The organism is Zarconia sp. (assembly GCF_057467645.1).
Genome location: NZ_JBRJXU010000065.1, coordinates 57,672 through 115,342, shown reverse-complemented (window position 1 = coordinate 115,342; position 57,671 = coordinate 57,672). Strand labels below are relative to the sequence as shown.

The 57,671-nt window shown below is 50.7% G+C and carries 45 protein-coding genes (2 of these 45 cut by a window edge); 22 read left to right on the top strand and 23 right to left on the bottom strand.

The window, feature by feature from the left end:
• The 3 genes from AC2215_RS09690 to AC2215_RS09680 all read left to right on the top strand — a co-directional run.
• Positions 1-69, top strand: the final stretch of a protein-coding gene (locus tag AC2215_RS09690; protein ID WP_486809780.1) for an ATP-binding protein. Its footprint begins 1,284 nt before the window's first position; only the last 69 of its 1,353 coding nucleotides appear in the window; its start codon lies beyond the left edge, outside the window; it ends in the stop codon at positions 67-69.
• Positions 66-5,033: an nSTAND1 domain-containing NTPase gene (locus AC2215_RS09685; RefSeq protein WP_486809779.1), complete on the top strand. Its 4,968-nt coding sequence runs from the start codon at positions 66-68 to the stop codon at positions 5,031-5,033. The genes AC2215_RS09690 and AC2215_RS09685 overlap by 4 nt, the downstream gene beginning before the upstream one ends.
• 79 nt (positions 5,034-5,112) lie before the next feature.
• On the top strand, positions 5,113-7,500 hold the full coding sequence (locus tag AC2215_RS09680; protein WP_486809778.1) for an ATP-dependent Clp protease ATP-binding subunit: 2,388 nt from the start codon (positions 5,113-5,115) through the stop codon (positions 7,498-7,500).
• 38 nt (positions 7,501-7,538) lie between these two features.
• Here the strand turns inward: AC2215_RS09680 and AC2215_RS09675 are convergent, their stop codons facing one another.
• The 9 genes from AC2215_RS09675 to AC2215_RS09635 all read right to left on the bottom strand — a co-directional run bounded on the left by AC2215_RS09675 (position 7,539) and on the right by AC2215_RS09635 (position 18,938).
• Positions 7,539-7,670: an HNH endonuclease gene (locus AC2215_RS09675; protein WP_486809813.1), complete on the bottom strand. Its 132-nt coding sequence runs from the start codon at positions 7,668-7,670 to the stop codon at positions 7,539-7,541.
• A gap of 451 nt (positions 7,671-8,121) precedes the next feature.
• Positions 8,122-10,848: a hybrid sensor histidine kinase/response regulator gene (locus AC2215_RS09670; RefSeq protein ID WP_486809777.1), complete on the bottom strand. Its 2,727-nt coding sequence runs from the start codon at positions 10,846-10,848 to the stop codon at positions 8,122-8,124.
• Positions 10,849-10,947: 99 nt separating this feature from the next.
• Positions 10,948-13,812: a methyl-accepting chemotaxis protein gene (locus AC2215_RS09665; protein WP_486809776.1), complete on the bottom strand. Its 2,865-nt coding sequence runs from the start codon at positions 13,810-13,812 to the stop codon at positions 10,948-10,950.
• A gap of 60 nt (positions 13,813-13,872) precedes the next feature.
• Complete coding sequence (locus AC2215_RS09660) at positions 13,873-14,238, bottom strand: response regulator transcription factor (protein WP_486809775.1); 366 nt, start codon at positions 14,236-14,238, stop codon at positions 13,873-13,875.
• 71 nt (positions 14,239-14,309) lie between these two features.
• Entirely contained in the window at positions 14,310-16,190 is a 1,881-nt protein-coding gene (locus AC2215_RS09655; protein WP_486809774.1) for a methyl-accepting chemotaxis protein, read from the bottom strand.
• Between the two features lie 97 nt (positions 16,191-16,287).
• On the bottom strand, positions 16,288-16,773 hold the full coding sequence (locus AC2215_RS09650; protein ID WP_486809773.1) for a chemotaxis protein CheW: 486 nt from the start codon (positions 16,771-16,773) through the stop codon (positions 16,288-16,290).
• A 20-nt stretch (positions 16,774-16,793) separates the two neighbouring features.
• The gene (locus AC2215_RS09645; protein ID WP_486809772.1) at positions 16,794-16,919 is read right to left on the bottom strand and encodes a hypothetical protein; all 126 of its coding nucleotides are present in this window, start codon (positions 16,917-16,919) and stop codon (positions 16,794-16,796) included.
• 37 nt (positions 16,920-16,956) lie between these two features.
• On the bottom strand, positions 16,957-18,069 hold the full coding sequence (locus tag AC2215_RS09640; RefSeq protein ID WP_486809771.1) for a response regulator: 1,113 nt from the start codon (positions 18,067-18,069) through the stop codon (positions 16,957-16,959).
• 689 nt (positions 18,070-18,758) lie between these two features.
• Entirely contained in the window at positions 18,759-18,938 is a 180-nt protein-coding gene (locus AC2215_RS09635; RefSeq protein WP_486809770.1) for a hypothetical protein, read from the bottom strand.
• A gap of 225 nt (positions 18,939-19,163) precedes the next feature.
• Here AC2215_RS09635 and AC2215_RS09630 point away from each other — a divergent pair, with 225 nt between their 5' ends.
• Positions 19,164-21,284 carry a polysaccharide biosynthesis tyrosine autokinase gene (locus AC2215_RS09630; protein ID WP_486809769.1) on the top strand — a complete coding sequence of 707 codons (2,121 nt, stop codon included), beginning with the start codon at positions 19,164-19,166 and terminating at the stop codon, positions 21,282-21,284.
• A gap of 225 nt (positions 21,285-21,509) precedes the next feature.
• Here AC2215_RS09630 and AC2215_RS09625 read toward each other — a convergent pair whose 3' ends face one another.
• Positions 21,510-22,721, bottom strand: coding sequence for a glycosyltransferase (locus AC2215_RS09625; RefSeq protein ID WP_486809768.1), 1,212 nt, complete (start codon positions 22,719-22,721; stop codon positions 21,510-21,512).
• 148 nt (positions 22,722-22,869) lie between these two features.
• Here AC2215_RS09625 and bchM point away from each other — a divergent pair, with 148 nt between their 5' ends.
• The 5 genes from bchM to AC2215_RS09600 all read left to right on the top strand — a co-directional run bounded on the left by bchM (position 22,870) and on the right by AC2215_RS09600 (position 27,203).
• Positions 22,870-23,553 (top strand): magnesium protoporphyrin IX methyltransferase, encoded by a 684-nt coding sequence (gene bchM / locus AC2215_RS09620; RefSeq protein ID WP_486809767.1) that lies wholly within the window; start codon positions 22,870-22,872, stop codon positions 23,551-23,553.
• A 235-nt stretch (positions 23,554-23,788) separates the two neighbouring features.
• Positions 23,789-24,226 carry a hypothetical protein gene (locus tag AC2215_RS09615; RefSeq protein ID WP_486809766.1) on the top strand — a complete coding sequence of 146 codons (438 nt, stop codon included), beginning with the start codon at positions 23,789-23,791 and terminating at the stop codon, positions 24,224-24,226.
• Positions 24,227-24,422: 196 nt separating this feature from the next.
• Positions 24,423-24,887, top strand: a complete 465-nt coding sequence (locus tag AC2215_RS09610) for a hypothetical protein (protein ID WP_486809765.1) — start codon at positions 24,423-24,425, stop codon at positions 24,885-24,887.
• Positions 24,888-24,994: 107 nt separating this feature from the next.
• A complete protein-coding gene (locus AC2215_RS09605; protein ID WP_486809764.1) occupies positions 24,995-25,372 on the top strand; it encodes a DUF423 domain-containing protein in 378 nt (125 codons plus the stop codon).
• Positions 25,373-26,159: 787 nt separating this feature from the next.
• The gene (locus tag AC2215_RS09600; protein ID WP_486809763.1) at positions 26,160-27,203 is read left to right on the top strand and encodes a ferritin-like domain-containing protein; all 1,044 of its coding nucleotides are present in this window, start codon (positions 26,160-26,162) and stop codon (positions 27,201-27,203) included.
• A gap of 85 nt (positions 27,204-27,288) precedes the next feature.
• Here the strand turns inward: AC2215_RS09600 and AC2215_RS09595 are convergent, their stop codons facing one another.
• Entirely contained in the window at positions 27,289-27,543 is a 255-nt protein-coding gene (locus tag AC2215_RS09595; protein WP_486809762.1) for a hypothetical protein, read from the bottom strand.
• 517 nt (positions 27,544-28,060) lie between these two features.
• Here AC2215_RS09595 and AC2215_RS09590 point away from each other — a divergent pair.
• The 3 genes from AC2215_RS09590 to AC2215_RS09580 all read left to right on the top strand — a co-directional run bounded on the left by AC2215_RS09590 (position 28,061) and on the right by AC2215_RS09580 (position 31,388).
• Positions 28,061-29,359 (top strand): hypothetical protein, encoded by a 1,299-nt coding sequence (locus AC2215_RS09590; RefSeq protein ID WP_486809761.1) that lies wholly within the window; start codon positions 28,061-28,063, stop codon positions 29,357-29,359.
• 219 nt (positions 29,360-29,578) lie between these two features.
• The gene (gene upp / locus AC2215_RS09585; protein ID WP_486809760.1) at positions 29,579-30,232 is read left to right on the top strand and encodes a uracil phosphoribosyltransferase; all 654 of its coding nucleotides are present in this window, start codon (positions 29,579-29,581) and stop codon (positions 30,230-30,232) included.
• Between the two features lie 46 nt (positions 30,233-30,278).
• Positions 30,279-31,388 carry a Gfo/Idh/MocA family protein gene (locus AC2215_RS09580; RefSeq protein WP_486809759.1) on the top strand — a complete coding sequence of 370 codons (1,110 nt, stop codon included), beginning with the start codon at positions 30,279-30,281 and terminating at the stop codon, positions 31,386-31,388.
• 154 nt (positions 31,389-31,542) lie between these two features.
• On the opposite strand, the gene AC2215_RS09575 is transcribed toward AC2215_RS09580, so the two are convergent.
• Both AC2215_RS09575 and AC2215_RS09570 read right to left on the bottom strand, forming a co-directional pair.
• Entirely contained in the window at positions 31,543-32,325 is a 783-nt protein-coding gene (locus tag AC2215_RS09575; RefSeq protein ID WP_486809758.1) for a hypothetical protein, read from the bottom strand.
• An 847-nt stretch (positions 32,326-33,172) separates the two neighbouring features.
• Positions 33,173-35,707, bottom strand: coding sequence for a DAHL domain-containing protein (locus AC2215_RS09570; protein ID WP_486809757.1), 2,535 nt, complete (start codon positions 35,705-35,707; stop codon positions 33,173-33,175).
• A gap of 269 nt (positions 35,708-35,976) precedes the next feature.
• On the opposite strand from AC2215_RS09570, the gene AC2215_RS09565 reads away from it, so the two are divergent.
• Positions 35,977-36,402, top strand: a complete 426-nt coding sequence (locus AC2215_RS09565) for a DUF1499 domain-containing protein (protein ID WP_486809756.1) — start codon at positions 35,977-35,979, stop codon at positions 36,400-36,402.
• Positions 36,403-36,693: 291 nt separating this feature from the next.
• A complete protein-coding gene (locus tag AC2215_RS09560; protein WP_486809755.1) occupies positions 36,694-37,032 on the top strand; it encodes a P-II family nitrogen regulator in 339 nt (112 codons plus the stop codon).
• Positions 37,033-37,196: 164 nt separating this feature from the next.
• On the opposite strand, the gene AC2215_RS09555 is transcribed toward AC2215_RS09560, so the two are convergent.
• From AC2215_RS09555 to AC2215_RS09545, 3 genes are all read right to left on the bottom strand, one after another.
• The gene (locus AC2215_RS09555; RefSeq protein ID WP_486809754.1) at positions 37,197-38,108 is read right to left on the bottom strand and encodes a GDSL-type esterase/lipase family protein; all 912 of its coding nucleotides are present in this window, start codon (positions 38,106-38,108) and stop codon (positions 37,197-37,199) included.
• A 373-nt stretch (positions 38,109-38,481) separates the two neighbouring features.
• Positions 38,482-38,685: a hypothetical protein gene (locus AC2215_RS09550; protein WP_486809753.1), complete on the bottom strand. Its 204-nt coding sequence runs from the start codon at positions 38,683-38,685 to the stop codon at positions 38,482-38,484.
• Positions 38,686-39,025: 340 nt separating this feature from the next.
• On the bottom strand, positions 39,026-39,844 hold the full coding sequence (locus AC2215_RS09545) for a TlyA family RNA methyltransferase (protein WP_486809752.1): 819 nt from the start codon (positions 39,842-39,844) through the stop codon (positions 39,026-39,028).
• 464 nt (positions 39,845-40,308) lie between these two features.
• Between AC2215_RS09545 and AC2215_RS09540 the strand changes: the two genes are divergently transcribed.
• The gene (locus AC2215_RS09540; RefSeq protein WP_486809751.1) at positions 40,309-43,806 is read left to right on the top strand and encodes a GAF domain-containing protein; all 3,498 of its coding nucleotides are present in this window, start codon (positions 40,309-40,311) and stop codon (positions 43,804-43,806) included.
• Between the two features lie 127 nt (positions 43,807-43,933).
• Here the strand turns inward: AC2215_RS09540 and AC2215_RS09535 are convergent, their stop codons facing one another.
• Both AC2215_RS09535 and AC2215_RS09530 read right to left on the bottom strand, forming a co-directional pair.
• A complete protein-coding gene (locus AC2215_RS09535; RefSeq protein ID WP_486809750.1) occupies positions 43,934-44,614 on the bottom strand; it encodes an actin-binding WH2 domain-containing protein in 681 nt (226 codons plus the stop codon).
• A gap of 550 nt (positions 44,615-45,164) precedes the next feature.
• Positions 45,165-46,187, bottom strand: a complete 1,023-nt coding sequence (locus tag AC2215_RS09530; protein ID WP_486809749.1) for a HEAT repeat domain-containing protein — start codon at positions 46,185-46,187, stop codon at positions 45,165-45,167.
• A gap of 266 nt (positions 46,188-46,453) precedes the next feature.
• On the opposite strand from AC2215_RS09530, the gene AC2215_RS09525 reads away from it, so the two are divergent.
• A complete protein-coding gene (locus AC2215_RS09525) occupies positions 46,454-46,870 on the top strand; it encodes a hypothetical protein (RefSeq protein WP_486809748.1) in 417 nt (138 codons plus the stop codon).
• Between the two features lie 69 nt (positions 46,871-46,939).
• Here the strand turns inward: AC2215_RS09525 and AC2215_RS09520 are convergent, their stop codons facing one another.
• On the bottom strand, positions 46,940-48,025 hold the full coding sequence (locus AC2215_RS09520; protein ID WP_486809747.1) for a RuBisCO accumulation factor 1: 1,086 nt from the start codon (positions 48,023-48,025) through the stop codon (positions 46,940-46,942).
• A gap of 278 nt (positions 48,026-48,303) precedes the next feature.
• Between AC2215_RS09520 and AC2215_RS09515 the strand changes: the two genes are divergently transcribed.
• Positions 48,304-48,687 (top strand): c-type cytochrome, encoded by a 384-nt coding sequence (locus AC2215_RS09515; RefSeq protein ID WP_486809746.1) that lies wholly within the window; start codon positions 48,304-48,306, stop codon positions 48,685-48,687.
• Between the two features lie 139 nt (positions 48,688-48,826).
• Positions 48,827-49,006 (top strand): photosystem II assembly protein Psb34, encoded by a 180-nt coding sequence (gene psb34 / locus AC2215_RS09510; RefSeq protein ID WP_486809745.1) that lies wholly within the window; start codon positions 48,827-48,829, stop codon positions 49,004-49,006.
• A gap of 51 nt (positions 49,007-49,057) precedes the next feature.
• On the opposite strand, the gene AC2215_RS09505 is transcribed toward psb34, so the two are convergent.
• Positions 49,058-49,951, bottom strand: a complete 894-nt coding sequence (locus AC2215_RS09505; protein ID WP_486809744.1) for a carbohydrate ABC transporter permease — start codon at positions 49,949-49,951, stop codon at positions 49,058-49,060.
• A gap of 180 nt (positions 49,952-50,131) precedes the next feature.
• Between AC2215_RS09505 and AC2215_RS09500 the strand changes: the two genes are divergently transcribed.
• The 3 genes from AC2215_RS09500 (at position 50,132) to accA (ending at position 53,046) form a co-directional block, all read left to right on the top strand.
• The gene (locus AC2215_RS09500; RefSeq protein WP_486809743.1) at positions 50,132-50,827 is read left to right on the top strand and encodes an aldehyde oxygenase (deformylating); all 696 of its coding nucleotides are present in this window, start codon (positions 50,132-50,134) and stop codon (positions 50,825-50,827) included.
• An 89-nt stretch (positions 50,828-50,916) separates the two neighbouring features.
• Positions 50,917-51,948, top strand: coding sequence for a long-chain acyl-[acyl-carrier-protein] reductase (locus AC2215_RS09495; RefSeq protein WP_486809742.1), 1,032 nt, complete (start codon positions 50,917-50,919; stop codon positions 51,946-51,948).
• 108 nt (positions 51,949-52,056) lie between these two features.
• Positions 52,057-53,046 carry an acetyl-CoA carboxylase carboxyl transferase subunit alpha gene (accA, locus tag AC2215_RS09490; RefSeq protein WP_486809741.1) on the top strand — a complete coding sequence of 330 codons (990 nt, stop codon included), beginning with the start codon at positions 52,057-52,059 and terminating at the stop codon, positions 53,044-53,046.
• A gap of 416 nt (positions 53,047-53,462) precedes the next feature.
• On the opposite strand, the gene AC2215_RS09485 is transcribed toward accA, so the two are convergent.
• From AC2215_RS09485 to AC2215_RS09475, 3 genes are all read right to left on the bottom strand, one after another.
• Entirely contained in the window at positions 53,463-53,798 is a 336-nt protein-coding gene (locus AC2215_RS09485) for a tetratricopeptide repeat protein (RefSeq protein WP_486809740.1), read from the bottom strand.
• Between the two features lie 120 nt (positions 53,799-53,918).
• Entirely contained in the window at positions 53,919-55,496 is a 1,578-nt protein-coding gene (locus AC2215_RS09480) for a glycosyltransferase family 39 protein (RefSeq protein ID WP_486809739.1), read from the bottom strand.
• A gap of 155 nt (positions 55,497-55,651) precedes the next feature.
• Positions 55,652-57,196, bottom strand: coding sequence for a glycosyltransferase family 39 protein (locus AC2215_RS09475; RefSeq protein WP_486809738.1), 1,545 nt, complete (start codon positions 57,194-57,196; stop codon positions 55,652-55,654).
• A gap of 130 nt (positions 57,197-57,326) precedes the next feature.
• On the opposite strand from AC2215_RS09475, the gene AC2215_RS09470 reads away from it, so the two are divergent.
• Positions 57,327-57,671, top strand: partial view of an ArnT family glycosyltransferase gene (locus AC2215_RS09470; protein WP_486809737.1) — the 5' end (the start) only. The gene runs 1,830 nt beyond the window's last position; the window shows 345 of its 2,175 coding nt (coding positions 1-345); its start codon is at positions 57,327-57,329; the stop codon falls past the right edge of the window.

The window sequence follows — 57,671 nt, the reverse complement described above, 5'->3', positions numbered from 1 at the left end:
CGAGACGAGAATGGGTCTTGGTTCGATATCAATCCGATTTTAGCCGAAGCACAGGGTTTTAAATCATGAGGGAGCCAGATCCGGGAGAAGATGTGGCGGCGAAAAATGAAGGCGCCATCGAAGAATTAGCCTTTGGGTTGGAATATTCTCAGGGGCAATTCAAGCTGATTTTAGCTCGATGCAACTACGCTCAGTTGAGGGCGCGAGCGATGGCGCAACTCGAGAAAATTTCTCGGGTGTCGGTTTCTCAGTTGCAGTTATCGAGTACCACCCAAACCCTGTTCCATTCGATTCGATCGCAGGTCAATGCCGGTACTGAAGCTTTAAGCGTTTGGGGGTTCGAGGAAGTTCGCCAAATCGATCGACTCCTGAGTGCGGCCAACCAAGTCCGGGAAGAATTTCGCAAGCACTTTCCCTTCCCGATTATTCTCTGGATCGACGACGAAATTTTACAAAAGCTGATTCGCTTGGCCCCCGACTTTGAAAGTTGGGCGACGATCGTCGAATTTGCGATCTCTGCTTCCGAACCCATTGCCCTGCTCGAAAAACACACCGCGCGGGTCTTCGAGAAAATTTTAGGGGTCGATTCCCATCGATGGTTGATGGGTCGGGCGTTGATGAAAGAAGCCGACCGCCGCGAATTTCATGCCTGCTTGCAAGATGTGCGCGATCGAAACATTTCTCTAACCCCCGAGTTGATGGCCGATGTGGACTTCGTTCTCGGGCGCAATGCCTACGAACGGGACGAACTCGACACGGCGATCGAATGCTACGATCGCAGCCTGAGTGTTTGGCAGCAGACGTCATCGCAGGCTGCTGGAGACTCCACGGCCGACCTGCACCAGGGGATACTGTGGCTGCACTTGGGTTTGTGTCACTTCCGCACCGCTGACTTGCGATCGTCCGACAGTCCCCAACATTGGCAGCAAGCCCGAGATAGCCTGCAAAACTGCATCGAAATCTTCGAAACCACCGAGCGAGAAGACTTGGTGGCGCGATTCATTAGCTACCTCGCCGAAGCCCTGCGATACCTCGAAGATTGGGCAGGACTCAAAGCGATCCTCCAGAAATCCGTTCCCCTGCACCGACGCTACGGTAGCACGATTCAACTGGCTGCCGATTACGGATTGCTTGCCGAATGTGCCCTCGGAGACGGACGTTGGCTGCGCGCGGAGCGTTCTGCCTCGGCGGCCGTGCAAACCCTCCAAGAATGTCCCACCCCCAGCCTTCCCTACCATTCCCTGCTCGAACTCCTCTATCGCTTGTTTTTAGTCAAAGCTCAGTTTGCCCTAGACCGACCTCACCCAGCACGGGAAAACCTGGCTCGGGCGGTACAAGAGCTACCTCAAGCTCTAGCATCGAGCATCCAGTGCGATCCCCATCGCAGCCTGCGCATTTTAGAATTGTTGTGCCAGTTATATTTCGAGCGGGGCTGCTATTTAGAAGCCTTTGAGATTAAGTTAAAGCGTCGAGCGGTAGAAGTAGCCTTCGGCTTGCGAGCTTTCATTGGGGCGGCCCGGTTGGAACCCCATCGAGAAGCGATCGCCCCAGCACGCGATCGAAATCTTCCCGATACCATCGCCCCAGAAATTCGCGCCTCCGGTCGCGGGCAGGATGTCAAACGCCTCCTAGAGCGGGTCGGTCGTCCCGATCGCAAACTCACCATCCTCTACGGTCCCTCGGGGGTGGGCAAAAGCTCGATCGTTCACGCGGGATTGATTCCCGCCCTGGCGGGGCGCTCCATTGACGTACGGGATGCGATTCCGGTGGTGGTGCGGGTGTATGGGGATTGGCCCGTTCAATTGGGCAAAGCCTTGACGCGCGCCATGGGGATCGAACCCTCCCAATCGGACGATCCGCTGTTGGCCGGATGCTTCATTCCCGGCGGCGATTGTTTGCCTGGCCACATCATCGAACAACTCCAGCGCAACATCGAGCGCAATGTGCTCACCGTCATTATTTTCGAGCAATTTGAAGAATTCTTCTTTTCCAATCCCAACTTCGATCGCAAGCGGGAATTTTACGAATTTTTAGATGAAATCCTCAATATTCCCTACGTTAAAGTCATTATCTCCATTCGGGAAGATTACCTGCACCATCTTTTAGAAATCGATCGAACTTTAACAATACCCGCCATCGATGGCGATATCCTCAGTCGCAAATCTCGCTACTTTTTGGGTAACCTCTCCAAGGAAGATGCCCATAACGTCATCGAAAGTTTAACGGAAATCTCCCATTTTCACCTCGAACCCCAGCTGGTCGATCGCCTCGTGGAAGACCTCGCCGGAGACCTCGATCGGGTGCGCCCCATCGAACTGCAAATTGTCGGCGCTCAACTGCAAACCGACAAAATCGATACCCTAGAGAAATACTTGCAATCGGGGACCCTCCCCAATCTGATCGAACGATTTATCGAAGAAGCCATTCACGATTGCGGTCCCCAAAACGAACAACTCGCGCGCCTCGTTCTCTACCACTTAACCGATGAAAACGGGATGCGTCCCCTGCAAACGCGGGCGGAACTCGAACGGGACTTAAACGATTTAAATATCGACATCCAACAACTCCCCCTCGTCCTGGAAATTCTCAAAAAAGCGGGTTTGGTCTTCTTTCTTCCGGAGGTTCCCCACCACCGCTACCAACTCGTTCACGATTACCTCGTTCCCATTATCCGCCAGCGAGAAGAACTCGCCCGCGAAGCCGAAACGATCGCCCTGCGAGAACAAAATAAACTCCTGGTTCAACTCGCGCAAGTCCAGCAAGAAAAAGAACGAGCCGGCGTACGCCTCAAAGGGGCACTGGTAGCCATTCTCGCCGGGACCCTGGTGGGTGCCCTCATTGTCAGCCTCCTGTGGCAGCGAGCGGCCCGGTTGCAAAAAGATGCAGCGATCTCCTCAATCGTTGCTCTCAATGCCGCCTCCAAATCCCTGCGCCTCTCTGACGAACGTTTTGATGCCCTGGTGGCTAGCGTGCGGGCCGGCAAGCAATTTCAGCAACTTCCCCGCTCTCAAGCCTCACCGCATCTCAAAAGTCAGACCCTCAACCAACTGCAACTCGCCCTCTACGGCATTACCGAACGCAACCGCTTAGAAAAACATACCAATAGCGTTCTCGAAGTCAGTTTCTCCGGCGACGGTCAGTGGATTGCCACCGCTAGTGCCGATCGCACGGCGAAAATTTGGCGACCGGACGGCAGCTTGGTACGCACGATCGAGCATCCCAACGAAGTCAACAGCATTACCTTCAGTCCCGATAGTCGAACGGTCGCCACCGTCAGCGGCGATGAGGTCCGGTTGTGGCCGATCGAGGAAACGGGTCGCGCGACAGTCATCCCCACGGGCGATGTTCCCCAAGCCGTGCCAACTCTCACCGCCACCCCAACCCCCTCCACCTATACCGCCACCCGGGTTCGCTTCTCTCCCAACGGTCAACTCATTGCCACCGCCCACACCGAGGATAATACCGTCAAACTTTGGCAAACCGATGGCACCCTAGTGCGCGTCCTTGAAGGTCATCGGGACTGGGTGCTGGACGTGAGCTTCTCCCCCGACGGGCAAACCCTCGCCTCCGCCAGTTTGGACGAAACGGTGAAAGTCTGGGACATCGACGGGGGAAATCTGGCGACCCTCCCCGGTCACGATTGCGGTCCGAATACGCCCTGTGGCGTGACTAGCGTCGAATTCAGCCCCGACGGCACCCGAATTGCCACCGCCAGCCAGGATAAAACCGTAAAACTCTGGCAGCGAGATGGCACCTTCATCCGCAAGCTGAAAAACGATGCTTGGGTGTGGGATGTGAGTTTCTCCCCCGACGGGCAAATTCTCGCCATCGCCAGCCGAGATAACACCGTTCGATTGCGAACCCTCGAAGGGGAAGAACTCCAGACCCTACGCGGTCACCAAAAACAAGTCCGCAGCGTCAGTTTTTCCGCCGACGGTCAGACCATTGCCTCGGCCAGCGACGATAACACCATCGTGTTGTGGGATCGGGAGGGGGAAGAGATGCCGGTGCTCGAAGAGAGCGATCGACTCGCAGCAGATCCATCCCTTGATGATGGCAACCCGATCGCGGTTTTTGCTGTTGCATTTTCCGAAGATGGCAAAATTGTCGCCTCCGGCAACGCCGATAAGACCGTTAAGTTATGGGATCGCCGGGGAAACCTCCTCCAAACCCTCGAAGGTCACCAAGGGGCGGTAAACTGGGTGGGATGGAGTCCGGATGGGGAAATCCTTGCCAGTGCCAGCGCGGACGGTAATCTAAAACTGTGGCGCAGCAGGGGTACCCTCGATGGCACCCTCAACCACGGTCGCGGTAACCCTTTGGGAGAGGATGGGTGTCTTCTGGAGGCGACCCCGAGTTGTCCGGGGATTGAAAGTGCGAGTTTTAGTGCCGATAATCGCCTGATTGCCACCGCTGGAGGGAGAATCTTGAAACTTTGGAACCGAAATGGTTCCCGGCGGCAAACTTTCGTCATGGCCGGTGAGGAGATGGTCATCAACAGCGTGGCATTTGCTCCGGATGGTGAATTCTTGGTCACCGGACACGACGATCGCACTGTCAGAATTTGGAACCTGGCGGGAGAACTGTTGACTACCCTGCGAGGACATGGAGGTGCCGTGCGGTGGGTAACCCTCAGTCCCGATGGCAAAATTATCGCCAGTGCCAGTTCCGATAAAACCGTCAAACTCTGGCGTCCCGACGGCACGGAATTGGCAACCTTAGCCGGTCACATCGCCCCGGTGAATTGGGTGAGTTTTTCTGGAGATGGGACAACCCTCGCCAGTGCCAGTGATGCTGTCAAACTCTGGCAACTGGATGAAGAACTGGAAAATCCCCTACTCACGACCCTGGAAGACGATCGAGCTTCCGTGTGGAGCGTGAGTTTTTCTGGGGATGGTCGAACCCTTGCCAGCAGTCGCGCCGATGGCACCGTAGTGTTGTGGAATCTTGATTTTGACGATTTGCTCGATCGCGGTTGCAACTGGATTGAAGATTATTTAAAGGTTCGCAACGATGGCAATATTTGCGATTAGATCGATCCTCGACTGTGGCAAAGTAGAGCATAGGGCATAATCATAGACATAGGCAAGAACGAGAGACAATAGTTGGCTGATGGCAGTATACTCGCCTAGCACGATTTTGGTTTGGAATATTGCCGCAATCGAGGCAAAAAGCGGAAAATCCTCTGAAATCGACCCCGCACATCTACTTCTGGGAGTTTGCAAACTCTGCGACCTCGATCCGGAACGCTTCTGTCCCCGACCCATCCGGCGCGATCGGGCGCAAAAGCAAGAATTTGTCACGGATATCGAAACTCTACGCCAGTGGTTCGATGCCTGGGGACTCGATCAGACCCTGTTTCGCCGTCGACTGCGTTCGGAAATCGCCCGCGCCCAGGCAAACCGCCTCGATCGGGGGATCGTTCACCGCTCTCCCGTCTCCCGGCGCGTGTTCGAGCGGGCAGAGGAAATTGCCATGCTCGGTACTGACGATAACCCCATCCTGCGACCCTGTCACCTCCTGCAAGCGATTCTGGAACTGCCGGCTTCTCCCTGGGAAAACCTGCTCGAAGAAATGGGGGTCTACAATCTTGAAACCCCCCCCTTCGAAGACCCCGACAGCGATCGGCAGCCCGATCGCAGTACTTCAATTTGGATGGAAGCCGAACCCCTTTTCCCCCGCCAATCCCAGCAAGACACCCCCTTTCTCGATTGCTTCGGTCGGGATTTAACCCAAATGGCCCGGGACGGTCAGCTCGATCCCACCATCGGACGGCAAACGGAAATTAACGCCCTTGCGAGCATCCTGATGCAGCGGCGCAAGTGCAATGCCATTTTAGTGGGGGAGGCGGGGGTGGGTAAAACCTGTATCGTGGAAGGACTCGCCCATTGGTTGGAGAGCGAAACGACTCCGGCTGCCTTGAAAAACAAACGCATTGTAGAAATTTCCATGGCTGGACTCCTGGCAGGGTCGAAGTACCGAGGGGAGTTTGAAGAGCGGATGCAAGCGCTGATCTCCGAAGCGGCCACGGTCAACGACGTGATTTTATTTATCGATGAAATCCATACGGTCCTCGGTGCTGGGGGGGGCGGTGCCAGCGATGCGGCTAATATCCTCAAACCGGCCCTGGCGCGGGGAGAAATTCAGTGCGTGGGGGCAACCACCGTCCGGGAATACCGCTCCACTATCGAAACGGATACGGCCTTGGAGCGTCGCTTTCAGACGGTTTGGGTGAACGAACCCTCTGCGGAGGAGACCATTGCCATTCTCAAAGGGTTGCGACCCCAATTTGAGGCGCACCACAACGCGATCGTTACCGACGGGGCGATCGATGCGGCTGTTGAATTGGCCCAGCGATATTTGACAGATTTGCATTTGCCGGACAAAGCCATCGATTTAATCGATCGCGCCTGTGCCGACGTGCGGCTGGCAGTAGCCGCGGAGCAAATTGGCTATACCGGTCACTGTCGCATCGACGAAAACGAGATTTTAGCGGTGGTGTCCCAACGCTGTCAGGTGCCTATCGAACGGCTGACTCAAAACGAGCGCTCGCGGTTGCTGTCGTTGGAAAAGATTCTCCAGGGACGGGTGATGGGTCAAGAAGCGGCGATCGAAACCGTCGCCAACGCCATTCGCACTGCTCGCGCGGGATTGAAGGACCCGAATAAACCCATCGGGGTGTTTCTCTTTGTGGGGTTGACGGGAACCGGGAAAACAGAGTTGGCAAAAGCCCTGGCTCAATGCCTGTTCGACGACGAGCGCCAACTGATTCGGGTGGATATGTCAGAATACATGGAACCCCATGCCGTTTCCCGCCTCACTGGCGCGCCGCCGGGGTACGTGGGGTACGATCGCGAGGGGCAACTAACCAAAGCGGTGCGATCGAAACCCTATAGCGTCGTTCTCTTCGATGAGGTGGAAAAGGCGCACCCGAAGGTGTTGGATCTGTTTTTGCAAATCTTCGACGAAGGGCACCTCACTGATAGTCACGGTCGTCACATCTCGTTTAAAGAAACGGCGATCGTCCTCACCTCCAATTTAGGCACGCAATCCCTACACGCTTCCCGTTCTCTGGGGTTTGGTTTGGCAGACGATCGCTCCGAAGTCGATCGATCGGCGTACCAGCGGCAAATTCAAGATGCCCTCCAACAGTCTCTGCGGCCGGAGTTGCTCAACCGCATCAGTCAGGTGGTGTGGTTCTACCCCCTGGGTGCCGAGGTGGTCCGGCAGATTATCGACAAAATCCTCGCCAACTTGCACCCCCGCCTGGAAGCCCAAAAGCTCTTTTTGCAACTGACCGACAGTGCTTACGAGTTTCTGATGACCAAGGGCTACAACGCTCAATTTGGGGCGCGGGAAATGGAGAGAACGATCGATCGGTTTTTGGTGCAACCCTTGGGACAAGCGCTGCTCGCCGAACGCTTCCGTGCGGGGACGACCATTTGGGTTGAGGCGCAAGATGAGAAATTGGTGTTGCTCGATTCCGCGCCGATGGGTTAATTCCTATTTATTTTTTGTGAGTTAGGTTTTGACGATCGTTAATTTTTATAGCCCGTATTGCAGTATGGATGAGTCAATTGTCCATTATCTATATTTGCTAATCCACCATCTTGTTTGCGTTGTTTGCGATCTACCGAAATTGAGTTTTTATGAATAAACCCGTTACAAATTTTACAGCGAGGTGCATTAGGCAGTGTATCCCTTATATGAATTTCACTTTTACTACTTGTATTAAAGTCTTTTTTTGTTGAACTAAAATTTTGATTAATTGTTTTGATTTTTAAATAATTAAAACGGTCAGTAGAGATATTTTTTTTATGGTTTCATCTATTGTTTTATCCATTTTTAAATAGTTGATTATAGTCATTTCGAATAAGAATGGGGCACCAGGATTCACGGAAACCTCGATTATTCGGGTCGATCCGACTCTGAAACTGTACCACTTTTATTCAGAATGACTATATATTTTTTTTCGATCTGAATTTTTGACGAGGAGATAGAGATATAGCGCTTCGCACTGGTTTATTTACACTATCGAAGAAATAGGTTTTTCTCTTCCCCATTTCCCATTCCCCATTCCCCACCCTCACCGGAGATTTCTTATCCAACACTGACGTTCCTTTACGAACTCGGCAATAAACTCTCGATTCCCGACAACAACTCCGTCGGCGTAACCGGTTTTCCCAGATAGGCATTGGCCCCCAAACTCATGGCTTTTTGGCGGTGACGATCGCCCGTGCGAGAGGTGAGCATCACTACGGGGATGGTATACCAGGCAGAATGGGCGCGAATTCGCCCGAGGAGGTCGAAGCCGTTGAGTACGGGCATCTCCACATCAGAAATGACCAAATCCACTAAACCCTGGCGTTGTTCGAGTTTTTTCAGGGCTTCTTGTCCGTTGCGGCAGGGAATCACGGCAAATCCGGCATGGGTGAGGATGCGCTCTAAGGAACGTCGCGCCCCGGTGGAATCTTCGGCAACCAAAATCATCCGCGAACCGTGGACGGTCGTCATCGGAATCGGCGTCGTGACTAACGGTCGACCCTCGCTGGGCTTGAGGAATCGCGGCAGCACCACCGGCACGACCTCCCCCGTTCCCAAAATCGTACAGCCGGCGATATAGGGGGGAACGGGAATCGTATCGTCGAAGGATTTGAGAATCAGTTGGCGTTCGTCGACGATCGCATCTACCGTGGCGGCAATGGGAGTTGAGGCGCCTTTGAGCACCAGTACCACTTTGGAGGCACTCGAAACCGTCGGCAGGCGATCGTAGGGTAACATCGCCATCAGGGGCAACAACGGCAGCACTTGTCCCCGCCAAGAAATCGAAGAATCATCCACCTCATTAAATGCGGAACCTCGATCGAGCGGCCATTGGTGGGGACCGATATTACTCACGTCATCGTAGGGAATCACATCGAGTACCGTATCGGCCGGAATTGCCAGCAGGCGACCGGAAGCCTGACACAGCAACAACGAGAGCAAACTCATGCTCAGGGGCAACCGAATCGTAAACGTGGTTCCCTGTCCTGGCAGAGTTTCCACGTCGATGGTTCCGCGCAGTTGCCGAACTTGGGTGCGAACGATATCCATCCCCACCCCCCGACCGGAAATATCGCTCACGGCGGTGGCAGTGGAAAAACCCGGTTGAAAAATAAAGTTGAGAATTCGCTCTCGAGGCAACTGAGTCATGGGAATATTGGCCGGACATAATCCTTGAGCGGTGGCAATTTGATAAATTTGTGTCAGATCGATTCCCCGTCCGTCATCGGCAAAGGTAATGGCCACTTCGCTGCCTTCCGTTTTCGCCCCGAGGAAAATTTGGGCCGTTTCCGATTTATCTAAAATCCGGCGTTCGGCAGGCTTTTCGATACCGTGATCGAGAGCATTGTTGAGAATGTGAGTCAGGGGCGTTTGCAGTTGTTCGAGGAGCACCTTATCCACCAAAACGTTTTCCCCCGAGACTTGCAATTCGGCTTTTTTCCCGCAGCGTTGGGCGTTGCGATGCAGTTGGGGTAAAAACCGACGAGCAAAGGTTTTAAAGGGCACCAGGCGAGAAATGGTCACATCGGTGTAGAGTTGGGACAAATCCAGTCTCACCTGCCCTAAATCCTGACCCAATTCCCGACTCACCAGATCGATATCCACGCGGGTTTCCTGAACTTGGGTAATGAGTTCCTCAAAGGTCTGCAAGCTGCTGTGCAAAGCCGTGTAGCGATCCATTTCCAGGGCATCGAATTCGACCGTTTCGCCATCAGCTTTCGGTTCTGAGGCGCTGCTGGCAGTGGACATGCGATCGTAAAAAGACTGCACCCGATCTCTGACGGGTTTGACCTGTTCCACCAAACGCCGTAGGTTGCTCGAGGCTTGTTTGAGTTGTTGTTGCTGGAGGCTGAGGCGTTCGTGGGAGGTAATCAACTCGCCGATGGCACTGCCCATGGCATCGAGGCGTTCGAGGGGCATGCGCACTTGAATCTGCGTAGGGCGCTCGTCACTCACCAGCGTCGAGTCGGAGTTGTCGGTTTCCTCCAGGGGCAATGGGGGATCGGCTGGGGGGTCGGCTGGGGGGTCGGCAACGGCTGCGGGCAGTTCTTTGAGAAATCGATCGCGCTCTTGTCGCAGTTCGACGAGGGACTGCTCGGCCAAATCTTTCATCGCCAGGTTCGCCGGCGGTCGTTCGAGCAGATCGGCGATTTTTTCCACCGTCGACACCAGCCAGGGCAAGCTGTAGGCTTCCCCAAGCAGGATGCCTTCATCCACCAATCCGAGCAACCCCTCTCGCATCGCCTCCCCAGATACCTTTTCTTGAAGGAGTTTTTCGACGCGATCGAGGCAGTTTTTAAAATCCGATTCCAGAGCGGTTTTGATGAGTTTAATGCGCCCCCCCGACATAGCACTCGCCGGTGAGGGGGCGATTTGGGGATTTTGCGCCGCCTCTAGAGACGAGTTAAATTCATCGAGGGCTTTGAGCAAATTGGCATCGGCTTCGAGAATATGCTGCGAATCCCGAGCGACTCCGAGTAGATAAGCCAGTTCTTCGAGTCCTTGTTGGAGTAACTCCAGTGCTAACTCCGTTTGGGCGATCCGATCGTGGTTCCAAGCTTCGAGCAAATCTTCGAGTTTGTGGGCCAGTTGGCTCAACGCCGGCATCTGAGCCACGCCTGCCCCCCCTTTAATAGAGTGAGCGGCCCGCATGAGCGCGATGTAATCGGGACCTCGGTCTTCGGCCAGCTGAGCGAGTCCTTGCTGTAAGACTTTGAGATAGCCAGGGGCATCTTCTTCTAAGAAGCACTGGCGAGCTTCCTGAGTAATGGATTCGAGAACGGCCGGATCGAGTGCAAAGCTCATGGGTGTCTTCAGAATTCGCGCGTTAAACATGGTCTTCACGTCAGTTTTGGTGAGGGTTGCGGAAGCATCCGTTTCTGCTCGTCCAAAACGGGTGTTCGATTATCGATCGAGACGGAATTGAGAAACCGATTCCTGCAGGGTCGTGGCCACGCTTGCGAGGTCTTGCAGGGATTCGGCCACCGCTTCGGCTTCGGTCGAGGTACTTTGGGTGGTGGTCGAAACCTGTTCTACCATCTGGTTGACTTGTTGGGAGGCTTGGGCTTGGGTGGTCGTATTTTGGGAAATCGATTGCAAGTATCGATCGATGGTTTGGGTAATCTCCGCCAGACGCTTGAGGGTTTGTTTGGTTTGGTTGACCAACTCCGTTCCTTCGGCAACCTCGGCTTTACCGGTTTCCATCGCCTGCTGCACCTCGATGGTTTCTTGTTGAATCGAATCGACGATCTGCTCGATACTGCGGGTCGCTTCTGTTGCCCGACCGGCCAGGCGGCGCACTTCTTCAGCCACCACCCGGAAACCCTGACCGTTTTCCCCAGCGCGGGAGGCTTCGATACTGGCATTGTAGGCCAGGAGATTGGTTCGTTCGGCAATACTCGAAATCAAGGTGAGGATTTGCAGGATTTGACCGAAGGATTCCGTCAGTCGGTTCACCTTACTCGCCGTCTCGTCTACGGCGTTGCTGATTTTGTCGATGCTGGTCACGGTCATATCCATAACCGACTCCCCTTCTTGAGCCGCTTGCGCCCCCTGCTGGGCGATTTGCGCGGCCTGTTGGGTCGATTCGTCCACCAAGCGAATCGAGTTGCCAATTTGGGCCACCGTTCTCAAGGTTTGTTGGGTTTCCGAGGCTTGCATCTTGGCGGTTTGGGAAACCTGCTGCATGGATGGGGCGCTGCGGGCAGCCAGTTCGTTTACCTGGTTGGCGGCCGTTTGCACCTGCAACACCAAATCCCGCAGGCGGCGAATGGTTGTGTTGAACGCATCGGCGATCGACCCTACGGACCCTTCCGTCACGGGAGCGTTCACCGTTAAATCACCCCGCTGGGCACCTTCAATCTCCAGGAGTAGGTTAACCACCCCCCGCTGTAATTTCTCTTTTTCCCGCCGCTGTTGTTGAGCCTCCTGTCGCCGCAGTTGTTCCTGCTGTTTGACGGCGGCGATGTTGGCTTCGATGCCGATTGCCATTTGGTTGAGTTCGCGCGCCAAAATCCCGATTTCGTCGGCGCGATCGCTCGCTGCCACCCGCACTCCGCTTTGACCCCGACCCACTTTTTGGGCGAATCGGGCCAAATCCGTCAAGGAACCGGCAAAGGCGCGGGCAATGGGAATGGCCGCTAAAATTACCCCCACGAGGACGCCGCCCCCCACGAGTAATCCCAACCGTTGCTGTTCGACCACAAGGGTCTCCAAATCGTCCAGGGAGCGACCCACAGAGACCATACCGATGGGTTTGGCGTCTTGGGGATTGAGGACTTTTTGATGGTTGTAGATCGGGCGATAGTAGGTGAGGTACTTTTCGTTGCCGATGGTTTCTTCTTGGAACAGACCTTTGCCACCGTCGCTTGGGGGTTGGGCGTCTCCCCCAAAGAGGCGATCGAACCATCCGGGGTTGTCATCCCCTTGCCCGTTGGTTTCCCGGGATTGATAGGGTCGATCGAGCACTGCACCCGACACGGACTGCGGGGCGAGGGTTCCCAGGGCGCGAGTGCCGTCGCTGGCGGGGACGTTGGTATTCACCCGCCAATCGTAGGCGAAGACGGAGATGGAATTAGCACCGACGAGCTGTTGGAAGGTATCGAGAAGGGCAAAGTGGCGGTTGTGCAGGACGCCGACGATCGCCGTTCCCACCAGTTGGTTGTTGAGTTTGATGGGATAGGCGACCACCGTGGCCAATCCGGCACTGCCATCATCGACGTTGTAGGTGCCGATGGGGGCTGGGGCAAGTTCCGGGCTGCTCGATGATAGGAGGACTGGAATTTGGGCTTGGTTTTCTAACCCCAACCGGCTGAGAATTTCACCGGAAACCAGCTCGATACCGCGCAGGGGTTGTCCGGTGGCTAAGACTTGCTCGACGATGGGTAAGTCTCTCAGATTCGTCTGACCGGAGGGGTCGATGGCGATAAATTCTGTGGGTTCGATCGGGCGATCGGGGTCGGGTTGGCGGTAGGCTTCCGGATTGAGGGCCGAATCGTGGATTTTAATCCCTTTGGCGAGGGTCACTCCGTTCCGATCGGTGAGAATGCGAAAGCTTTTGGTCACGTCGGCGCGGCGATCGCCAGCGGTAATCCCTTGGGTCACCAAGGCCGATAAGTAACCTTGCCGTTGGGTAACCTGGGCGGGATTACTCAAATTAATATTATTGGCCCGTACCAGTCGGGCCAAATTTTCCGCTTCGGTGAGGCTATCATCTTCGGTCCACCCTACGTAGTCGTCTTCCCAGGAGGAGGTGGTACTTTGCAACTCCGATCGAAACTGCTGTTCCACTCGATCTTGGGTACGCCAAATTAACCCCTGAGTGACGATCGCCACCGGTAGGATCGCACCGCCGACGAGCAACACCGTGAGTTTGTTCGTAAAACTGAGGTTGTTCCACTGTTGCTTCAGCCAGAGGGGAAATTGGGAGGGAAATCCCGTACGAATCGTGGTTTCACCCCCATCCTCCTCCCGCAGGTCTCCGGAGTCCCACACCCGAGAACTGGTTGCAGCAGCGCTCGGACCGTCGCCATCGATCATCGTCGCCAGGGCCTTGCGGGCGCTCACGCCGTAGAGTCCAGTTTCGTCAGCGGTGGCAATTTCTTCGTAGACCTCGCGGGCTTCCTCAAGAGCACCTGCTTGCTCGAGGCTGTTGGCTTGCAGGAGTTTTTTCAGGAGTTCGTCTGAGACCGTATCGGGATTTTCGGGGGTCGCATTCGATGGGGCGTTTTCCTCTGAAGTGGCCCAGAGACCGTTTCGGGAGTCGTACATGGCTGGAGTTGGGGGGTAGATAGGTTCATCTTCAGACCGGAAACGGTCAACTGAAGAGGATTATTGAATGTGAGTAAATACCGTGTCGAGCAGTTCTTTGGGGGCATAGGGTTTGACTACGTAAGCTTTCGCCCCCTGTCTTAAAGCCCAAAATCGATCGAATTCTTCACTTTTCGAACTACAAAATACGATCGGAACATCTTTCATTTTGTCGTGTTCTTGAATCATTCGACATAACTCTAAACCACTTTTTCCGGGCATAACAATATCCAATACAATTAGATTGGGTAGCGCATTGTTTTGCAACCAATCCCAGGCTTCATCGACATTACTCGCCACGGAAACAACAAACCCGGCTTGACCTAAAAGCGCTTTTATCATGGCTTGTTCGGTATGACCGTCTTCAACAACAAATACGCTCTTCATACGTTAGACCTTGCTTTTTAGGAGTTTAGTTATTTAATTGAGAATTATAAGCTATCGATCGCGGGGGTTTTTCATTCGGAACCCTCGCTCCGAACTTGGAATTGCGCCACGGACGATTGTAGGGTGCTCGCATCGACAGCTAATTCTTGCAACTCCCCGACCACCCCTTCGGCTTCGCTGGCGGTGGCACTAGCAATTTGGGCGGCGGTTTCTACGGTTTGATTCACTCGCTCGGAGGCTTCCGTTTGTTCGACGGTATTGCGAGCGACCTCTTGGAGAAAACCATCAATTTGTTGGCTCAACCGGGTCAAGTCTTGTAGCGTACTTTTGGTGCGATTCACCAGTCCGGTGCCGTTCACCACCTCCGTAGTCCCCAGTTCTAAAACATCGATCACCTCGGCGGTTTCTTCCTGAATGCTATTGATGAGCTGTTCGATATCCGTGGTGGACTCCCTCACTTGGGCGGCTAAGGCTCTCACCTCGTCGGCAACCTGACGAAAACCCACCCCTTGTTCCCCAGCCCGAGCCGCTTCGATACTGGCATTAAACGCCAGTAGGTTTGCTTTTTCGGAAATGCCAGCGATCGAGGCCAAAATTTGGGACACTTCTTGTGAGGATTCTGCAAGGCGCTTGGCTTTTTTGGCGGTGTTGGCAACGGTGCTGCGGATTTTATCCATGCTCGCCACCGTTCGATCCATGTCCGTATCCCCAATGTGAGCGGCTTCGGTGGCTTGACGGGCGATGGCAGCCGCTTCCTGAGTCGTCTGGGCCACCCGTCGGATCGACTCGGAAATGCTCACCACCGTCCGCAGGGTATTTTGCAGGTTCTCGGATTGGGCGAAGGTGGTGGTGGAAAACTCCCGCACGGAGGTTTCGCTGGTTTGAGCGTGCTGGGTGACTCCCGTGGCAATGGTTTTGACCTGAGTCACCAACTGTTTGAGGGAGCCGAGGGTGGCATTAAAGGCATCGGCGATCGCCCCCACTTCACCGGCCACCGTGGGCACGCGGATGGTTAAATCCCCCGCCCGCGCCCCTTCGATATGGACGAGCAAGTCCATCACCTGTTGTTGGAGTCGTTCCTTTTCTTGGGTTTGTTTTTGAGTATCTTGGGTGCGCTCTCGTTCCACCACCTGCATTTGTCGTTCGGTTTGCGCCATCCGATCGGCCGCGAGCTGCAGTTTTTCGGCCAGTAAGGCGATTTCGTCGGCGGTGGCCGTCACGCTCAATTGGGCTTGGGTATTGCCCTGGCTGAGGGCACGGGAGAAGCGCACCATCGAGCGCAAGTTCAACTCTAAGGATCTGACGATGGCATAGGTTGCGAGTAGCAAGACGAACGCCACCCCCGCGCCGACGAGGGAGGCGAGCCACCGCGAGCGCTCGACTTGTTCTTGGCGAACGTTATCGAAGACGGCCGTGGTGCCTTCAGGGGCGAACAAAACCAAAGCGCGATCGAAAGTCACCAGGGGGACGATCGCCGTGACGGCTAACATCGTTTTCAACTTCGAGCCCACGCTGAGGTTCTCCCACCACTCTTGGAGCCAGGAGAAGCTTAGAAGTCCCCGAGAGTGGGCTTGCGGTTTCCCCGTCGGTGGAAAGGATGCAACCGAGTTGAGGTAGGAATTATCGCTGCCCGTCGCCGTGAGCGATGAAATATCGCCGGGGGATTCGGAACCGTCGATATCGCTGGTAGGGGGTAGGTTTTCTAGGGCTTTCTTCGCGCTCGCCCCCCAGACGCTCGAGACATCGATGGCGATGATTTCTTCATACAGGATGCGTGCCCCTTCGAGGTCTCCGGCTTGTTCCAAGCTATTGGCCTGGAGGAGCTTTTCAAGCAGCGGATCGTCGGCGGGATCGACTGCATTTGCCGTCAGTTCTGGCGTATCGACCCGATGGGTGGTGGATTCGATCGGGTCTTGAGGGGCTGAACTATTTAAATTGGGCTGGCGATCCATGGTCGTTTTCTCGCTTGAATCGATCGGTCGGCAGACAGGTCATCGTCACCCCCAAACGAACCGCAGCGGATGGCGCTGGGTGGGTCAGACCGATAGTTTAGAGCGGATCTGCCTCGGTGTAGAGGGTTTGAAGCAGGGCTGTGGGGTTCAGTATAGCAATTCCTGAGTTTTGGTAATAGGCAAGATTGACAAATAAAGGTCGCAACCTGGACTTGAGACGCTTGCGAATCGGTTTGATTTTGGGCGGGGTAAAAATGCCTTCTAGCTCTTCGACGATACAGGCCACGGATTTACGACTCCCGGGCTTGTCCGAACCCCCATCTCCATCATCTTGAATTAAGGAAATCGCCGTCAGGTTTCGATTGGGCGGACCCGAGAGCGGTCCCAATTCCAAAAAATGACTTAAATCCAACACCCACGTTAGAATCCCTCGTCGGTTTACGACCCCGAGCAATCCTGGGGGAACTCCAGGAATGGGACAAATTAACTGTCGGTTGATTTGCACAACCGTTTCAATATTGTTTAAGGGCAGGGCTACGCGCACCGAACCCGAAACTCGCACTCTAAAATAATCCTGGGTCATGGTTTTCGCCCGATCGCGGCTCAGTTGCCGATCGCGGCTCTCGGTGGAGGGGGAGCGGGAACTTTCCCTCGATCGGGTCGGTCACCGTCGGCGATCGAGATTTCCCGAACGGACTCTACATTACCGACCCGAGAGGAGAGCGGCAACAGCCTTAACTCCAGTCACTCGATTGAAACCCCGAAGTCAAGGTCCTGAGTCCCCACCTTGGAGAACTTTATGAATGTATCCTACCAAGTTATCGGGGTTAAAGGGTTTCGTTAAATAATAATTCACGCCCAAGGTTTTGGCTCGGATGCGATCGAGAATGCCATCGCGACCGGTGAGCATGATAATGGGAATATCCCGCAGTTGCCTCGACTGGCGTAACATACTGCACAGTTCGTAACCGTCGATATCGGGCATATTCACATCCATCAAAATGGCGGCGGGTTTTTGACGCACCAGAGATGTGAGAGCTTGAGCGGGTTCGGTAATGCCGAGCACGTCAAACCCATGAATTTCTAAAATCCCTTTAACTTGTTTTTGAATGGTTTTGCTATCGTCGATACAGGCAATCCTCTGTCGGGGTTCGACATCGAGGGGTGTGGGGGAAATTTCGCTGGCATGAGGAGCGGTACGCGGTGGCAATCTCACCGGTTCGCGATCGAGAACCACCACCAACCCCGCACTCACCAGCGGTTGCACCCAAGCGACCAAATTTTGAGCCGAAACTTTCAACAAATAGGAGATCTGGTAGACTGAAAGCTGTCTCCCCAGTAAATTCATCAACCGCATGGCAAAGCGATCCCCTTCTTTTTTACCTTTAAACTGGTAAGGATACTGCTGCCACAACTCTCGAAACGCCGGTTGCTTTTCCGGTTCCAAGTACAGGCGAGAAAAAGGGGAGGGCAAGACCTTGCGCCACTGCTGCCACTGAAGCGCCATCTGCCACAGAGGCGAGGGAATTTGGGTCAGGGGTGTTTCGATGAGAATCGGTTCGACTTTGCGAGTTTTGTCGAACTCGACACAGGCTTTGGGTAAAGCTAAAGTTTGGACGATCGCTTCTAAACTCAACCGCATGAGCAATTGGCGCAGGCGAGCCATGGGTAATCCCGAACTATGCCACCACTGACAGACGATCGTATATTCGCTTTCAAGTTCGGGAAACTCCAGTTCGCACAGTTCGGGCTGGATGCTGCGAACCAGACATCGCAAACGCTCGGATTTTCGACCGGCACTGGTGGCATAGGTCAATTGACCCCGACGCACGTATAGATTCCAGCTGATGGTGGGGTCGGCAGGATCGTGAAATGTCATACACCCGGAAACGCCCTTAGCAACGATGTGTTTGATCGCTTTACGCGGGTAGGTCACAACTCCTGGTCTGGTTTCAGTTGTTGAGGTGGGGGAGAGATTGCCCGTCATAGTTGCTAATCCGAGTTATGGTAGTAGAAGCTACCTGCAACGTTAGCTCGTTAATTTTACGCGCTTGCAGTTGTCAGGGCACTCGAGCTGAGTGCAAGAGGACTGCTCGCACAGAGGCGCAAAGCAGAGACGATCGAAAATCTCTTCCGATCTACGTTAGCCCGATAAGCGCTCCGCAGGTCACAGAGGGCTGCTAGAACTGGAATCCTTCGGGTGGAAGGCGCGAAACAAGACGACAAGTTTAAGAGCGAATCGATACGAAGATTGCAAAAAGTTGTAACTACTAGCTTGAGTCAGTTTATCGCAGTTAGGAAGATACAAGCAATGTACAATAGAGAAACAACTTGGGGCTAAAGTCGCGATCTCACATATTGTCAATCGTCGAAAATGCTGAAGCTCTTTGGGTCCAAAAATACACAGTTGGAACGCCAAAAAGAAAATCGTATTTTCGCGTCCGTTGCTTTGGTAGGGCGATCGACCTGTTATTGAAAGAACGATCGGTTTGCGAGTGCCGATCTTGCTGTGGCGCTCGCTGTCGGTTCAACCGGGTCGGACATTTCGCTCGTTTCCATCAGCGTTTTTTATCGAGTTGTTGCCAGTACGCGATCGCCGCCATTTGAAAAATTTGGGGGTACCTTCCGTCGGGATGCCAGTCGATGGAGGTCCAGAACTAACCAGTGATATCGATTCGGATCGATATTCTCAAAAGCAGTTTCGAGCGCGGAGATCGGTGCGAGCGATCGGCTCGCTATGGCAGCCATACTACCAGCTCTATTGGCTCGAGCGAGATTACGTTCGAGCGTTCAAACATGGGGATTCCAAAAAAGGGATCGGGGGAAGCAAGGGCATCCTGCTAGGATCGAACGGTTGTTAGATCGAATTTAGAAAACGCACGTATATTATATATTGTCATGAATCAATTCCCGTCTTCTGGCGTCTTGCCGTCTTCTCAGGGTGCAACGTCCGATAGGGGAGAGTTTCCAACGGTGGGCAGATCGCACCCGCGCTCGCGATGGTGGAGTCGGATAGCTTGGATCGTGGGAGTCACCGCATCGATGGTGGCACTCGTTGGATGGCGGTGGCATGCCGAGTCCGTCACCGTTTACGAAGGCTCGTTTGAGTTGCTCCTCAAAAGCTCGACCGTTCCCAACAGTGTTTTGCCCGTCGGGCCCCAGGGGGCGGATCGGGATGGAGCAACGGCGATCGCACTGCTAGAGCGTCCCGCGCTGTTGCAAACGGCCCTATCCGAACTCGAACGCCCGGAACTAACCCCTCAAAACTGGCCCGAGGGGTTGAGTCTCGATCGCCTTGAGGATACGCAAATCGTTGAAGTGCGTTACCGCCACCGAAATCCCGAAGCGGTGCTGGGGGTCCTCGATGCCCTCGCCCGAACCTACCTCCAACACGATCTCACTGTGCGTCAAACTCAGTGGGACCAGTTATTTGCCTACGTTGAGACTCAACTGACGCAATTACAAGCTCAAAAAGAGCAGCAACAGGCACAACTTCAAGAATTTCAAACCCGTTACGCCATCGATCCCGAAATTCAAATCCCTCAAGTCCTCGAACGGCTGGGGGCGCTAACGGAAGAACGAAGTCAAACCCAACAGCAACTTGGCCAACAGCAAACCCTATACACCCGCTTGCTCGAACAACTGGGAGTCAACCCTCAACTCGCCATTCCCATGACGGCATTGAGTCAGTCACCGCGCTACCAAGCGATTAAAACTCAATTGCAAGAGGTGGAAAGCGAAATTTCGCGGGAGTTGACTCGGTTTCAGGAAGGCACTCCCCCTATTCAAGTCCTGCGAGACGCGCAAAAGAATCTCGCGGCGCAATTGCACGCCGAAGCGCGCAATATTTTGGGGGCAGAATTAGCCGCCGCCCAACTCCCGTCTGATGGGGCAGAACCCAATCCCGTTCGCGTGGCGCTAACGGGGCAGTTTATCGAAGCCGCCAACCAAATTCAAGTCCTGAAGGTGCATCTTGAGTCTCTCTCGAGGGAGATTGGGGAAATCCAGAAACAAGCGCAACAGTTTCCGGGAATGATGCAAGATTACGCCAACTTGCAGCAAGCCCTCGAACAAACCACCCAGCAGTTAGAAGAACTGACGAGTCAGCAGGTGGCGTTGCAGTTTCAAGCGGGGACGCAACCGCCCTCGGATTGGGAAATCATCGCCCCACCGGAGATACCCCGCGATGAATTCGATCGACCCGTTCCCTTACCCGATCGCCGTCTGCCCATACCGGTCGCGATCGCGGGATTGTTGGGATTGGGATTGGGCTTGGGAATTGCCATCGCCTTAGAACGCCTCGACACTCGATTGCGCGACCCCCAGGAGGTTGCCGAACTCACCGGTTTGCCCGTACTCGCTCTGGTCCCAAAAACGAATTTTCGCCGTTCCCAGAGGGGTTCCTATGCCTTCCAGGCTTCCTTGCGCGCCCTTTGGAGTCGGTTATCAGCCAGGAGCGATCGCCCGTTTAAATCCCTGGTCGTCCTGTCTCCGGAGTCGGGTGGGGGAACCTCCACTATCGCCCGTCATTTTGCTCTGGCGGTTGCGGCTGCGGGGATGCGGGTTTTGCTGGTGGATGGGAACTTACGTCGCGCCACCGGAAACCGTCGCCATCGTGCCTCCACTCGTCCGGGTTTGAGCGATGCGATCGTCACCGACCTCAATTTCAATAGCTCGATTGCGCGATCGCCGTGGAACGATAATGTCTTTGTGCTGAGTGCTGGTAGTCCCCACACCGATCCCGACTTGCTGCTGGCATCGACAAAGATGAAGCAAGTTGCCGCCCAACTGCGCCAAAGCTTCGATCTCGTCATTTACGATGCACCGGCATTGCGACAGTATCCCGACGGGCAACTGCTAGCGGCACTAACGGATGGAGTGGCGATCGTTTTGAAATTAGATCGGAGCAGGCGATCGCCTGCGATGCACGCCTTGGCTCAGTTACAGGCGGGGGGAATTCCGGTTTGGGGAACCATCGTCAACGGTGCCGACGAAATGGATGCGATCGCCTACAGTTGCGTCCGCCAACCCGATCGCCATTTAGAGGATTGGGTACTCGAAGAAGCTAACTCGCTCGAATCCCAACAACGGTAAGATCGCGTCAGTTTTGGATCGGGCCGTGTCGGGTGATGGTGGGGTGTGGGGTGTGGAGTGAGAGGGTGTGCAGCTTCAAGTCACCATCAATGATGGCCGATTTTTCCCCAGTTTAGGGAGCACTCGCACCCCTAAACCCGCTGAACCAAAACTGACGTTAAGATCGAGTTCGGCATCGAAAAAACAGCCCCCTTCACCATCGAAGGAAATTCGCTCGAACGAAGGTTAGGGCAGCGCCGTCGCCGATCGAAAGAGAGTCGCCAACCACCTCGCTTCTCGATCGATATCGTGTTGGAGCGCCACTCGTTCGGCCCCCGTGCGACCCCAAGCTTCCAGGTCGGCAACCGGCATTTGCAAGATCGTTCGCATTGCCACCGCCAGGGCATCGGCATCACCGGCCGGCACCAGCAAACCGCATTTCCCTGGGTCGACCAGTTCCGGAATCCCGGCGACGTAGGTACTCACCACCGGACGATTGAGAGCCAGCGCTTCCATAATCACCACTGGCAAGCCTTCCGCAAAGCTTGGCAGTACCAATGCCCGCGATTCGAGCAGATATTTGCGCACGGTGTCGCTGCTGGCCCAGCCGGTAATTTCGATCGAATCTTGCAGGTTGTGTTTGGCAATGGAAGCTTCAATTTCCGATCGCAACTCGCCATCGCCCACAAACGCGAGTTTAAAGGGTACGCCTGCTTTCCCTAACTGCTGTGCGGCTTCGAGGAGCAGCAGGTGCCCCTTTTGCTCGCTCAAGCGACCGACACAGACCAATTGGGGGGTTTCGGCAATCGGGACGAACTCTCCCGAGAGGAAACTGCGATCGACACCGCACCGGACGATATAGATTTTCGACCAATGCTGGCGATCGCACCACCGGTAAAGCTGACTCCGACCAAATGAGCTAATCGCCACCACAAATGCGGCCCGGTTAATTTTTTCTCCTAGAGAAATAGCTGCGGCTTTATCGAATTCTTCGGGACCGTGAACGGTAAAACTATAGGGCGGGCCGCCGAGAACGCCACATAACATGGCAACGGTGGTAGAATTCGTCCCAAAATGAGCGTGCAGGTGAGTAATTTGGCATTCCCGCAGCCAGCCCAATAAAATACACGCCTCTGCCAGGTAGGCCAAATGAAGCACGACACCGCGCTCGGACCCCCAACCCACCGTCAGAGCTAGTTTCAAGGCTCTGACAAATGGCAAGGGTGCCGACAGGGCTACCGATAACAAGCCAAGGAGCAACCCGACAATTCCTTCTTGCAAAATCACCCGCGTTTTTTCGAGTTCTTGCTTGTCGGCTTCGTCGACCAGTTCGCCATCGCAGGCACGCACGGCAAATCGTTCGATTTTAAGACCGTTCTCTTCGAGGGCGAGAATTTCGCGACGGATAAAGCTATGGCTGACTTTGGGATATTGATTGACTAAGTATGCGATCTTCATAGGGTATTGGGAGTAGGATCGGGGGTCATCGTCTGTGGAGTAAGGTTTGAAACAATTTAACGAAAAGACCGCGTAACGACAAGCCGAGTTCGTGGTAACTTAAGGCTGCCACAACACGATCGCAATACTTAATTTATATTCCAGTTTCATGAACGCAGCCGACGATAAAACGATTGTAAAAGACTATTTCAACGCCACGGGGTTCGATCGCTGGCGGCGCATCTACGGTGATGGCGATGTGAATAAAGTCCAACTCGATATTCGTAAAGGACACCAACAGACCGTCGATACGGTCATCGATTGGTTTAAAGCCGATGGCAATCTTGCCGGATTGTCGATTTGCGATGCGGGTTGCGGCGTGGGTAGTTTGAGCATTCCCCTCGCCCAGGCAGGAGCGACGGTTTACGGCAGCGATATCTCCGAGAAAATGGTGGGAGAGGCTTATAGTCGTGCCAGAGCGGCGTTGGGACCCAATTGTAATGTTTCTTTTAGCGCTCAAGATTTGGAGTCCCTCAGCGGTCGCTATCATACCGTGACGTGCCTCGACGTGCTGATTCATTACCCTGAAGACAAAATGCCGGAAATGATTTCCCATTTGGCATCTTTAGCAGAGTCGCGCTTGGTCCTGAGTTTCGCCCCGAAAACCCTGGCACTGACCGTTCTCAAAAAAATTGGCGATTTCTTCCCCGGACCGAGTAAGGCCACTCGCGCCTACCAACATCGGGAAGCCGATGTAATTGCCATCTTAGAGAAGAATGGGTTTTCGATCGCCCGCGATGCCATGACGAGTACGAGTTTTTACTATTCGCGCCTCCTCGAAGCGGTTCGGTAAGGGTTGGTTTGAAAGATCGGAGTTTGGGATCGATCGAACTTGAAAAGCAATGCATATTTGGGTTCGATTCAAAATAAAGAAATATAACAGAGCCGGCTTTTCTGGGATCGTGGAAAAGCCACCTCTCGATTTCGATGACTAAAATGGAGTCAGTTTCCCCACTTGAGCGCGCTCGTGTTGCCGTAAAAGTGGGGTGAAGCTGAAGTCACAGATATTCCTAATCATGAATAATTTCATGTCCCGGACGTTTCGGTTCTTCAAAAAAGCAGCAGCAACATTATTACTGCTTTTCGGGATTCCGTTGTCTGGTGTTGCGATCGCAGAAATGGCGAGTTCCAATGCCACCGTAGAAGAGAAGGAAGAGGCACTTGCAATACTCCTGATGCTAACATTACCCTCAACGGTGTTAGGCAGTTGGCTGGTGTGGGGACTCCACAAAGACTACCAATGGAAATTGGAAAATCGAGCGCAAATTGAAGACGATCGCCTTCGCTCGATTTTCTTTCGAATATTAGAAGAGAATCGAGGTCAAACAACGACTCTGCGTTTGGCAAAAGAAGCGAATCTTTCGGGAGAGGAGGCACGATCGTATCTCGAGCGCAAAGCGAAAGAATTTGAGGCCACAATTAATGTGGGAGAACAAGGGGAGATTACCTACCAATTTTACCTGTAAACTGAGGGGGCAAATCTTTTACGATCGACATAGCGCTATCGCGTTTTCAGAAAAGCGATCGACTCTAGTGAGTGATGGGTTCGAGCGGGGAACATGAGGTTTCAGAGGCGATCCAAATGCTCGCACTCGATCGATTCTGGTCACAAAACCCGATACAACCAATTTGCGCTCGTTCCGATCGAGATTGCCAAAGATAATGACTTCGACTTCCCCCTTCAAAACAGCTCGAAAAGCGGCAGCAGGACTTCTCCTGGCGATTGGATTTCCGATCGTGTTACTTTCTGGCGCTCACCTAGGAGATCCCAGTGCTGGGGTGCGAGAACTCTCACTGGTAATTTTAACCTTTGTCGGATTACCCCCCACTGCGACGGCTGGGTGGTTGCTGTGGGGACTGTGGGAACAAAATCGGGTCGAACGGGTTCAGCAAGCGCAAGCGAGGGTCGATCGGCTTACCGCAACGTTTTTTCAACTCCTGAAAGAGAATAATGGCATTGTCACCCCCCTACAATTTGCGATGAAAGCGCAACTGCCAGGTTCTGAAGCAAAGGAGTATTTGGAGATTCGCGCGAAGGAATTCGATGCGGAATTAGATGTGAACGATCGAGGTAATATTGTGTATCGATTCGATCTTCCCAAACAGCTCTCAGATTGGGAAACTTAAAGTTCATCATCTGGGTTCGATCTCACAGAGTTCGATCTGAACGAAAACGCGCTCGATCGAATCGAGATGCTTGCCTGGGAAAAGTATCAAAAAGAAGTCTCAAAACAATGACGAAAATTTTTATGGCGATCGCGGCGATTCTCGGCGCACTTTCGGTTGCTGGAGGTGCATTTGCCTCCCACGCGCTCAAAGAACAAATTAGCGAGCGATCGCTAGAAATCTTTGAAACCGGTGCTAAATACCAAATGTATCACGCGCTGGCACTATTATTGGTGGCGATACTGTTAACTCGACTAGAGGTAATTCCCACGACACTTGTGACTTCTGGAATTGCATTTATCGTCGGAGTTTTCTTATTTTCCGGAAGTTTATATGCTTTAAGCTTAACCGGAATTAAATGGCTCGGAGCGATTACTCCCCTCGGTGGTGTGGCGTTTTTAATTGGTTGGGGATGTTTGGCGGTTTCTGCTTGGAATTTTAATTAACAAAATTCTAGGACTCCGCCACAGAAATTATGACAGGTTATTACTCTCTCAAATGCTAGCTAGTGGTACTTTGATAACTTTCAATCCCTTTCGGGGCTGAACCCCTTGCTGGGAGTAGGATTTAAGTTCAACCTCGAGAAATTGCTCAAACCCTTGTAAGTAGGTAAGCACTGAAAAGCTATGTTATGTTGCAATTTGTAAAATAACTCCTATTTCTCTTGGAGAGAGGAGTTGGGGCTATTTACATTTAGTTACATAGATAAAGATTTTAACGCCCACCTACTTAGTTGTCAGGTTTGTATCATTTCGACCTATAATCCTTGCAACAGAAGGGTTTGAGGTAAAAATCACAACAATTTTTGTCAAAGTACCACTCGTAAAGGCTTTCAAAGTTAGAGTGGCTGTCAAAATTAATGTGGTCAAGTACTAGTGCCACGCGACAGAAATAATTACCTAGTGCAGCGCGGCAGGAATAAGTACCCAGTTCTCAACCGCTGAAAGCGATGCATAGTCGGAATTTTTAATTTTTAATTTTGCATTTTTAATTTTGCGTAGCAGCACTAGCTCTCAACCGGGAAAAGCTATACACATGTTGGGATGCCGTTCAACTTTTCAAGACGAATTTTTAATTCTGCGTAGCAGCACTAGGGTTTAAAATTCATAAATAAAAAAAAACATAAAAAATATCATTTTATGAGTTTCTCAAAAGTAAACTTTTCTTGGTGTGGGGAGAGAAAATATCTCTGCAAGATTGCAAGATCGCTTTTGAAACTTTGAGAGTAGAATCATGAAAAAATCGATCGTCCATTTAATGAGCCTATCGTCCGAACAGCACGATCTGCCTTGGCTCAAGGAAAGTTTACAAGCAGCCATTGAACTCGAGCTATCGACGCTTCCCCCTTATCTGTGCGCCCTTTGGTCTATTAAAGATACTGAGGAGGCATACTCGCTTGTTCGGAGCGTTGTCCTTGAGGAAATGTTGCACTTAGGGCTGGTCTGTAACATGCTCGCAGCCCTTGAAGAGGAGCCAATCCTTGCAAGTAATCTACCCACCTATCCGGGTCACTTACCGGGACATGTTCGACCGCAGCTGACCGTTTATTTGGCAGGTTTTAGCAAGGATTACCTAGAAAAAGTATGCATGCAAATTGAATATCCTGAAAGTGGACCGGTTGCGGCGGCACCTGCACTGGCTGCCAGGAGTGAAACCTATGTAACCATTGGCGCTTTCTACGATGCTATTCTTGCAGCCTTCCAAAACTTGAATCCACCCCTGAACTCGAAAAATCAGTTGGATGGAGCTACGCTCAACGGCTATCCACTATATCCTGTGACCACCCTTGCTGATGTCGAAAAAGCGATTAAAGAAATTCAAGAGCAGGGTGAGGGGACTTCAACGTCTCCCGATGCTGTTGATTTCCCAGGAAAAGAAGACGAACAAGAGTTAGCCCACTACTATAAATTTGCTCAAATCTTCTATGGAAAGTCTTTAGAGCAGCAAAGTGATAACTCCTGGAAATATACAGGCGATCCGATTGCGTTTCCCGAAGCCTATCCGATGGCTCCTGTTCCCCCTGGAGGATATGTCAACCCTTCACAGGACGTCAAAGATCGTTTAGATGCCTTCAACAGCAAATTTACCGATATGCTCGAGAAATTAGAGAGTGCTTGGGCTAAAGGTTCTGAGGATGATTTGAGTGCCGGCATTGGTATCATGTTCGAGCTTAAGAAGATAGCGATCGCGCTGATGAATATTCCGCTCCCGGACAATAGCGGTGTTTACGGACCTGACTTTCTACTTGCGTCAAGCTCAGGTACGATCGAAAACTAAGCCGAATCATATTTCGATCGATATTACGACTGTGTCGACCCTTGCTCTAGTCACAAATTAACACCCTAATCTACGTCCGTTTTGGTTAAGCTCGCGCCCGGCATTCTACCGTTGCGTTAAAAGGAGTCAAAACCCGATGCTCTGGTTGAATTGTTCTCGATTTTGCTCTTAAGCTAAACTGACGTAAATCTGCATCAGTGTTCGATAACGCATGAATGGACTGTTTGTTGTCATCGCCATGCAAATTGTAGGGTTTTAAATTGTAGGTTTCGAGCAATAAAGATTGCAAATCGAGCAAGACTTTACCATAGACGGAGCGATCGCTCCGTCTACAATACACGCAGCATGTCGAATACAACCATCTCGACTCTCGGAAAAAAATGGCTCAACGAGAGAATATAGGTTTGAGACCTACAAATGCTAAAAATTAGTAACGGCAGCATCAGGGTTTCAGCTTTTCCCGAACTCACGTTTACTGAAATTTAAGCTAGATTTAAGCGGATAGCTAATTGCTGAATACTTAACAAGAAACCTCCTGCATGAATCGTCAAACTGCATGCCAGATCACCGCGATCGGTAACTTGATTCGGTCAAATAACAGTAGATGGCTAGGTTACAGAACTCCAAACTGGTACAGGCACTCAGGAAGTGCAGGAAGTCTACTCTAGAATTTAGCCATCGGCTCTTCATCGTACAACGATCTAACGACTTCTAGCATACGTCCTCACCAATTTAGCGACGGCTAGAGCGGTTAATAGCTCGGACTTAACGGCAATGTGTTGAAAGATGTATAAAATCTTCACACAAATTTGCGATTTCCTTTGCATTTCCGTGAACAATTCCAATTGACAAAACCCATGTTCGAAAATGTTCGCAACCCCCTATTGACGCTCGGAATTTTGACAGCACTTATCGGGCTTTTAAGTGCTGGCTGCTCGTCATCCGATCCTGAAGCTGGGGTTGTTAGGTCCGTTGCGATCGCCGAGACTATCACTGACGCTCGGACAACCGAAAAAGCAGAGGATACATCCGGGACTGTGACAGTTGCCGAAATTCCCGTTCAATTCCAGGGTCTGTGGGATTCTAGTGTAGAAGGATGCTCCGATGGTCACGGTGAAGGTCGGCTTTCGATCGAGCCGGACTCGATTGCGTTCTATGAGTCAAATGGCCCAGTTACAGAAGTTGCGATCCACGGCGAATCTAAAATTACGGTACATGCCGAACTATTCAGTGAAGGTACCACCTTTGTGAGTGTGAAGACCTTTGAGCTATCCGACGATCGCTCATCCCTCACCGATACCGATACGGGTTTTGTCCGATACCGCTGTCCTGATGGTACTGCTGCCGCTAAATCTGAGCCTGTCAGAGGAGATGTAGCTGTTGTCCGAGCCGCCAAAGCCGGAGAAGATACTTTCGCCGTTGAGGAGAATTCACCGGTGATGAGTGCGACCCAAGCAGGCGAAGATACCTTTGCAGTAAAAAATCGATCTGGGACAACGGTTGCTCGGACGGTGACGCCGTTCGATATCGATATTGAGATTGGAATGCCTTACGCCGAGGCTAGAGAACTGATTCTTCAACAGGGCTGGGTTCCCCAGGAAGGTCCCGAACCCGGTCCGTATGGTGGAGAACGAGTGCTATACGAGGCTGGCTTTACGGAAGTTGAGTCCTGCTCTGGAACTGGGCTAGGTTCGTGCCTCTTTTACTTCTCACACCCAGAACCCATTGGGTCCAACGAAGAGAAGATCCTCCGGGTTCGCACCAACGGCGGCGCATCCAGACCTGAGATTGCAGAGTGGAGTACGGCTTATTACTCTCGCACTCGACCGACAACTGCGGTCAACACTGCGGTAGTCGCCGAAATTCCCGTTCAATTCCAGGGTACGTGGGATTTTAGGGAAGGAGGATGCTCTATGCGCTACGGTGAAGGTCGGCTTTCGCTCGAACCGGATTATGTTCGTTACTACGAGTCATCGGGTCCAGTGACGGAGGTAGTCACCCAGGGAGACTCTAGAATTACGATATATTCTGAACTTTTCGGCGAAGGTGACTACTATACCGGCATAACGACTTTTGAGCTATCTGAGGATGGCTTATCCCTAACCAATGTAACGACCGATAACCCTCTTGTCTGGTCCCGCTGCTCTGATAATTAGAGTGGTAATCGCATTAGACATAGGTGCGCAAAAGAGTTAAAGGGAGAAGAAATTCATGACTTTGATGCCGAAGTCAATGGTTTCGATTACTTAGACACCCGGTGCGAGCATCTTCATCTCCTTCCCCATTCCAGCTTTGCGTGTCAACTTTTGAGGGCGATCGCTCGGTGTACAATACACAAGCATCTCGAATACGGGCATCTTGACTCTCGGCAAAATATGGCTCAACAACTGCGAATTTACGTTCCTCCCCATCCCCTGCTGAAAAACTGGCTGGCACTGGCCCGCGATGCTGCCACCCCTTCAGTACTCTTTCGCACGGCGATGAAGGAACTGGGACGCTGGCTGACCTACGAGGCGATTCGGGAGTGGCTGCCGACGGAAGAGGTGATGGTGCAGACTCCCATCGGTCCGAGTCCGGCAACGATGATAAACCATCAGATTTCGATCGCCGTCGTTCCTATTTTGCGGGCGGGTTTGGCAACCCTCGACGGGATGCTCGAAGTACTGCCCTCGGCGAGTATCTACCATTTGGGGATGGTGCGCGACGAAGAAACCCTCGAAGCCACCTGCTATCTCAACAAACTCCCCGAAAAATTCGAGCCGCAAACCCACATCTTGATTAGCGAACCGATGCTGGCGACGGGGGGAACGATTATGGCAGTGATGAAAGAATTAGTCGATCGCGGTGCCGATCCGAGTTTGGTGCGAATTATCTCCGTTATCGCCGCCCCCCCGGCATTGCAAAAACTGGGTTCGACTTATGAAGGGTTGGCGATTTACGCAGCCGGAATTGACGAACATCTCGACGATCGCGGCTTTATCGTACCGGGATTGGGAGATGCGGGCGATCGCACCTTCGGTACGGAATAGGAAGAGTCAAGAGAGTCACGACTAAAATTGTCATCGTCAAATTCAAATGGAAGCAGAAATTAAAGTTGGCGTTATCGGTACGGGTTTCGGTCAGAAAGTCCATATTCCCGGGTTACAGGCCCACCATCGTACCCAAGCGATCGCCGTCTATCATCGAGATTTAACCAAAGCTCAGGGGATTGCCGAGTCTTCTCAAATTCCCCATAGCTGCGAAACCATCGAGAAACTGGTGAATTTGCCCGAACTCGATGCCGTCACGATCGCCACGCCTCCGTTTTTGCACTATGAAATGGCGAAAACTGTGTTACAAGCTCGCAAACACGTATTGCTCGAAAAACCCACCACCTTAACTGCCACCCAAGCCAAAGAACTGTATCATCTGGCACAGCAAAATGGGGTTATTGCCACCATGGATTTCGAGTACCGCTTCGTTCCCCCTTGGCAGCGATTTGCCGAACTGATGCAAGAAGGATATGTCGGCAAGCCGCGCCTGATTACCATTGATTGGCTGATGTCGAGTCGGGCCAATCCCGATCGCCCCTGGAATTGGTACGCCCAGAAGAAGAAAGGGGGTGGGGCCCTGGGTGCTCTGGGTTCCCATACCTTCGACTACGTTGCTTGGTTGTTTGGTGGGGTGCGTCGGCTATCGGCGAAACTGACCACTTCCATCCTCGAACGTCCCGACCCCACGGAAGGGGGTAAACTCAAACCGGTGGATGCCGACGATACCTGTTTTGCCACTCTAGAATTGACCGATGGTACGCCAGTTCAGGTGAGTATCACTTCCGTAGCGGCCAACGGACGGGGGCATTGGGTGGAAGTCTACGGAGATCGAGGAACCCTCGTTTTAGGCAGCGACAATCAGAAAGATTACGTTCACGGATTTAAGCTGTGGGGTTCCCAGGGAGGAGAACCGATGCAGGAGTTGAGTATTCCCGAGCATCTGGAGTTTCCCCGCACCTACCCCGACGGACGGCTCGCTCCTTTTCTGCGAGTGGTCGATGGATGGGTGCAAGGAATCGATCGCGGTGAAGCAATTTCACCTTCCCTCCGAGATGGTGTCTATTCCCAACTGTTGATGGATTTAACTCACGAATCGAACGAGAAGGGATGTTGGGTTGACGTACCCAAGCTCGATGAATTTCTGGGAATGTAAGAGGGGCGAATGTACGGCAGTCGAGGTGAGTTCCCTGACCCGAGTAATTGTGTCATCTTACCGGGGTTTTCTTCTCTTGCCTCTCCTGACCCCTTCTGCCCCCCTTGCCCTCAATTATGTGGTTATCCAACCGGATTCGATATGAGAGGTGCGGTTACGATCGCTCGGAATTGAGCCGGTTGCGCGTCTTGAACCCGACCCCCAAAGCCAGGATTAAAGACACACCAAATGTCGGTTCGGGTACGGAGCGAACGTCATCTAGCTCTAAGACGGCGACGGATTGAGGTGCGGGGTCTGGAAGTAGGGGAGGATTCGCATTAATTCCATCAATAATCTCATCGAGACTAACATCGCGCGTTACTCCCAATGAAGTTGAACTCGAAGTTCCGTTGGAAAGTTCGACGCTGAAAATCGTTCCCACTCGACCAAAATCAGCTCCCGTATCGATATTAACTTCTGCTGTTTGAGAGCCGATGGTAACGGGAACTGGGATTTCGTTGAGACCGACATTATCGGTATCCACGCCAAAGGTTAACGATTGACCCGCACTAAACCCATCGCTCAGTAAAGTTCCTCGAAGCTGTTTTCCATCATTCGAAATCTCGAAATTAATATCCGCTGGAGAAATACTGCTGTTTCCACCTAATGTTGGCGTTCCGCCACCTAAAGATTCACCGAAGAGGGTGACACCGTTCGGGTCGAAAAAGCCATCCACATCGGGGGAGAGATCGAAGGTAAATGAGGTGATTTGAAGATCCGGCAGACCCTCATTGAAGGTGACCTGAAAAAACGAGTTAAAACTCAGAGCCGCATCTCCACCCGTATCGAAACCCGTGGTACTTGCTGTAATTGTTGCCGCTCGACTCGCCTGTCCCAATGCTAAAATCGCCAGCATTGAGCTAGCGATCGCCACACGCACTTTTTGGAGTGCAATCATGAAAAGAATCTCCACGTTCAGTAATATTATCTAGATATGTTTTGCACCCAGAATTGCATCAATTCCGGATGCATGATGATGTCATCAGTCTAAATGTCCGGAGTTGAAAAGCCTTTCGCTCGCTCGTTCTGCTACTGGAAATCATGCAGTTGGATGAATGAGTAAAAGCAATCGGCTCAGTAAACTGACTGGACTTGAGTCACACCACTTATGCTGTAATTCCTGTGAATTCGAGTCTCTAGCTCTTGCTCATCCCAACTTTCCGCCTTTCTTTCTTCTATTTTTAAGTTTTTTTAACGTCCCGATGAAATGGAAGATAGCATATTTCTGCCTATTCGCGTCTAGGGATCTGAGCCAACTTTACTAATACTTCATATCGGCAAATTTTCAGAAAATAAAAAAATAATAAACAATGCCGTAATTTATTAACATTTGAAGTATTTAACAGTAATTTACTATACAAAATACATGTAAAGTTTTCAAGTTTTCGTCTGAGCTAACATCGATTGCTCTGATTGATGAATCTCAGAACGGTCGGTAATATTCTTGATTTTGTAAGTTTATTTTTTAAAGTATAAGAATAAATACGGATAAGAGTGGCAATCTTAGATGAGAATATTGTGAATTGCCTGAAAAAAATTCCGAAAATTCCGAAGGTTGATTTCTTCAAGAGAGACGCTTATCCGTAAAATCATGTACGAGTCCCAATTTTAGATTTCAGATTGAGGTTTTCTATGCAACCCTCAAACCCTGACTCCTCCTGTAATTTCGTCTAATGCTGCTCCATACCCTATACCCCGCTTCCTATACCCCACACCCCAGGGTTTTATCCCAAACTGACGTGAACCTATGGCTGATGAGTGATTTTTGAGTGCCATTGAGCGATCGACTCCTTGAGTCGATCGAGGATTTGATAAATTTGCGTGAGTTGTTGTTGCGGGTCTTCGAGTTGGTCTTCTCGTGCCTGATGCTCGAGTTTCAGGGCAATGGCTTGCATCGAAGTAATACCCAAATTTGCGCTCGCACCTTTAATCGTGTGAGCGTAGCGGGCAATTCCCGAACGATCGCCATCTTGGAAAGCTTGTTGGAGTCCTTGCAATTTTTCAGTTACATCTTCGATAAATATTTCCAACAGTTCTTGTTGAAATTCCACATCCCCATCAGACACTTCATTGAGTCGATCGAAGTCAATGAGATTTGGAGGATGAGCGGGTTCTCGAGGTTTTGGAACCGAAGAGGTTGACTGTAACTGTCCCGCCCAATCTTCAATTTTGGCTCTGAGGGTTTCCAAATTGACGGGTTTTGTTAAATAGTCATCCATACCCGCCGCCAAGCACTTTTCTCGATCGCCTTTCATGGCATGAGCTGTCAGCGCAATCACCACCGTATGGCGGGTTGGCCCTTCGTAACGGCGCAGTTCTCGAGTCGCGTCGTAGCCATCGAGAACGGGCATTTGACAATCCATCAGAACCAAATCGCGATCGTCGAGTTTCAATTGCTCGATCGCTTCTCGTCCGTTGGTGGCACACTCGGGATAGTAGCCCAACAATTGCAGTTGTCGCAACAGCACTTTTCGATTGACGGGGTTGTCTTCTACCACCAAAATATTGAGGGGGGTTTTCGCCTCTGGATGTATTCGAGTCAACCCCTCCCCAGAGAACTTGACTTGGGGAATTTGAGTGAGTGATATTTGAGTGCTCGATAAGAGTGTGGTATCCCTGGATGAGGATAATTCGGGCTTTGATAGATTTCCCGCGATCGCTTCCCTCGCCGCTTCCTTCGCCTCAGGCTGAAGAAATGTGGCGGTGAACCAGAAAGTCGAACCCCGATTCTCTTCACTTTCGACCCCAATTTCTCCCCCCATCAGGGTGACGAGTTTTTGGCAAATCGCCAAACCTAAACCCGTTCCCCCATACTCGCGAGATGTGGAGGCATCAACTTGAGAAAAAACTTGAAATAATTTGGGTAAATCGGACTTGCGGATGCCAATCCCCGTATCTCGGACTTGAAATTTTAGGTTGATTTTCTTCAGGCTAGTGCGATCCATCGCAGTCATACTAGATTCGCAATCCCGATGATACGAAACCCAAATTTCCACTTTTCCCTTGAGTGTAAACTTAATTGCATTTCCAATCAGATTCATTAAAATCTGACGTAACCGACTGACATCTCCCACTAATCTTCTCGGGACGAGTTTGTCGATGTGGAATTCTAAGTTGATATTTTTTTGAGCGGCGCGATGATCGAGCAAGCTAACGACGCGCTCTAAGCAAGTGTCTAACTCAAACTCTAGCCGTTCTAAGTGCATTTCGCCCGCTTCGATTTTCGATAGATCGAGAATATCGTTGATAATCGTTAGCAAGCTATCTGCACTCAATTGCAGGGTTTTGACAGATTCTCGTTGTTCCTTGGATAAGTTCGTGTTTAAGAGAAGTTCTGAAATTCCTAAAATTCCATTCATCGGAGTCCGAATTTCATGGCTCATATTTGCGAGAAATTGTGATTTGAGTCTTGAGCTTTCTAAGGCCGATTCTCGTGCTTGTGCTAACTGACTCATCATAAAATAGGATATTCCACATAAAACGAGAATACTTAAAATATAAGTGTAGAAACGATATCGATTGCTGATATTAATAGCACGAGCGTAATGAAAATCGTAGAGTAAGGAGAGTTCGTCGCTCAGTTCCAAGGTGGGCATTCTCAGAATTTCTTGCACGATCGTATCTACATTTTCTTGCGTTTCTAAAATTACCTCGGCGTGCTTAATAATATCGTCAAGCTTATTGTCCAGCTCTGAGCTTAATTCAAATGCTTTATAATCATGTATAAATTGAATTGTTTTTAAAATATCATCTTTTTGTTGTGCTTTATTGCTAAATTGATATAAGGCGATATTATCCATCAGTAAGCTAATTTGATTTGCTAAGTCTCGATCCACTGTTTGCCGGTCGATGAAATCGAGAGTTTCAGCAGTCAGAAGAGGAAAATAGGTTAAAGAATTTTGCAAAATTGCATTCGAGGATTTAAATCTATTGGTTAATTCATCGAGATCTTCAATTTTTTCACCTTGTAATTCTAAATTCTCTCGTAGCTTTCTCTCACCTTCTCGATCGATAAAAGATGGAACATTGAGAAGTTGTTTCTGTAATCGGTAGAGATCGGATATTTCCAGAACGATCGAGTCGTAAGATTGAATGATTTTATATTTGGATTGAAGAATATCTTGATTGAGTATGGCATATCGCTGTTTTATTTTTAACAACGATCGAGTAAACTGGTTATGTTGTTCTAAGTCGAATCTTTTTGCTCGACTGACAAAAAATAAAAATAAGAATAAAATCCCAAATGCAGTAACAAACTGAATCCAATACTTTTTCTTCATGATTCACACGTTTTCACACCCATTATCAATTAAAAACCAATAGATTTTACGATTCAAAATAGAATGAATTGCATAATTTAAATGGCTTGAATTAGAGTTTCTAATCTAGAATGCGTTCTACCGGGCAATTGACCCGATAAAATAATCGCAGATGCAAAATCCCAAGTAAATTTATGTCGCGACGATTCCAATACTCACGCTTTGCCCTTAGTCTCTTCACCGCTGTTGTGTTTTTCGTCCTACCTGGTTTTCCAGTCTTTGCCGGAACGATGTTCCCGACGTCATCACCGACGATTGCGAGTCTCTTCCATTTTGCCGGTTCGCCACCGAAGAATCTGGGTGTCAATGGGGGAAAACTTTCTCCCTGTCCCAGTTCGCCCAACTGCGTATCGAGTCAAAGTACTGACCCCGAGCACTATATCAATCCCTTTACCTCTGATTCACATCTTAAGGAAACCTTTGCCGAACTTAAAGAGACGATCGACTCTTTGAAAGAGGCTCAAATCGTCAAGGCAGACGAGGGTTATATTTATGCTGAGTTTACCAGCAAGCTCATGGGTTTTGTGGATGATGTGGAATTTTATTTAGATGAGACAATGGGAACCATCGAGGTCCGATCGGCTTCTCGTTTGGGAGAATCGGATCTGGGCGTGAATCGAAAGCGAATTGAAGCCATTCGAGAGCAATTAAAGTAAGTATTTAGTACGAGCGCAATACGGCTTTACGGAGTCGCTTCGCGATCGGGTGTCGACTTGCGAACAGTCAATCCATATTGTTCGCAAGCCAACTCGATCCGAAAAGGTTCTTTGTGCTGTTTTGTGAAGCGGCTCATTGCCGAGCACAAGTCTCTCAATACCAAACTTCCTAAAAATATTTTCAAAACGTAAAAATAACTACAAAAAGATTTTAATTATTATGCGTTTCATGCCATACTGAGGATGATAAATGCGAGCGCACTCAGCAATAAGCATATAGGAGCCAAAAACGTGAAAAAGGTAGAGGCGATTATCCGACCATCCAAGCTCGAGGACGTGAAAAGCGCTCTCGTCAATGCTGGGATTGTTGGCATGACCGTTTCTCAAGTCCGAGGCTTCGGACGACAGAAAGGAAAAACGGAACGCTATCGCGGTGTGGAATATACCGTGGACTTTCTGGCGAAAGTCAAAATTGTAGTCGTTATTGAAGACGAGCACCTCGATCTGGCGATCGACACCATCATGAAATCCGCTCAAACCGGGCAAATCGGTGATGGGAAAATTTTTGTCAGTTCCATCGAACAGATCGTGCGAGTGCGGACGGGAGAGAAAGATTTAGAGGCGGTTTGAGCATCAGGGAGACAAGGAGACAAGGGGAGAAAATAAGCCGATCGCTTCATTATCCCCTTACTTGCTGGGCTTCTTTTGTTTTCTATCGCTTTTGAACCCCCTTTGCCCTTTAACCGATGACCCTAAACCCCCGAGGAAGATCGATTCCCGACGAACCTCGATCGTTAAACCCCCATGGCAATTCCCAACTCGATTTGTTGGATCACCCACTGCCATACTGCGTAACCGCTGGTGTTGAGATGCAATCCATCGGTGCTTAAATGGGTGCGCAAATCGCCCTGAGCATCCGTAAAGTAAACGTGTAAATTCACAAAGGTTGCATCCTCCTGATGAGCGATAATCGCCAATTGTCGGTTGATTTCGCGGATGCGGGCATTGGGCAGCGTCTCTCGACGAGTGGGTAGTATCGACTGGACGATCGTCTCGGCTTGGGGGTGAGTTTGACGTAAGTGACGGACGATGTCACGGTAGTTGTCGATAATTTCCTCATCGCTGACGCCAATTTTGATATCGTTAATCCCTGCCATCAGATAAATTCGATTGGGGTTGGTGGCATCCAAAGCCGAGAGACGATCGAGAATTCCACCGGTGGTATCTCCAGAAATCCCTTGATTGAGCCACAACCCATCGCCGGGAAGCTCCGATGCCGGCATCCACAGGCTGAGGGAGTCGCCGATCGCGATCGATAAGGGATTATCTCCCTGACCCGCAGCCAGGGCTGCTGCTTCTGTCGCCAGCAACTCCTGCCACTGCTCGTGGGTGGGGGGTTCAGTCGCATCGCTCCAGACAGCCCGGAAACTATGACTCGGCAGGCGCGTGTAGAGAAAACCCGCATTGACTGCCGCCATTCGTTGGTAGTAGAGTTGTGCTCCCGACTGCGGGCCCGAACGTCTCAATTCCGATTCGAGGTGTTCGGAGACAGCAGCGGTTCGCTCGTGTGGCGATACGATCTCAGTGGTGGTCTGGATGTTCGATGTCGAGGGCGAAATTCGATCGGGTGCGACTACATCGGCGGGAATTGAAGATGTTGCTAGGGTAGCGGCGAGACTGGATGCCAATAGAGAAAGTGAGTGCATGAAAATCTGTTGCAGGTGGCGCGACAAAGCCCTGCTTATTTTCTGCACCCTCGATCGGAATGCGTCAGGAAACTTTTTTTCTCAACTTTTTGCTGAATAATGCCACGTGTAACTTTGTGCGAAGTCACCACGTGACTTGGAATATAAATTACCCCTTACCCCTTTACCTTTTCCCCCACTTTGTAAGGTTTTGGATAATTTATAGCGATTTTCATCAAAGTAGACACCCCGAGAGGGGTGAGTAGGCAGTTTTTGGTGTGGAGGTTGTACTTTTAGCGATCGAACTGCCCACCCTACCTATTGATTCTGGGAGTCTAGAACGCGCGAAAACCGCTGTAAGTTGCACGTGACATTAATGGGGTAGGATGTCTCCTCAATTAGAAATGATTTTCACCCGTCCGCGAGAGATCGCCCGCAACAGCCGATTGATGGCTCTGCGTTCGTCTTCATCCAGGGTTTCATCCATGGCAGCTGCCATGAGTCCGTAACGATCGCACAAGGTTAAACACCCCGTTTCGGCCGCCGAGGCGAAAATTTCCGAAATCGCGCCGGGGAGAAGTTGAATCTGACAAGACATGACTTTGAGAAAATTACGATCTTAACTCTTCTAATATCTCTTCAATCCTTGACCGCTAGGGCGATCGAACTCTAGTCAAATCGTGAATGCGATCGAAATGTACAGCGATCGTTTGCAGCTTCTGATGCGATCGTCATCAATACAATGAAGCGATCGCGATCGCAATCGACCTCAAAATACCCATGGGTGAACGGTTTCGCTTGTGTGCCGCTTGTCAAGGGGAATCTGGAGGTGTTCTATTCAAAACTCAAACTCTGATTCGCCAGAATGGATAATGGCGCTTCTGTGTTCCCCACACTCTACCCTAACCAGAGACTTCCGCTCCAAAACTGATGTTAAGTTAACTGCGTTTCAACGCTTCCCAAGCCTCCCGGGTCAGTTGCTGCATGGTTGCCAAATTGCATTCGGGAACGGAACTCTCCATCCCCAACCACAGCAAATACTCGATATTACCGGCCGGACCGGTGATGGGAGACCAAGTGGTTCCTCGATGCTGCCATCCCAGACTGCGGGCACTTTCGAGGACTTGAAAGATCGCCCCGGCTTGGTCATCTCGATCGCGCACTACGCCCTTTTTCCCCACCCGATCGCGCCCCACCTCAAATTGCGGCTTCACCAGTAACAGCACCTCCCGAGGCGGTACGAGCAGTTGCCACATCGCCGGTAACACTTTCCTCAGAGAGATAAACGAAACATCCACCACCCCCAAATCCGGTCGCGGATCGTCGGTTTGATACAACTCATCTGGGGTCAGATGGCGCAGATTCGTCCGTTCGCGCAACCGGACGCGAGGATCGTTTCTGAGAGTCCACGCCACTTGTCCGTAGCCCACATCAATGCCGTAAACGAGTTTTGCGCCCTCCTGCAATAAGCAGTCGGTAAATCCCCCGGTGGAAATTCCCCCATCGAGACAAATCCGATCTTGGGGGGAAGTCTCAAAGGTCTTGAGGGCTTTGATGAGTTTCTCTCCCCCTCGGGACACGTAGGGAGAACGGGCTTTGACGACTATCTCGGCCGCGCGATCGATTTGGGTTCCCGGTTTATCGATCACCTCCTGGTTCACTCGCACTTCACCCGCCCGAATCCAACGCTGGGCGAGGGGTCGAGAAGAACATAGCCCCAGTTCTACTAATAATCGATCGAGTCGCTGTTTTGCCATGAGAGCGATTTTTCTTGTTACCCTGAAGAATATAGCGCTAGACGCGCTCGGGAAAAGGGGTTAAAAATATTCAAAGACTGATTTCGTAAGGGTTTGGATAAACGATCGCTCCCGTCGGGTCGTTTGTAGCTCTGTCGTTTGTCAATATCGGGTCAAAACATCCAAGAGCGAGTTTTCTCGAGGACCCCCATAATTTTCCTGTCGCGATGGGGGTGGACGCAACCAGATAGACGAGCGCATCTCGTGTCTGGCCTTCCCAGTTTCTTCCTTACTCCTGTTACCATCGTAGTTTTTCATCCTTCGACCGCAATCGACACTGAGCATCCCATACTCCGCATCAATTTATTTCCTCACACCGAGAACTGAATAGGAGTACCCGCAACGCATTGCCAGAGCATAAGAGCATATTGTCAGAGCGCATTTTCCCAGAACATTTTCAGAACGCATTTTCAGGAGCAATTGCCTTGTCCGAAATCTCCCCCATATCCAGACTTACGTTTAGCTACAAAGTCGGCGGACACCTTCCCCTCGATGCGCCGAGTTACGTAGTGCGGCAGGCGGACAGTCAGCTCTACGATGCCCTCAAAACCGGAGAATTTTGCTACGTTCTCAACTCCCGACAGATGGGCAAAACAAGTCTGCGGGTGCGTACCATGCACCGATTGCAAGCTGAGGGGTTTGCCTGTGCGGCGATCGACTTAACGAAAATCGGCAGTTGGGATATTACCCCCGATCGCTGGTATGCCGGCATCATGCGCCGGCTGGTGACGAGTTTTTGTCTTCCCATCGAGCTGAAAGATTGGCTGGGCGATCGAGAATATCTTTCCCCGGTGCAGCGGTTGAGCGAATTAATCGAACAGGTTTTACTCGAAACAGTTCGGGAAAAAATTGTCATTTTTATCGATGAAATTGATAGCGTTCTCAGTCTGAATTTCCGCACCGATGACTTTTTTGCATTTCTTCGATCGTGCTATGGCGATCGCCGATTGACATTTGTTTTGCTGGGTGTCACGACCCCCTCGGATTTAATTCAAGATAAAAATTGTACCCCCTTCAATCTCGGTTTAGCCATTGAATTGCATGGGTTTCAATACGAGGAAGCGCAGTCGCTCGTTTTGGGGTTAGCCGGTCGAGTTCCCGATCCCGAAGAAGCCATTACTACGGTTTTAGATTGGACGGGAGGTCAGCCTTTTTTAACTCAAAAAATTTGCCATCTCATCGTTCGAGAAGCCGAATCGAGTCCGACGTTTCAATACCGAGATTCTAGTTTTCAGGTTCGAGATTGGGTCGAAAACTTAATTCATACGCAGATCGTTCGCAATTGGGAAGCGCGGGACGAACCGCCCCATTTAAGAACCGTGCGCGATCGCCTTCTTCACAGCGGCGAGAATCCCCATGCGATGCTCAAACTGTATCGAAAGATTCTCCAACAGGGTGAAATTTTAGCTGACGATCGCCCCGAACAAATTAATCTACGGTTGTCGGGATTGGTCATTAAAATTGCGGGTAAATTAAAAGTTTTTAATCGCCTCTACGCTTCGATTTTCGATCGACGCTGGTTAACGAAAGCCTTAGCAGATATCGAACCGGATTTTATTCAAACGGTTGCCAGTCAAGAACAAAAGTTACTATCGATGCTCAGCATCATGGACGGCAAAAGTTTTGATGAAGTTCTCTACGAGATTCTCGGTGCTGTGATTTTAAAAATGGCCGAGGAATTAAGGGTCGATCGGGCAACCGTGTTTTTGATTGATGAAGAGAAGAACGAAATTTGGTCGATTATTGCCAGAAATCAGAGTGAAAGTCACGAAAACGTAAAAATTTCTGGAGATAAGGCAATTGTCGGGCTAGTGGCAACCTTAAAAGAAATGGTGAATATTCCCTTTTATTTTGCTGACGAACCCCACGTCGAGCGCTCGAATCGACAGGAGCGAGAGTACCCTAATTATACATTACTCGCCCTTCCTTTGCTCAACGAAAAAGGAAATTTAGTAGCAGTCGTTCAGTTACTCAACAAACTCAAACTCGATAATCATCCCGAGGCTCCCCTCATCGAACGAATCGATCGTAACGGGTTTAACGAAACCGATCGCCAGCAATTTGAAACCTATGCGCCCGCCCTAAACCGAATTTTAGAACGCTGTCAATCGAGTTACAAACTCACCCAAAGATTGCAGGCATCTGAAGCTCTCACCGAAGCGACGAGATCGATTTCTCAAAGTAGCCTTGACTCGGAGGAAATTATCGATCGGGTGATGGACGCGGCGAAAAAATTAATGAATGCCGATCGTTCGACGTTGTGGTTGCTCGATGGGGAAAATCATCGATTGTGGACGAAAATTCAGACGGAAGAAGGGGGCATTCTCGAGTTGCGCGTCGATGTTGGTGAAGGCTTTGCGGGTACTGTAGCTCAAACCGGGGAACCGATTAATATTCCCTTCGATTTGTACGACCATCCTAACTCGGAAACCTCCCGCAAAACCGATGCCAAAACGGGATATCGCACCTGTAGTTTGCTGTGTATGCCAGTGTGGAGTCCCGACGGAGATTTGCTGGGGGTGACGCAACTGATCAATAAACGAAAGCTGGGGGAATTTCCCGATTACGATCCGGCGGATTGGCCTGCGGCCCCAGATTGTTTCCAGGTCAGTTTCGATACTCAAAGTCAGAAATACATGCAAATTTTCAACTCCCAAGTGGGGGTGGCCCTCCGAAACGCTCAAAAATATGCCATTGCCAAACGCAAAGCCGAACTCCACCCCCAAAATGTGGTCAGCCAAACTCTGGCAATGCTCAACCAGGTGATGGACGGACAGGGGTTTGATGACGTACTCGATGTGACGTTGCGATCGATTACGTTGAAAATGGGGAAATCCCTGAATGCCGATCGCACCAGCATTTTTTTACTCGATGAAGAAAAAAACGAGTTTTGGTCGATTTTAGCGGAGGCTGAGAACGGACAATCCCTCGAAATTCGCTTGCCTGCCGATCGAGGCATCGTTGGGGAGGTAGCGGCAACGCGGCGAAAAATCAATATTCCCTTCGATTTATACGATCGTCCCGGATCGGAAGCAGCCAAAGCCCAGGATAAAAAAACCGGATATCGCACCTATTCGATGCTGGCGTTGCCTCTATTGGGCGATCGTGGCGATACGATTGCCGTCATCCAATTAATTAATAAGTTAAAACCCGGTAGTAACAGTATTTTACCCCTCTCCGGACGAATCGATCGCCAGGGATTTACGGAAGAAGACGAACGGCAATTTACCCAGAACGCACCGCTGATTCAAATGATTCTCGAAAGCTTCCGGTCGTATCACAAAACGGCACGGGGTCAGCGGGTGGCGGCGGCGTTGATGGCGGCAACCCGATCGGTCAGTCAAGAAAACTTAGATCTCGAAGAAGTGCTACAACGGGTGATGTCCGCTGCGAAGAAACTGATGAATGCCGATCGATCTACTTTATGGTTGCTCGATCGCGATACGGAAGAACTGTGGACGAAAGTCTCCTTTGACGACGGCTGTCGTCGGAAAATTCGGGTCAAAATCGGCGAAGGCTATGCCGGAAAAGTGGCGCAAACCAGCCAGCCGCTCAATATTCCCTTCGATTTGTACGATCGTCCCGATTCAGAAATGGCCCGTAAAACCGATGCTAAAACCGGATATCGCACCTGTAGCTTGCTGTGTATGCCGGTGTGGAGTCCCGATGGGGATTTGCTGGGGGTGACTCAGTTGGTGAATAAAATTCAGTCTGGAAGTGCCATTGATTCCATGGAATCCGGGGAGGTGCGATCGCCTTCCCGGACTCCGGAAACGGTTCCTGACTGCTGGCAAACCAGTTTTGACGAGAGCGATCGCAAGTACATGCAGATTTTCAACAATCAAGCTGGGGTGATTCTCCAAAATGCCGAACTGCTCGCAGCGGTTAAGCGACAAGAGGAAAGTTTGCGCGATCCCCTTTGAAGATTTTAGATTTTAGATTTGGGACATGGGTGACAAGTTTTACGGGTTGGCGAATGGAGAATTGGGAACGAAAGATTGGGGGAATGAGCACAGAAAAACAATCTCATCATTGTCCATTGGTGAAAATTTAATACCAACCCAAGAGGTTTCCAATGGTGTGAAGAACAGATAGATAGAAGTTGCCTTCTCGTTCTCGAAACAGGGCAAACGGTTGGTCTGGTGTGCCAAAGAACGGACGTAACACCCATCCCATTTGACTACCGACAAATCCATACAAACCCAACCACAACGGAAGAATTTTCGTTTGCAATCCCGACCCCACAATATCTTCGCGCGTCAAAAATCGGATCCCTTTATAGAGAATGTGAACTCCGACTAAACTGGCGATCGCAAAAATGACGACATTGAGCAAGACGAAGAAAAGGTAGTCGTTGACGGTAATTAGGAAAAATAAGGTAACCGGTGCAAAACCAACCATCAACACGCTAATGACCGAAACAGCACTCAGAGCTATCAGTAAATATTGACTGAATGCCATTCTCGAACCGGCAATGACGTGAAAAAAGAATAGAGTTGGCAAACAAATGAGTAACGTTACCAAATATAAAGACGGTAACTTCATACCAGAAGCAAGAGCTTGCAATCCACTTTGAGAGGCGCCAATAATCAAACCGTAGAGGCAAAAGCCAAGGGAACTGGCAATTAGAAGAGCTAAAATTTTTTGTTCGATATTCACCCGATCTCGAATCTCTTCTAAAAATCGATCGCGATCTTTGAGAAGTTCGAGTAAAACTGAGAATTTTTCCATGTCAAGTCATGCTCCAAAATTGGAGGGATCGATGTACGATTGTGCTGCGTTTGGAGTTGAATTAAAGCGACTAAAGTTGTCTGGTTGGACCTTCTATCAGCGGTCGTTCCGGTGCTGTGACAACTCGCTCGGGCATTGCTAGCACACAAAAATTACACAAATACGACAAACCTAATTCAAGTTGAGGTTTACTCAATTTAAAACAGAAAAAAATCAATCAAGCTTGGACGTTATTTATGTCATAAAGCAAAAATAATTCTTGCTTTATATAGCGGTTATCAAATCCGTGAGGGCTGATTGTAAATCTTCAGACCCCCTTATGAAGGAAGGGGAATTTAGGGGGATTTTCCATACCTCATACATTCGAGAAACGCTATATGAGTTGATTGAATGAGTCTTAAAAATTGACAATTTTCACGAAAAAACACAAATAATTTTCAAATCGAACAATAACAATTTTTATATTGCTGATTTGCTTAAAGATACCCTCAGAAGCACCGATCGAATTTCCGGACAATTGCCGAATAAATATCGAATCAACGATGGGGAGTCAATCGAAGCCCGAGGTATTTTCCGAAGGATGACTGGCGTGGGGTAAACTGGGCAAATCGCTTCGCCCTCCCAAGGCACGGATGCGATTGAGTTGTGAAAGAGCCCACTGGGCAGTATCGCTTACCTCGCGATCGGAATCATCGATGGCATGGTTCAATAATTGACTCATTTGAGCCACCACATCGTAGATCCGCGTCAAATCGCGAATCGCATTTTTGCGCACATCGGGACTATCATCTTGGAGAGAAACCGCTAAAGCTCGATTCATGGGTTTGAGGGTGCGGGTGCCAATCTCTGAGAGTACGGCTAAAATTAGACTGCGCTGACTGGAGTCCGAATCGAGCATCAAATCCACCAATGGCTGAATGGCTCGCGAATCTCCCCGCTGTCCCAATTCCCAGATGGCTTTGCGCCGCTTAGCCGGATCGGGATTTTGCAAGTCTTGAATCAGGGCATCGACGATATTAATTTTGGCAAGGGGGGTGGTTTCCTCGAGCTTCAGCAGACTCTCCACCGGTTCGTGAGGAACACAGCCATTATTCATGCCATTGCGATGGGTGGGTAGCTCTTCGGAAGGGAGATCGACTTCGACCACTGTGTCTTGACGATCGCTTGTGGGGGATATCTGGGAAAGTTGGGAGTGGCGGGCTGTAGGATGGGCGATCGCAGCGAGTTTTCGATCGGTTGCCGCCTCGGGGAACTCATCGGGGGATTCGTCGGTCATCGCTCCCGGACGAGAAATTTTGAGAAATAAATAGAGAAAACCTGTCGCCAGAACCACCACACCGGCGACCCCTGCCAGCCACCACATCAATTTCGATCGCTCGGAAGCTGTCAGGGGATTTGAGGCGTTGGAGGACTCGTCGGCGTCAGAGGACTCGCTGGGATTGACTTGGGCCAACGTCAGCAGCGCGATAGTATTCGATCGGGTCGATGAATTGAGAGAAAATCGTTCCATGGGAATCGGATGCTGTAACTCGGCGGCACATACCGGTGCCGTGCCGAAAGCTAAGCAAGTCATGGAAATTAGAATCTGGCTATAGCGCCTCATAGGTTAACTAACTCAGCACGGTGTGGTGCAATGCGATCGAGATTTGAGCGCTCTTAACTGTCGCACTCGGATCGATCTTAACTCTTGCCACAATGGGTCGAGCCAAGGCGATCGACTCCTAGAACCGAGAGATCGACGATCGCGCCACGTGCAACTTAATTATCCAAAACCTGACAAAGCGGGGTCACTGGATTTGGGCCAAGGGGAAAGGGGGATATGGTCTGTTCGCTCACCACATGGCTTGGCTCAAAGTTGCACATCGCATGGATGATTCAGCTCTAGACGCAATTTGCGATCGCTTTGTTGCCAGAGATGACTCAGTCAGTCAAACCCAACAACCCTCTCCTGCGGGCGATCGAGCGTGCACCCTTGGGCTCGAAAATTTTGCTAATTTTTCCAGTCTTCCGACCATCTGCGTGCGAACCCACACCCTATTTTCCGCAACTGAATTGCAGAATCGAGCCGATGGTTTGACCGTTTGGAAAAGCGAGGCGATCGCGCATTTTGATGGCTACCGATCTCCACCATACCATTATCACCTGATTGGGTTCCTGACAGATGGCGATCGATCGCCCCCTCACTGGAGAGATCGGGGAGCTTCGGGAGCTTTGGAGGCAGAGGAGGAGGCAATGGACAATAGACAATTGGGTTAGTTGCGACGCTCTTCCCCCTCACCGCGTCCCCGCGTCCCCGCGTCATTCTAACCCCCCACAACCCATCTCTCAGTCATCCATTTGCCAGGGGGAGATGATATTACTTTCGTCTAAGATCCGTTTGGGACGCAGCACCATAATCACTTGACCGAGAATAGTCGTATTGGGGGTTTCTTCAAACCACGCCACTTCCACCTCATCCCCCGATTCAACGAGGAAATAGCTATTGATATCCCAGGTTTGAATGTTTCGATCGATAACGACGATGACTTCTTCTAATTGATGAATGGGAAAATTTGGTAGGCGATCGCTCCGGCTGGAGATTGCCACCGGATCTTGTGCCCGCAAGATCGCTTGCCAACCGGGAAGGGGAACCCACGAACCACTGCCGGTAACGATCCGAAAGGGTTCTGCTTCCTCGACGGTGGGTACGGCTTCGATGCGATCTCGACTCAAGGGCATCGAACCAGCAACGGGGATGATGCGCGGCAGCTGTTCTTCCGCGTCGATGCGATACGTGGGTAAAACCGGTGCTTTGCGGGTGGGTTCGACGGTAAAATCGCTCAGCAAGCGCTCGATTTGTTCCCGTGCCATTTGGGTATGAGCGAACTTCAGACCCTGAGCGATTAGGCGAGAACGCTCTTGGAGGTCTTTTTTTTGCCGCGCTTGTTTCCAGGAAACGTAGGCGACGATATCGCCGGGGCAGTTGGAAAACCCTTCCGGAGGCATCGAGAGGCGGGCGAAATCTTTCATGGCCCGGGCGAGTAAATGCGCGCCATCCACATCGATATTTTTTTCGGCAGCGAGTTCGGCTGCTGCCGCGCGTTGCTGTTGGTTGAGGATGCGAAACTCGTATAAGACGTCGGATTTGGGTCCGGCACAGAATGCGAGTACTGTCGGGGAGACCTCTGCTCTGGCAATATTTTCGTACACTTGAGCCGCGACGATGATTTGATTTTGCACCACCCCCTCAAATCCCGTTTCTTCAAAAATGACTTTGGGATCGTAGCCTGCTTTTTGCAAGGCATGACAGGCTTTTCCCCAGTCGATCCAATTTCCTTGCTTCTGTCGGAGCTGTTGGAGCAATTCGGCGGCGGCCGCATCAGAAAGATTTTGGCTGGGAGAGCGGGTATCTTGAGGCTGTTCTTCAGTCATAGCAGCATTGGACTCTAGACCCCTAGTCTACAGCGATTTTAATTTTAGTCTACAGCGATTTTTCGGGCGGGCGATCGAGGAACAATACTAAATATGAGGCTTGACAAACGACAAGTTTTCTTAACCGTTCACCAATGCCCGCCCACCCTAAAACTCTGCACCCCGCCACAAGCAGTACACAAGCTTAACTGTTCGCCAATAGCTATTGGCTGTTGGGTAAAGGTTACTTTATATTAAAGGAAAACTAATTTTACATCCGTTTTCTTAACTTTAGTCCTTTGAATCATCAGTTTACCGAACCCGATCTCGATGTCCGCATTCAGAGAGTCGCCTTGCAAGCCTTGGGGATTCTACTGGCGGTTCTGGTGGCGATCTTGGGGATCGCCCATTGGAGAATGTCTGACGACCCTTATATTCAGCGGGTACTTTCTCTAGAAGGCGATCCGATTCAAGGTCATGCGATCTTCTTGATGAACTGTGCTGGATGTCACGGCAGCCAAGCAGACGGTCATGTCGGACCGAGCCTGCGGGGAATCTCCGAGCGCAAGTCTCAATCGAGTCTGATCGAACAGGTGACGAGCGGCAAAACCCCTCCCATGCCTCAGTTTCATCCCAGTGCCGAGACGATGGCAGATCTGCTCGATTATCTCGAAACTCTCTGAAATCTCAAAACCCTCACAACTCATCCGTCATCTTGAATGAGAAATGTATAACGATTAGTAACAGTTTGCGATCGTTTTAAGAATTTGATGTCATCCCTGTTAATATTATTTCAAAATTTTCACAACAGAGGATAACTAAATGCCCTATACCACTGAAGATGGCGGTCGCTTGAACAACTTTGCCGTAGAACCGAAAATGTATCGAGCCGAGCCAGCGACGCCAACTCAGAAGCGAAATACAACCATCCTACTTGTTGGCGGACTGGTTTTGGCCGTTGCTTTCGTCGGCGTAGCGGTGTTAGTTTCAAGCGTTGGATAAATGCCAACCCGAGAATCTCTCGACGAGATATCGACATTCAATTTTTGAGATTCAATTTTTAATGCCGGTGGTGGCAATTCCGCGCACGAACTGACGCTGTCCGAGTAAAAATAGGACGACAATCGGAATCGTGGAAATGGCGACCGCCGCCATTAACAGGGGCCAATCGTTGGTAAACTGCTCTTGAAAACCCGCTAAAGCAAGTTGTACCGTTGTTAGCTCCGGGCGGGTGGTAAAAACAAGAGGCTTAAATAAATCGTTCCATTCTCCCACGAATGCAAACAGAAATAGGGTTGCTAGTGCCGGACGAGATAAAGGAAGAATGACCTGCCATAAAATTTGCGTTCGAGTGGCACCATCGAGGGTTGCAGCTTCTTCTAGTTCGGTAGGAATGGTGAGGAAATATTGCCGCAATAAGAAAATACCAAACCCGTTCACTGCTGTGGGTAGAATTAGCGCGCCGTAAGTGTTGAGTAAATGTCCCCATTTGAGTACTAAAAAGATGGGGATAACCAACAGCTGAAAGGGAACGATTAAAGTCGCCAGAACGATAGATAAAATAGCTTGGCGACCCCGAAATTTTAATCGAGCTAAAGCATATCCCGCGAGAGCCGAAGTCACGATCTGACAGCCCGTGACCGCTAATGCAACTAATGTTGAATTGGCAAAAGCTAAAAGAAAACCCCCTTGATGCCAAGCCCGATCGTAATTCTTGAGAGTAAGTCCCGTTTCTTGCCAATTCCAATCCGATAGAGTCGCCGCTGGGGACAAAGAAGTGAGGGCAACGACTGCCAGTGGTAGCAGTACGATCGCAGCTCCAATGAGGGCAACGATCGTGCTGCTTGAAGAGGAAATTGTCGCGCGAGCCCATTTCTGGGTCTGGGTTTGACCGTTTGCGGCAATCGAGTCGAGGTGGTGTTTTCGATCGGGTCTCTCAGAAGACATAGAGAGCGATAATTCTAGAATTACATCGGGACGAATGTAGTCAAATACCAACTAAAACCTGTAAAGTAAGGAAGTTGTAGTGGCTTTTTATACCACTGTGAACCCTTGGACTTTAGAAATCCCAAGATTCAGTCTACTACCATCCTAATTTAATAATGAGGAGATTGGAGATTAGTACTTATGCCTCAGCTTGAAGCCGTTCCAGCCATCGACTATCAAAGCGAAACTTATAAAGACGCTTACAGCCGCATCAATGCCATCGTGATTGAAGGGGAACAGGAAGCTCACGAGAATTATATTCGCTTGGGCGAGCTTTTACCCGACTCCCAGGCAGAGCTGGTCAAGCTCTCCAAAATGGAAAACCGACATAAAAAAGGCTTCCAAGCTTGCGGTCGCAACCTAAGTGTCACCCCTGACATGGAATTTGCCCGCGAATATTTTGCCCCACTGCACGGTAATTTCCAAACAGCTGCAGCCGAGGGAAAAGTGGTGACCTGCCTGCTGATTCAATCCCTAATTATCGAGTGTTTTGCGATCGCAGCCTACAACATCTACATCCCCGTTGCCGATCCCTTCGCCCGTAAAATTACCGAAGGAGTTGTCAAAGACGAGTACATGCACCTCAACTTCGGGGAAGTTTGGCTCAAAGAGCACTTTGAAGAATCCAAAGCAGAACTCGAAGAAGCCAACCGCGAAAACTTACCGATCGTTTGGAAAATGCTCAACCAAGTGACGGAAGATGCGAAGATTCTGGAGATGGAAAAAGAAGAACTCATCGAAGACTTCATGATTGCTTACGGCGAAGCCCTCAGCAATATTGGATTTACCACCCGCGACATCATGCGCATGTCCGCCTACGGATTGAAAGCAGCCTAATTAACCTGTCGAATTGGGATAGCGAACCGCAACCATTCGTTCCCCGCGCCATCCCAATTTGATAGCTTTAAACCCTGAATCTTGAAATTATGTTTGGTCTTATCGGTCACCCTACTAGCCTCGAACACGCCTACTTTGTTGCTAAAGAGCTAGGTTATCCAGAGTATATCGGTCAAGGACTGGACTTTTGGTGTAGTGCGCCTCCCCTGGTGGTCGACGAAATTACCGTCACCAGCATCACAGGTCAGCAAATCCACGGGAAATACGTCGAATCTTGTTTTTTACCCGAAATGCTGGCTAACCGTCGGATTAAGGCCGCAACTCGCAAAGTCCTCAACGCCATGGCCTATGCCCAGAAACACGGAATTAATATTACGGCATTGGGTGGCTTTTCTTCGATCGTGTTCGAGAATTTTAGCTTGCAGCGCCTCGGCAAGATTCGCAATATCAAGCTAGAATTCGAGCGTTTTACCACGGGGAACACTCACACGGCCTATATCATCAGCCGTCAAGTCGAACAGGCCGCGCCTAAATTGGGTATCGATTTGGCAAAGGCAACTGTTGCAGTCTGCGGTGCCACGGGAGATATTGGTTCTGCGGTGTGTCGGTGGCTGTCCGAGCGCACCCCAGTGGCCGAACTGCTGCTGGTGGCGCGCGATCGCGAACGGCTCAACAACCTGCAAGCGGAATTGGGTCGCGGCAAGATTATGGATCTCAACGAGGCTCTCCCGGAAGCGGATATCGTGGTTTGGGTTGCCAGTATGCCCAAAGGCGTGGAAATCGATCCCAATACCCTCAAAAAACCTTGTTTGCTCATCGACGGCGGCTATCCTAAAAATTTAGGAATGAAAGTCAAGCATCCCGACGTTCACGTCCTCGGTGGTGGAATTGTCGAGCATTCCCTGGATATCGATTGGCGGATTATGAAAATCGTCAATATGGAAGTACCCGCCCGTCAATTATTTGCATGCTTTGCCGAATCCATGCTGCTGGAATTTGAGAAGTGGTACACGAATTTTTCGTGGGGACGGAACCAGATTACGGTGGAGAAAATGGAGAAAATCGGTCAGGTTTCGCTCAAACACGGGTTTAAACCGCTCTTATCCTTTGTGAAAGCCTAGCGACGTTAAAGCCTCCTCCTCCCTACATCTTTGCTCCTGGAAGACGTGGGGTCTCCATTCACCCCACACGCGAGCGATCGCCCCGTAAGCCTCCTCAAGTTCCCTACCATGACTCAGTCGAAAAATCGCCAACCCCTATTGCTCGATTTTGAAAAACCCCTGGTGGAGTTAGAAAATCGGATCGAGCAGATTCGCAACTTAGCGCAAGAAAGTAGCGATGGGATTGATGTTTCCGAGCAAATTCGCCAACTTGAGGAACGGGCCGCTCAATTGCGGCAAGAAATTTTTCGCAGTCTGTCCCCCGGTCAACGGTTGCAACTGGCTCGCCATCCCCGCCGACCGAGTACCCTCGATTACATTCAGGCAATTAGCGATGAATGGCTCGAATTACACGGCGATCGCGGTGGTTCCGACGATCCGGCCTTGGTGGGGGGAGTCGCATCTCTAGAAGGCAGACCGGTGGTGATGTTGGGACATCAAAAGGGTCGCGATACGAAAGATAACGTTGCCCGAAACTTCGGGATGGCTTCTCCAGGAGGATATCGCAAGGCAATGCGGTTGATGGAACACGCCAACCGTTTCGGAATGCCGATTATCACCTTTATCGATACCCCAGGAGCATGGGCGGGTTTAGAAGCGGAACATCAAGGTCAGGGAGAGGCGATCGCCTATAATCTGCGGGAGATGTTTCGTCTGGACGTGCCGATTATTTGTACGGTGATCGGTGAAGGGGGTTCTGGAGGCGCCCTGGGAATTGGTGTGGGAGATCGGTTGATGATGCTCGAACACGCCGTCTATACCGTCGCCACTCCAGAAGCCTGTGCGGCAATTTTGTGGAAGGATGCGGGTAAAGCCCCCCAAGCGGCGGAAGCTCTGAAAATTACCGCTTGGGATTTGAAAAATTTTGGCATCCTCGATCGCATCGTCCCCGAACCTAGTGGCGCGGCTCACTCAAAGCCCATCAAAGCAGCCGAAATTCTCAAAACCGCTCTCGTGGAAGAGTTGGAAGTCCTATGCGCCATGACCGACTCTCAGCGCCGAGACTTGCGCTACCAGAAGTTTCGCCACATTGGGGTATTTCTCGAACCGTCGGATTGATAGGATGCGCTCGTTGAGGGCGATATATCTTCTGTTTCTCGAATGTTGAAAATCCAACATCTCGAATCTACAAGATCCACAAATAAACCTCACGGCCAATGGCAATGAGGCTCTCCATGAAAATGAATCGTTTGTGCGCTACGCCTGGGTGGTGCGAGAGGCAAGCAGCCAGCACAGCAAAGGACAGTAAACTGCGCTAAATGCAGCCACAAGGGCGACAGTCCACAATCCTTCCATCCAATCTTGAGTCATCATAAACCCTACCTCAGTCTACTTACAAAGTTTGGCAATTTTGTGCGACCGGTGAATATCAACCGGCTAATAGCTTTCTTCTTAATTCTGGGTTGGCGATCGAGAGGATGTCAGTATTTGGACAGAAAACTTCAATAAACTTTAGCGTCCTTATCGATTTCGTTTTAACATCGCAAACGGTCTATCTTATCGAGAATGAGGTCGGACTGGGCGGTATTTCCCCGCTCTAACAGCAGTTGGGCGGCTTGCTCTAAGTCTTGGCAGGCTCCTTGTTTGTCACCTTGAAGGGCAAAGAGAGCGGCACGATTGTTATAGGCGATCGCCCCTCGGTAGTTTCGCTGGCGAACGTAGGCGATGGCGCGATTGCCGTATGTGAGACTCGAATCTGGGTCGATCTCGATGGCGCGATCGTAATTGGCGATTGCCCTGTTGTAATCCCCCTGGGAAATGTAAACGTTGCCCCGGTTGAAATAAGCTTCGGCGCGAGGTTCAGTATCCATTGGGCACCGGTATGGATTACCAGATGAAGGTTACAGAGTTCGAGCCTGCAAGAATCGAACCACTACCGATTGCCTAACGCTCTTCCCCTTAAACCCCACACCCCATCTCCCTACCCTCACTCATCCCCGGTTCAATCGATAGAGTTTCAACTCGTGTTCGGGTTCCTCGCGCCGTTCCACCAGGGTTTCTAGTTGCCAGTTGGGCGTACTGCGAACGGCGGCTTTCCAGGCGGGGGATGGGTTCAAAAGTAAGATCGGTTCGAAGCCGTCGGGAATTTGAGGGGGGTTGGGTTGCTCCGATAGGATGAGGTGAACTTGGGGAGAGAGGCGGTAACTGAGGGTGAGAATTTGAATCGGAGGCGCATCGCTGAGGACGAGGGGACGTTCGTATGTTGAAATGACCTCGGCTGCGGGAATGTAATATTCGGCTTTGTCGTTGCTTTTACTCCAGGTAATTTCTTCTTGAGATTCGGTGATACAAGCTACTGCCCCAGCCACGAGAATGGCGATCGCCCCAAACTGCCAAATTTGCTGCTTCCAGGTTTTGAGGCGGGTCATTTGGGTGGTGAAGCAATAGGCGACGAGAATTTGAATGTGGATGTAGCTGGGAAAGAGATAACGCACCCCCGACGATCGCCTGCCGCCTAAAATCGCATCGGGCAGCATAATCGAGAGGGCGTTGACACCGATAATCGCCACAAACAGCAACCAAACGGATTTGGGGGCGCGACGCAGGACAAAATACAGGGTGTAGAAGGCGAAGAACGTGAGGATGAAGTTGAAGCTGGTTAAATCCGTATTGAAAAAGACGCGGTTGATATTGCGAAACCAGCGATTAATCAGAAAATCGATCGATAGTTCCGATGTCCCTTCCGAGATGACTCGACTAATTTGACCGGTGTTGGTAATAATTACCCAAATCCACGGGCTAAACACCACCAATCCGGCTACGGCACTGGCAAGATAAGGAATAACGATCGCCTTGAGTCGGGCGCGTTCGAGGAGGAGAACGTAAATCCCTTGGGCGATCGCTACCAGTACGAAAAAGAGGTGAGAATAGCACCCTAACGCCACAGAAAAGCCGTATAATCCCCAAGCTAGGACGGATTGTTGCCCGGTTTCCCCCTTTCGACTGAGACGCATCGCCCGCAACAGGGTGGCATTCGAGAGTAAAATGGCCACCGTCCACAGGCTGTATTGTCGGGCTTCGTAGGCGTAGAGAAGATGCAAGGGAGAGATGGCAAAAATGGCGATCGACATCCAGGCAACCATCGACGACTCGAACAGTTCCCGACAAAACCAGTACAGGCAAGGAAACACCAACAGGGAAATGAGGGCGGATAAACTGCGGGTGACGGTAACGGAATCGTCGAACCAGCCCATCCCAAACTGCACCCAATATCGCGTCAGGGTGTAGTACAGGGGTGGGTGTTCGGGATGGGATTTGAGGGCGGCTAGGGTATCGCCGAAGTCTGTTTCCTTTGTGGGAAAGTGATAGGCTTGCAGGGTTGGGGCAGCGATCGGGCGATCGGTATACACTTGCTCGATGACCTGAGTTTCTGTATACCCAGACACGCGCATGGAGGTACGAACTTCATCCGCCCAGTAGAATTTCAGCCCCAGATTGGTGAATCGCAGTAGAATCCCCAACCCAAGGAGAAAGATACAGAAGAATTTTATCCACTTCGGATGCAGCATGGGGAAGTTTTGGGGGCTTCGGGGGCTTTGGGAGCAGGGGAGGCAAGAGGAGAATGAATTGACAATTGACTAATGGGTTAGTGGTGACGCTCAACTCCCTATCCCTTCCCCATTTTTAATTTTTAATTCTCTCCCCCCTCACCCCATTCCCCAAATTAAGTGAGATCGTAGAGGTAAACAAACGCGCCGGGACGTTCGAAAAAGTCGAGTTCTTTGCCAATGGTTTTGAAATAGTTGACAACGGTTTCTTTTTCTTCGGGAACGCCATCGACGTGGGAAAATAACACCCAAACTCGGGGGTTGCCTCGCAGGCGATCGAAGTCTTCCTGATATCGCTGCCATTCAGCGGGAGTGACTTCTTCCCCATCGCTTAAATCTTCCACGCCGATAATATAATCGCCGGGTTGATAGCCGTATTTGGGGGCATAATATTTAAATTGATAAATCCCCCGCTGAAAAATATACAAGCGATCGCCTTCCTGTTGGTTGGCTTTAACGTGTTCGATAACGGGAACGATTTCTTCGCGCCGCAGGGGGGAAATTAGCAGGCGACTGGTATCGAATAGGGGCGGGAGCAGAATGGCGGCAATAGCAATTCCTGCCAGAACCTGCACCCACTTAGGTTTCGAACGCGATTTCTCCCAAAGGTAAACAATCCCTTCGGCGATAATACAAATTACAAATGGGGTGAGAAATAGCAACAGGCGATATCGGAAAGGATAGCGCTGTAAGTAGGCAGCCAGAAGGGTACAAGCTGGGGTAACGAGTAAAACGCTTAACGCAAATCGGTTTCGCCTCCACAGGGCAAAACAGCCAATGGCGAAGATGACGAGCGCCACATCAACGAGTATCCCTTCGTGAAAACCGAGGGGGTTACCAAAAAACTTGTTGATTCTTTCGAGTAACCAATTAAAGTCAAACCACGAGTCGGGAAAAGCAGATTTCCAATGGGTGCGTAAGTTTTTATTACCGCTAATAAATGTGATAGAAAGCTGATAAAAAATCAGGAAACTCGTTGCCCAGCTCAAATAAATCGAACCCAAGGCGATCGCTTTTTGAGTTTGCCGATTTTTCCAGGCGAGATACAGGGCGATCGTCCCAAAACCCGCTAAGCTAAAGACTGCCGGGTGAGAAAACCAGATTGCCGTACTGCCGATGAGGGCATAGGCAATAAATCGAGCTAAATTCAGGGGGCGATCGAGAATTTGAATAAAGAGACAGCCCGCTAATAAGCCAACTGTAACATCTGTTGAATATTGCTTTACTTCTGATGCGTAATAGACTAAATATTCTAAGGTTGTAAACAGTAGAAGACTAATAATAATTGCATTTCTAGATAAAAAGCGAATGGCAAACCGATAAAACAAACCAAACGCCAAAATACTGCCGATAAACGGAAACAGTCGCAAAGCGTATTCGTTATTTCCGAAGAGTTGAACTGCCAGCTTCTGCACCATCAAAAAACCAATGGGGGCGGCTTGATCGTAATCGAGGGGTTGGAGCAGTTCCGAGTAGGAGCGGTTAACAATATTGAGGGCTAAAACCGATTCATCCGCCCATAAAGAGCGATTGGAAAAATATTGAATGCTGCGAACGAGAAGTCCGAATCCGATGACAATCGCGCACCATTGTCGAACGGTCCATCTAGAGGCATACTTTAGAGACACAGACTTTAGATTGGCAGGCAGCGTTTCGAGCATTACAATCGATCGAGTTTGAGATGGAAAGTACAGATGACGTGCAAGATTACTCAGCAATTGTCCATTGTCAATTGTCCGTTGTCAATTGGAGCATAAGGGTAAGGGTTTTGGGATCTCGAACCAATATAAAATGACTCGATCGTCTAAACTGAGCAAATCCGAGACATCCGCACCGAGTTCCGATGGTGGATTATTGCTGGGCATTTTCGCTCTCTCCCTGATATTGCGGATTATCGCCATCGACGTTCCCGTGAATCTCGATGAGGTGTCGTGGATGGAACGGGGATCGGAATTTTTTCGACAATTCCTCGAAGGAGATTACCAAGATACCTATTTGCGCCACCATCCGGGTATCGTCAATATGTGGACGATCGGCAGTGGGATGTTTCTCAATTGCCAGTTACACGCACTGATGCCGGGATTGTTCGATCTCGATGAAGGTCTCGCCGTGCGCGAGTGCATGAAAACCGAGCGA

What these genes read in the sequence shown, in the direction of transcription:
- bchM (WP_486809767.1), top strand. Translation starts at nt 22,870, where the DNA reads ATGAACGCAGCCGACGATAAAACGATTGTAAAAGACTATTTCAACGCC.
- upp (WP_486809760.1), top strand. Translation starts at nt 29,579, where the DNA reads ATGGCTCAACAACTGCGAATTTACGTTCCTCCCCATCCCCTGCTGAAA.
- AC2215_RS09635 (WP_486809770.1), bottom strand. Translation starts at nt 18,938, where the DNA reads ATGGCTGCCATAGCGAGCCGATCGCTCGCACCGATCTCCGCGCTCGAA.
- AC2215_RS09570 (WP_486809757.1), bottom strand. Translation starts at nt 35,707, where the DNA reads ATGAAGAAAAAGTATTGGATTCAGTTTGTTACTGCATTTGGGATTTTA.
- AC2215_RS09530 (WP_486809749.1), bottom strand. Translation starts at nt 46,187, where the DNA reads ATGACTTGCTTAGCTTTCGGCACGGCACCGGTATGTGCCGCCGAGTTA.
- AC2215_RS09495 (WP_486809742.1), top strand. Translation starts at nt 50,917, where the DNA reads ATGTTTGGTCTTATCGGTCACCCTACTAGCCTCGAACACGCCTACTTT.
- AC2215_RS09615 (WP_486809766.1), top strand. Translation starts at nt 23,789, where the DNA reads ATGTCCCGGACGTTTCGGTTCTTCAAAAAAGCAGCAGCAACATTATTA.
- AC2215_RS09565 (WP_486809756.1), top strand. Translation starts at nt 35,977, where the DNA reads ATGTTCCCGACGTCATCACCGACGATTGCGAGTCTCTTCCATTTTGCC.
- AC2215_RS09505 (WP_486809744.1), bottom strand. Translation starts at nt 49,951, where the DNA reads ATGTCTTCTGAGAGACCCGATCGAAAACACCACCTCGACTCGATTGCC.
- AC2215_RS09625 (WP_486809768.1), bottom strand. Translation starts at nt 22,721, where the DNA reads ATGAAGATCGCATACTTAGTCAATCAATATCCCAAAGTCAGCCATAGC.
- AC2215_RS09640 (WP_486809771.1), bottom strand. Translation starts at nt 18,069, where the DNA reads ATGACATTTCACGATCCTGCCGACCCCACCATCAGCTGGAATCTATAC.
- AC2215_RS09680 (WP_486809778.1), top strand. Translation starts at nt 5,113, where the DNA reads ATGGCAGTATACTCGCCTAGCACGATTTTGGTTTGGAATATTGCCGCA.
- AC2215_RS09500 (WP_486809743.1), top strand. Translation starts at nt 50,132, where the DNA reads ATGCCTCAGCTTGAAGCCGTTCCAGCCATCGACTATCAAAGCGAAACT.
- accA (WP_486809741.1), top strand. Translation starts at nt 52,057, where the DNA reads ATGACTCAGTCGAAAAATCGCCAACCCCTATTGCTCGATTTTGAAAAA.
- AC2215_RS09665 (WP_486809776.1), bottom strand. Translation starts at nt 13,812, where the DNA reads ATGTACGACTCCCGAAACGGTCTCTGGGCCACTTCAGAGGAAAACGCC.
- AC2215_RS09685 (WP_486809779.1), top strand. Translation starts at nt 66, where the DNA reads ATGAGGGAGCCAGATCCGGGAGAAGATGTGGCGGCGAAAAATGAAGGC.
- AC2215_RS09525 (WP_486809748.1), top strand. Translation starts at nt 46,454, where the DNA reads ATGGCTTGGCTCAAAGTTGCACATCGCATGGATGATTCAGCTCTAGAC.
- AC2215_RS09590 (WP_486809761.1), top strand. Translation starts at nt 28,061, where the DNA reads ATGTTCGAAAATGTTCGCAACCCCCTATTGACGCTCGGAATTTTGACA.
- AC2215_RS09555 (WP_486809754.1), bottom strand. Translation starts at nt 38,108, where the DNA reads ATGCACTCACTTTCTCTATTGGCATCCAGTCTCGCCGCTACCCTAGCA.
- AC2215_RS09600 (WP_486809763.1), top strand. Translation starts at nt 26,160, where the DNA reads ATGAAAAAATCGATCGTCCATTTAATGAGCCTATCGTCCGAACAGCAC.
- AC2215_RS09480 (WP_486809739.1), bottom strand. Translation starts at nt 55,496, where the DNA reads ATGCTGCATCCGAAGTGGATAAAATTCTTCTGTATCTTTCTCCTTGGG.
- AC2215_RS09535 (WP_486809750.1), bottom strand. Translation starts at nt 44,614, where the DNA reads ATGGAAAAATTCTCAGTTTTACTCGAACTTCTCAAAGATCGCGATCGA.
- AC2215_RS09650 (WP_486809773.1), bottom strand. Translation starts at nt 16,773, where the DNA reads ATGACCCAGGATTATTTTAGAGTGCGAGTTTCGGGTTCGGTGCGCGTA.
- AC2215_RS09520 (WP_486809747.1), bottom strand. Translation starts at nt 48,025, where the DNA reads ATGACTGAAGAACAGCCTCAAGATACCCGCTCTCCCAGCCAAAATCTT.
- AC2215_RS09605 (WP_486809764.1), top strand. Translation starts at nt 24,995, where the DNA reads ATGACGAAAATTTTTATGGCGATCGCGGCGATTCTCGGCGCACTTTCG.
- AC2215_RS09660 (WP_486809775.1), bottom strand. Translation starts at nt 14,238, where the DNA reads ATGAAGAGCGTATTTGTTGTTGAAGACGGTCATACCGAACAAGCCATG.
- AC2215_RS09475 (WP_486809738.1), bottom strand. Translation starts at nt 57,196, where the DNA reads ATGCTCGAAACGCTGCCTGCCAATCTAAAGTCTGTGTCTCTAAAGTAT.
- AC2215_RS09655 (WP_486809774.1), bottom strand. Translation starts at nt 16,190, where the DNA reads ATGGATCGCCAGCCCAATTTAAATAGTTCAGCCCCTCAAGACCCGATC.
- AC2215_RS09610 (WP_486809765.1), top strand. Translation starts at nt 24,423, where the DNA reads ATGACTTCGACTTCCCCCTTCAAAACAGCTCGAAAAGCGGCAGCAGGA.
- AC2215_RS09670 (WP_486809777.1), bottom strand. Translation starts at nt 10,848, where the DNA reads ATGAGCTTTGCACTCGATCCGGCCGTTCTCGAATCCATTACTCAGGAA.
- AC2215_RS09575 (WP_486809758.1), bottom strand. Translation starts at nt 32,325, where the DNA reads ATGATTGCACTCCAAAAAGTGCGTGTGGCGATCGCTAGCTCAATGCTG.
- AC2215_RS09545 (WP_486809752.1), bottom strand. Translation starts at nt 39,844, where the DNA reads ATGGCAAAACAGCGACTCGATCGATTATTAGTAGAACTGGGGCTATGT.
- psb34 (WP_486809745.1), top strand. Translation starts at nt 48,827, where the DNA reads ATGCCCTATACCACTGAAGATGGCGGTCGCTTGAACAACTTTGCCGTA.
- AC2215_RS09485 (WP_486809740.1), bottom strand. Translation starts at nt 53,798, where the DNA reads ATGGATACTGAACCTCGCGCCGAAGCTTATTTCAACCGGGGCAACGTT.
- AC2215_RS09550 (WP_486809753.1), bottom strand. Translation starts at nt 38,685, where the DNA reads ATGTCTTGTCAGATTCAACTTCTCCCCGGCGCGATTTCGGAAATTTTC.
- AC2215_RS09580 (WP_486809759.1), top strand. Translation starts at nt 30,279, where the DNA reads ATGGAAGCAGAAATTAAAGTTGGCGTTATCGGTACGGGTTTCGGTCAG.